The 57671-nt window shown below is 59.9% G+C and carries 51 protein-coding genes (1 of these 51 running past the window's edge); 24 read left to right on the top strand and 27 right to left on the bottom strand.

Features of this window, described 5'->3' with window-relative positions; genetic code table 11:
• From uppS to rpsB, 5 genes are all read right to left on the bottom strand, one after another.
• Positions 1-609 carry the 5' portion of a polyprenyl diphosphate synthase gene (gene uppS, locus V5E99_RS08580; RefSeq protein ID WP_499802064.1) on the bottom strand. It extends 147 nt beyond the left edge of the window, so the window shows 609 of its 756 coding nt (coding positions 1-609); its start codon is at positions 607-609; its stop codon lies beyond the left edge, outside the window.
• A 13-nt stretch (positions 610-622) separates the two neighbouring features.
• Complete coding sequence (gene frr, locus V5E99_RS08575) at positions 623-1180, bottom strand: ribosome recycling factor (RefSeq protein WP_499802063.1); 558 nt, start codon at positions 1178-1180, stop codon at positions 623-625.
• Positions 1177-1920 (bottom strand): UMP kinase, encoded by a 744-nt coding sequence (pyrH, locus tag V5E99_RS08570; protein WP_003172271.1) that lies wholly within the window; start codon positions 1918-1920, stop codon positions 1177-1179. The genes frr and pyrH overlap by 4 nt, the downstream gene beginning before the upstream one ends.
• 212 nt (positions 1921-2132) lie before the next feature.
• Entirely contained in the window at positions 2133-2996 is an 864-nt protein-coding gene (gene tsf, locus V5E99_RS08565; protein WP_499802062.1) for a translation elongation factor Ts, read from the bottom strand.
• A 192-nt stretch (positions 2997-3188) separates the two neighbouring features.
• Positions 3189-3926 (bottom strand): 30S ribosomal protein S2, encoded by a 738-nt coding sequence (gene rpsB, locus V5E99_RS08560; protein WP_499802061.1) that lies wholly within the window; start codon positions 3924-3926, stop codon positions 3189-3191.
• A gap of 373 nt (positions 3927-4299) precedes the next feature.
• Here rpsB and map point away from each other — a divergent pair, with 373 nt between their 5' ends.
• The 4 genes from map (at position 4300) to V5E99_RS08540 (ending at position 10085) form a co-directional block, all read left to right on the top strand.
• Complete coding sequence (map, locus tag V5E99_RS08555; protein ID WP_499802060.1) at positions 4300-5082, top strand: type I methionyl aminopeptidase; 783 nt, start codon at positions 4300-4302, stop codon at positions 5080-5082.
• A 44-nt stretch (positions 5083-5126) separates the two neighbouring features.
• Positions 5127-7829 (top strand): [protein-PII] uridylyltransferase, encoded by a 2703-nt coding sequence (locus V5E99_RS08550; RefSeq protein ID WP_499802059.1) that lies wholly within the window; start codon positions 5127-5129, stop codon positions 7827-7829.
• 122 nt (positions 7830-7951) lie between these two features.
• Entirely contained in the window at positions 7952-9151 is a 1200-nt protein-coding gene (gene dapC / locus V5E99_RS08545) for a succinyldiaminopimelate transaminase (RefSeq protein WP_499802058.1), read from the top strand.
• Positions 9152-9323: 172 nt separating this feature from the next.
• Entirely contained in the window at positions 9324-10085 is a 762-nt protein-coding gene (locus tag V5E99_RS08540) for a M12 family metallopeptidase (RefSeq protein WP_499802057.1), read from the top strand.
• A 25-nt stretch (positions 10086-10110) separates the two neighbouring features.
• Here V5E99_RS08540 and V5E99_RS08535 read toward each other — a convergent pair whose 3' ends face one another.
• The gene (locus V5E99_RS08535) at positions 10111-11742 is read right to left on the bottom strand and encodes a Na+/H+ antiporter (RefSeq protein ID WP_499802056.1); all 1632 of its coding nucleotides are present in this window, start codon (positions 11740-11742) and stop codon (positions 10111-10113) included.
• Between the two features lie 276 nt (positions 11743-12018).
• On the opposite strand from V5E99_RS08535, the gene V5E99_RS08530 reads away from it, so the two are divergent.
• Together V5E99_RS08530 and dapD are read left to right on the top strand one after the other, a co-directional pair.
• Positions 12019-12381: an ArsC family reductase gene (locus V5E99_RS08530; protein WP_010462846.1), complete on the top strand. Its 363-nt coding sequence runs from the start codon at positions 12019-12021 to the stop codon at positions 12379-12381.
• 32 nt (positions 12382-12413) lie between these two features.
• The gene (gene dapD, locus V5E99_RS08525; protein WP_499802055.1) at positions 12414-13448 is read left to right on the top strand and encodes a 2,3,4,5-tetrahydropyridine-2,6-dicarboxylate N-succinyltransferase; all 1035 of its coding nucleotides are present in this window, start codon (positions 12414-12416) and stop codon (positions 13446-13448) included.
• Here dapD and V5E99_RS08520 read toward each other — a convergent pair.
• Entirely contained in the window at positions 13445-13636 is a 192-nt protein-coding gene (locus tag V5E99_RS08520; RefSeq protein WP_499802054.1) for a hypothetical protein, read from the bottom strand. The two genes, dapD and V5E99_RS08520, sit on opposite strands and share 4 nt — an antisense overlap.
• Between V5E99_RS08520 and V5E99_RS08515 the strand changes: the two genes are divergently transcribed.
• Positions 13635-14840 (top strand): aminotransferase class V-fold PLP-dependent enzyme, encoded by a 1206-nt coding sequence (locus V5E99_RS08515; RefSeq protein WP_499802053.1) that lies wholly within the window; start codon positions 13635-13637, stop codon positions 14838-14840. The genes V5E99_RS08520 and V5E99_RS08515 overlap by 2 nt on opposite strands.
• Positions 14837-15244 carry a SufE family protein gene (locus tag V5E99_RS08510; protein WP_499802052.1) on the top strand — a complete coding sequence of 136 codons (408 nt, stop codon included), beginning with the start codon at positions 14837-14839 and terminating at the stop codon, positions 15242-15244. The genes V5E99_RS08515 and V5E99_RS08510 overlap by 4 nt, the downstream gene beginning before the upstream one ends.
• An 85-nt stretch (positions 15245-15329) precedes the next feature.
• On the opposite strand, the gene tcdA is transcribed toward V5E99_RS08510, so the two are convergent.
• Positions 15330-16142, bottom strand: a complete 813-nt coding sequence (gene tcdA / locus V5E99_RS08505; protein WP_161807497.1) for a tRNA cyclic N6-threonylcarbamoyladenosine(37) synthase TcdA — start codon at positions 16140-16142, stop codon at positions 15330-15332.
• A 227-nt stretch (positions 16143-16369) separates the two neighbouring features.
• On the opposite strand from tcdA, the gene V5E99_RS08500 reads away from it, so the two are divergent.
• The 4 genes from V5E99_RS08500 to V5E99_RS08485 all read left to right on the top strand — a co-directional run bounded on the left by V5E99_RS08500 (position 16370) and on the right by V5E99_RS08485 (position 21560).
• Entirely contained in the window at positions 16370-18958 is a 2589-nt protein-coding gene (locus tag V5E99_RS08500) for a glycosyltransferase (protein WP_499802051.1), read from the top strand.
• 188 nt (positions 18959-19146) lie between these two features.
• Positions 19147-20298, top strand: a complete 1152-nt coding sequence (gene dapE, locus V5E99_RS08495) for a succinyl-diaminopimelate desuccinylase (protein WP_499802050.1) — start codon at positions 19147-19149, stop codon at positions 20296-20298.
• Positions 20298-21107 carry a putative RNA methyltransferase gene (locus V5E99_RS08490; protein ID WP_499802049.1) on the top strand — a complete coding sequence of 270 codons (810 nt, stop codon included), beginning with the start codon at positions 20298-20300 and terminating at the stop codon, positions 21105-21107. The genes dapE and V5E99_RS08490 overlap by 1 nt, the downstream gene beginning before the upstream one ends.
• A gap of 75 nt (positions 21108-21182) precedes the next feature.
• Positions 21183-21560 carry a hypothetical protein gene (locus V5E99_RS08485; RefSeq protein WP_403026805.1) on the top strand — a complete coding sequence of 126 codons (378 nt, stop codon included), beginning with the start codon at positions 21183-21185 and terminating at the stop codon, positions 21558-21560.
• Positions 21561-21652: 92 nt separating this feature from the next.
• Here V5E99_RS08485 and V5E99_RS08480 read toward each other — a convergent pair whose 3' ends face one another.
• The gene (locus tag V5E99_RS08480) at positions 21653-21862 is read right to left on the bottom strand and encodes a cold-shock protein (RefSeq protein ID WP_010462862.1); all 210 of its coding nucleotides are present in this window, start codon (positions 21860-21862) and stop codon (positions 21653-21655) included.
• Positions 21863-22294: 432 nt separating this feature from the next.
• Here V5E99_RS08480 and plsB point away from each other — a divergent pair, with 432 nt between their 5' ends.
• From plsB to V5E99_RS08465, 3 genes are all read left to right on the top strand, one after another.
• On the top strand, positions 22295-24796 hold the full coding sequence (gene plsB / locus V5E99_RS08475) for a glycerol-3-phosphate 1-O-acyltransferase PlsB (RefSeq protein WP_499802048.1): 2502 nt from the start codon (positions 22295-22297) through the stop codon (positions 24794-24796).
• A gap of 117 nt (positions 24797-24913) precedes the next feature.
• Positions 24914-25312, top strand: a complete 399-nt coding sequence (locus V5E99_RS08470) for a YbaY family lipoprotein (protein ID WP_499802047.1) — start codon at positions 24914-24916, stop codon at positions 25310-25312.
• 28 nt (positions 25313-25340) lie between these two features.
• Positions 25341-26030: a DUF4197 domain-containing protein gene (locus V5E99_RS08465; protein ID WP_499802046.1), complete on the top strand. Its 690-nt coding sequence runs from the start codon at positions 25341-25343 to the stop codon at positions 26028-26030.
• A 50-nt stretch (positions 26031-26080) separates the two neighbouring features.
• Here the strand turns inward: V5E99_RS08465 and V5E99_RS08460 are convergent, their stop codons facing one another.
• From V5E99_RS08460 to V5E99_RS08450, 3 genes are all read right to left on the bottom strand, one after another.
• Positions 26081-27229, bottom strand: coding sequence for a Fic family protein (locus tag V5E99_RS08460; protein WP_499802045.1), 1149 nt, complete (start codon positions 27227-27229; stop codon positions 26081-26083).
• Positions 27230-27450: 221 nt separating this feature from the next.
• Positions 27451-30522, bottom strand: a complete 3072-nt coding sequence (locus tag V5E99_RS08455; RefSeq protein ID WP_499802044.1) for an efflux RND transporter permease subunit — start codon at positions 30520-30522, stop codon at positions 27451-27453.
• 6 nt (positions 30523-30528) lie between these two features.
• On the bottom strand, positions 30529-31629 hold the full coding sequence (locus V5E99_RS08450) for an efflux RND transporter periplasmic adaptor subunit (RefSeq protein ID WP_499802043.1): 1101 nt from the start codon (positions 31627-31629) through the stop codon (positions 30529-30531).
• Between the two features lie 94 nt (positions 31630-31723).
• Here V5E99_RS08450 and V5E99_RS08445 point away from each other — a divergent pair, with 94 nt between their 5' ends.
• A complete protein-coding gene (locus tag V5E99_RS08445; protein WP_499802042.1) occupies positions 31724-32368 on the top strand; it encodes a TetR/AcrR family transcriptional regulator in 645 nt (214 codons plus the stop codon).
• Positions 32369-32476: 108 nt separating this feature from the next.
• Here V5E99_RS08445 and V5E99_RS08440 read toward each other — a convergent pair whose 3' ends face one another.
• Positions 32477-33259, bottom strand: a complete 783-nt coding sequence (locus V5E99_RS08440) for a class I SAM-dependent methyltransferase (RefSeq protein ID WP_499802041.1) — start codon at positions 33257-33259, stop codon at positions 32477-32479.
• Between the two features lie 94 nt (positions 33260-33353).
• Here V5E99_RS08440 and V5E99_RS08435 point away from each other — a divergent pair, with 94 nt between their 5' ends.
• A complete protein-coding gene (locus V5E99_RS08435) occupies positions 33354-33974 on the top strand; it encodes a hypothetical protein (protein WP_499802040.1) in 621 nt (206 codons plus the stop codon).
• A 14-nt stretch (positions 33975-33988) separates the two neighbouring features.
• Here V5E99_RS08435 and V5E99_RS08430 read toward each other — a convergent pair whose 3' ends face one another.
• The 7 genes from V5E99_RS08430 to ppc form a co-directional block, all read right to left on the bottom strand.
• On the bottom strand, positions 33989-34684 hold the full coding sequence (locus V5E99_RS08430) for an extensin-like domain-containing protein (RefSeq protein WP_499802039.1): 696 nt from the start codon (positions 34682-34684) through the stop codon (positions 33989-33991).
• Between the two features lie 2 nt (positions 34685-34686).
• On the bottom strand, positions 34687-35508 hold the full coding sequence (locus V5E99_RS08425; RefSeq protein WP_499802038.1) for an isocitrate lyase/PEP mutase family protein: 822 nt from the start codon (positions 35506-35508) through the stop codon (positions 34687-34689).
• A 32-nt stretch (positions 35509-35540) separates the two neighbouring features.
• Entirely contained in the window at positions 35541-36401 is an 861-nt protein-coding gene (locus V5E99_RS08420) for a DUF72 domain-containing protein (protein ID WP_499802037.1), read from the bottom strand.
• Complete coding sequence (locus V5E99_RS08415) at positions 36401-36709, bottom strand: hypothetical protein (protein WP_123508002.1); 309 nt, start codon at positions 36707-36709, stop codon at positions 36401-36403. The genes V5E99_RS08420 and V5E99_RS08415 overlap by 1 nt, the downstream gene beginning before the upstream one ends.
• A gap of 258 nt (positions 36710-36967) precedes the next feature.
• Positions 36968-37642, bottom strand: a complete 675-nt coding sequence (gene tsaB / locus V5E99_RS08410; RefSeq protein WP_499802036.1) for a tRNA (adenosine(37)-N6)-threonylcarbamoyltransferase complex dimerization subunit type 1 TsaB — start codon at positions 37640-37642, stop codon at positions 36968-36970.
• A gap of 110 nt (positions 37643-37752) precedes the next feature.
• Positions 37753-38400, bottom strand: a complete 648-nt coding sequence (gene adk / locus V5E99_RS08405) for an adenylate kinase (protein WP_499802035.1) — start codon at positions 38398-38400, stop codon at positions 37753-37755.
• A gap of 288 nt (positions 38401-38688) precedes the next feature.
• Positions 38689-41319, bottom strand: a complete 2631-nt coding sequence (gene ppc, locus V5E99_RS08400) for a phosphoenolpyruvate carboxylase (protein WP_499802034.1) — start codon at positions 41317-41319, stop codon at positions 38689-38691.
• Positions 41320-41519: 200 nt separating this feature from the next.
• Between ppc and V5E99_RS08395 the strand changes: the two genes are divergently transcribed.
• The 3 genes from V5E99_RS08395 (at position 41520) to lptF (ending at position 43497) form a co-directional block, all read left to right on the top strand.
• Complete coding sequence (locus tag V5E99_RS08395) at positions 41520-41864, top strand: hypothetical protein (RefSeq protein WP_499802033.1); 345 nt, start codon at positions 41520-41522, stop codon at positions 41862-41864.
• A gap of 390 nt (positions 41865-42254) precedes the next feature.
• Positions 42255-42653 carry a DUF4398 domain-containing protein gene (locus tag V5E99_RS08390; RefSeq protein ID WP_499802032.1) on the top strand — a complete coding sequence of 133 codons (399 nt, stop codon included), beginning with the start codon at positions 42255-42257 and terminating at the stop codon, positions 42651-42653.
• A gap of 55 nt (positions 42654-42708) precedes the next feature.
• Positions 42709-43497, top strand: a complete 789-nt coding sequence (gene lptF / locus V5E99_RS08385) for a lipotoxin F family OmpA-related lipoprotein LptF (RefSeq protein WP_499802031.1) — start codon at positions 42709-42711, stop codon at positions 43495-43497.
• Positions 43498-43668: 171 nt separating this feature from the next.
• Here the strand turns inward: lptF and V5E99_RS08380 are convergent, their stop codons facing one another.
• From V5E99_RS08380 to prfB, 7 genes are all read right to left on the bottom strand, one after another.
• Positions 43669-43998 (bottom strand): PA3694 family proteiin, encoded by a 330-nt coding sequence (locus V5E99_RS08380; RefSeq protein WP_499802030.1) that lies wholly within the window; start codon positions 43996-43998, stop codon positions 43669-43671.
• Entirely contained in the window at positions 43995-44909 is a 915-nt protein-coding gene (locus tag V5E99_RS08375) for an alpha/beta hydrolase (RefSeq protein ID WP_499802029.1), read from the bottom strand. The genes V5E99_RS08380 and V5E99_RS08375 overlap by 4 nt, the downstream gene beginning before the upstream one ends.
• A 136-nt stretch (positions 44910-45045) precedes the next feature.
• On the bottom strand, positions 45046-46323 hold the full coding sequence (locus V5E99_RS08370) for a flavohemoglobin expression-modulating QEGLA motif protein (protein WP_499802028.1): 1278 nt from the start codon (positions 46321-46323) through the stop codon (positions 45046-45048).
• Between the two features lie 36 nt (positions 46324-46359).
• Positions 46360-46926, bottom strand: a complete 567-nt coding sequence (locus tag V5E99_RS08365) for a hypothetical protein (protein WP_499802027.1) — start codon at positions 46924-46926, stop codon at positions 46360-46362.
• 137 nt (positions 46927-47063) lie between these two features.
• Entirely contained in the window at positions 47064-47780 is a 717-nt protein-coding gene (locus V5E99_RS08360; protein ID WP_499802026.1) for a TetR/AcrR family transcriptional regulator, read from the bottom strand.
• A gap of 101 nt (positions 47781-47881) precedes the next feature.
• Positions 47882-49384: a lysine--tRNA ligase gene (gene lysS / locus V5E99_RS08355; RefSeq protein WP_499802025.1), complete on the bottom strand. Its 1503-nt coding sequence runs from the start codon at positions 49382-49384 to the stop codon at positions 47882-47884.
• Positions 49385-49487: 103 nt separating this feature from the next.
• A protein-coding gene (prfB, locus tag V5E99_RS08350; RefSeq protein WP_499802024.1) for a peptide chain release factor 2 occupies positions 49488-50583 on the bottom strand; the annotation gives its coding sequence in 2 pieces (ribosomal slippage) (positions 49488-50519 and positions 50521-50583; 1095 coding nt in all).
• A 253-nt stretch (positions 50584-50836) separates the two neighbouring features.
• Here prfB and V5E99_RS08345 point away from each other — a divergent pair.
• The 4 genes from V5E99_RS08345 to V5E99_RS08330 form a co-directional block, all read left to right on the top strand.
• Complete coding sequence (locus V5E99_RS08345; RefSeq protein WP_499802023.1) at positions 50837-52903, top strand: type VI secretion system Vgr family protein; 2067 nt, start codon at positions 50837-50839, stop codon at positions 52901-52903.
• Positions 52900-53595, top strand: coding sequence for a DUF4123 domain-containing protein (locus V5E99_RS08340; protein ID WP_499802022.1), 696 nt, complete (start codon positions 52900-52902; stop codon positions 53593-53595). The genes V5E99_RS08345 and V5E99_RS08340 overlap by 4 nt, the downstream gene beginning before the upstream one ends.
• Positions 53592-57326: a toxin VasX gene (locus tag V5E99_RS08335; RefSeq protein WP_499802021.1), complete on the top strand. Its 3735-nt coding sequence runs from the start codon at positions 53592-53594 to the stop codon at positions 57324-57326. Before V5E99_RS08340 ends, V5E99_RS08335 begins: the two co-directional genes overlap by 4 nt.
• Positions 57326-57671: hypothetical protein (locus V5E99_RS08330; RefSeq protein ID WP_499802020.1), on the top strand; the 346-nt coding region annotated here is incomplete at its 3' end. The genes V5E99_RS08335 and V5E99_RS08330, both read left to right, overlap by 1 nt.

Raw genomic sequence — 57671 nt, 5'->3', positions numbered from 1 at the left:
CTGCCAGAGCAGGAAATTGCTGATGCGGTGCTCACCGCCGGTACGAATGCACAAGTCCGGCAACGGCAGATCGCCAGTCACCAGACAGGTTTGCAACAGTTCCGGGGTGATGTCTTCCGGGCGCAGATGCCCGGCCTGAACTTCCCGCGCCAGGCGCTGTGCCGCTTGCGCGATATCCCACTGACCGCCGTAGTTGGCGGCAATCTGCAGGATAAAACGATCGGTACCAGCGGTAATCGCCTCGGCTTCGCGCATGGCTGCTTGAAGCTCAGGGTGAAAACGCGAACGGTCGCCAATGATGCGCAGGCTGATCTTGTTCTCGTTGAGACGCTTGGCCTCGCGACGCAATGCCTTGAAGAACAGATCCATCAAGGCACTGACTTCATCGGCCGGACGCTGCCAGTTTTCGCTGGAGAAGGCGAACAGGGTCAGCACCTCGACCTTGGCCTCGGCGCACACCTCGATGACCGCGCGAACCGCATCCACACCCGCTTTATGCCCGGCGACACCCGGCATAAAGCGTTTTTTCGCCCAGCGATTGTTACCATCCATGATGATCGCGACATGGCGCGGCACCGCGGACGGCGCAGTCTGCTTGGTCTTATCCATGAAAACGCGACCCTTATACGGCCATCAGGTCCGCTTCTTTCTGCTTGGTGGCCGTGTCGATGTCAGCCTCAGCCTTGTCAGTCAGTTTCTGGATATCGGCAGCAGCACGACGCTCTTCGTCTTCGCTGATTTCCTTGTCCTTGACCAGTTTCTTGAGGTCACCCAGGGCATCGCGACGAATGTTGCGCACGGCAACACGAGCATCTTCAGCGGCGCTACGCGCCTGCTTGGTGAAGCCCTTGCGGGTTTCTTCAGTCAGGGCAGGCATGGAGATCAGCAGCAACTCGCCCAGGTTGGTCGGGTTGAGGTTCAGGCCAGCACTCTGGATCGCCTTGTCGACAGCCCCAAGCATGTTGCGCTCAAACGCCACGACTTGCAGGGTCCGGGAATCCTTCACAGTCACGTTGGCAACGCCGCTCAATGGGGTGTCAGCGCCGTAGTAAGGAACCATTACGCTACCGAGGATGCTCGGGTGCGCCTTGCCGGTACGAATCTGACCAAACGCATGGGCCAGAGACTCCAGGGATTTCTGCATACGCTCTTGAGCGTCTTTCTTGATTTCGTTGATCATTGTTGGCCTTCCTCGATCAGGGTCCCTTCAGCACCGCCATGCACGATGTTCAGCAGGGCGCCGGGCTTGTTCATGTTAAATACGCGCAAAGGCATCTTGTGGTCGCGGCACAGGCAAATGGCCGTCAGATCCATCACACCCAGCTTGCGATCCAGCACTTCATCGTAAGTCAGATGATCGAACTTCTCGGCATGCGGGTCTTTGAATGGGTCAGCGGTGTAGACGCCATCGACCTTGGTCGCCTTCAGCACGACATCGGCATCGATTTCGATTGCACGCAGGCAGGCTGCCGAATCCGTGGTGAAAAACGGATTGCCAGTACCGGCCGCGAAAATCACGACTTCCTTGGCGTTCAGGTGGCGCATGGCTTTGCGGCGATCGTAGTGATCAGTCACGCCAACCATGGAAATCGCCGACATCACGATGGCCGAGATATTGGCACGTTCCAGCGCATCGCGCATGGCCAGGGCGTTCATCACAGTGGCCAGCATGCCCATGTGGTCACCGGTGACCCGATCCATGCCGGCCGCGCTCAGCGCTGCACCACGGAACAGGTTGCCGCCGCCAATCACCAGACCGACCTGCACACCGATGCCGACCAATTGGCCCACTTCCAGTGCCATGCGATCCAGAACTTTCGGGTCGATCCCGAACTCTTCCGAGCCCATCAGGGCCTCGCCGCTAAGCTTGAGTAGAATGCGTTTATAGCGAGCCTGATAACCACTGCCCTGCTGAGCCATTGCGAATCTCTCCTGCGGCGTATTTTAAAAAATTCTTTGCGAGCTGTTTACAGCTGGCGTTCACTCTAGCTTGGCGCTGCTTCAGCGCCATCGGAACATGGCTTTGTAAGCCAGTTCCAAAGGGAAACCAATTAAAAATTGATACCCCATCTGAAAAGAGGCTGCGCGCGTAAGCGGGCAGCCTCTTCAGGGCGACAGTTAAAAAAACCGTCTTATTGCTTGGCGGCAGCCAGCTGGGCAGCAACTTCTTCAGCGAAGTTGTCGACCGGCTTCTCGATGCCATCACCTACTTTGAAGTAGGTGAAGGAAACGATTTCAGCACCGGCTTTCTTGGCCAGTTCGCCAACCTTGATTTCAGGGTTCTTGACGAACGCCTGCTCAACCAGGCTCGCTTCAGCCAGGAACTTGCTGATACGGCCTTTGACCATGTTTTCAACAATGTTTTCTGGCTTGCCGGCGATCTTGTCAGCGTTCAGGGTCAGGAACACGCCTTTCTCGCGCTCGACCGCTTCAGCGGAAACTTCCGATGGCAGCAGGAATTCAGGGTTGGTCGCCGCTACGTGCATGGCGATGTCTTTGGCCAGTTCGACGCTGCCGCCTTTAAGGGCAACCACAACACCGATCTTGTTGCCGTGCAGGTAACCACCAACAACATCACCTTCAACGCGAGCCAGGCGACGGATGTTGACGTTTTCGCCAACCTTGCCGACCAGAACCAGGCGATCGGCTTCTTGAGCGGCGATCAGCGGAGCAACTTCAGTCAGTTTGTCAGCGAACGCTTTTTCAACGCTCGAAGCAACGAATGCCTTGAAGTCATCCTGCAAAGCCAGGAAGTCGGTCTGCGAGTTCACTTCCAGCAGAACGGCGGATTTACCGTCTTCTTTCAGAGCGATTGCGCCTTCAGCAGCCACGTTGCCTGCTTTCTTGGCAGCCTTGATAGCGCCGGAAGCACGCATGTCATCAATGGCTTTTTCGATGTCGCCGCCGGCCTTGGTCAAGGCCTTTTTGCAATCCATCATGCCTTCGCCAGTACGCTCACGCAGTTCTTTGACCAACGCTGCAGTAATCTCTGCCATTTCAAAAATCCTCTTGGATAGGTTATCAACCATTCCACCCGATCTAACGGGCGTTCAATTCTTCCCGAAACACCTTTGTAAGTCGCTGCACGTTACAGAAGCTGTAGCTGCGCTACCGACAAACGGTTTTCGAGGTGGCAAAAAGGGGGCCAAGCCCCCTTTTTGCTTACTGAGTCAACGCCAAGGCGTCAATTACTCAGCTGCTGCTACCGGAGCTTCTTCAACGAACTGCTCGGCGCCGCCAGCAACGTGGTTGCGACCGCGGATTACAGCGTCAGCCATCGAACCCATGTACAGCTGGATAGCGCGGATTGCGTCATCGTTGCCTGGGATGATGTAGTCAACGCCTTCCGGGCTGCTGTTGGTATCGACTACGCCGATAACCGGGATGCCCAGCTTGTTGGCTTCGGTGATCGCGATGCGCTCGTGATCAACGTCGATAACGAACAGTGCGTCTGGCAGACCGCCCATGTCCTTGATACCACCCAGGGAACGATCGAGCTTCTCAAGATCGCGAGTGCGCATCAGCGCTTCTTTCTTGGTCAGCTTGGCGAAAGTACCGTCTTCAGCTTGGATTTCAAGGTCACGCAGACGCTTGATGGAAGCACGGATGGTTTTGAAGTTGGTCAGCATGCCGCCCAACCAGCGGTGATCGACGTACGGCGAACCGCAACGTGCTGCTTCTTCAGCAACGATCTTGCCAGCGGAACGCTTGGTGCCGACGAACAGAATCTTGTTTTTGCCCTGGGCCAGGCGCTCTACGAAAGTCAGAGCTTCGTTGAACATTGGCAGGGTTTTTTCAAGGTTGATGATGTGGATCTTGTTACGCGCGCCGAAAATGTATTTACCCATTTTCGGGTTCCAGTAACGGGTTTGGTGACCGAAGTGCACACCGGCCTTCAGCATATCGCGCATGTTGACTTGGGACATGATAGTTCCTTAATAAGTCGGGTTTGGCCTCCACGTATCCCAATGACCAACCAGCAGCATCAGCTGAAGGCACCCAGGTCATCGTGTCGACACGTGTGTGGATTTAAGCCTCTCGGGGTATCCCCGGAAAGCGGCGCATTTTATATCACAGGGCTGCAAAAAACGGAACCCGGATTCTCAATTCCTGGCGCGCGCCTTCATCTGCGCCCTTGGAATCGCTCAAGAATGCGCCTATCTATAGAGAGAAGCGACGCACAGAGGCTCAGATTTGCGCCGAGCGTCTGTTAGAATCGCGTTTTTCAGGGCCGCGACGATTGATCGCGCAACGCCCATTTCGAATTAGTAAGCGCCGTTGAGCGCAGAGAGAGCCTGTATGACCGTCACCCTCAAAACCCCCGAGGACATCGCAAAAATGCGGATCGCCGGCAAACTGGCCGCCGATGTGCTGGAAATGATTGCCGAACATGTCAAACCGGGCGTCACCACCGAAGAGCTGGACCGCATCTGCCACGACTACATCGTCAACGAGCAGCACGCCATCCCTGCCCCGCTCAATTACAAAGGCTTCCCGAAGTCGATCTGCACCTCGATCAACCATGTGGTCTGCCACGGCATCCCGAACGAGAAGCCGCTCAAGGATGGCGACACCGTGAACATCGATGTGACCGTCATCAAGGACGGCTACCACGGTGACACCAGCCGCATGTTCCACGTCGGCACCGTGCCGGTCTGGGCCGAGCGCCTGTCGCAGATCACCCAGGAATGCATGTACAAGGCCATCGAAATCGTCAAACCCGGCTGCCGCCTCGGCGACATCGGTGAAGTGATCCAGAAGCACGCCGAAAAGAACGGTTTCTCGGTGGTTCGCGAGTTCTGCGGCCACGGTATCGGCAAGGTCTTCCACGAAGAGCCGCAGATCCTGCACTACGGCCGCGCCGGCACCGGCATGGAGCTCAAGGCGGGCATGACCTTCACCATCGAGCCGATGATCAACCAGGGCAAGGCCGACACCAAGGTACTGGGCGACGGCTGGACCGCGATCACCAAGGACCGCAAGCTGTCCGCCCAGTGGGAACACACCCTGCTGGTGACCGACACCGGTTACGAGATCTTCACCCTGCGCGCCGATGACACCATCCCGCGCGTCTCGGCCTGATCGACCCGTTCTGCCCCTAGCCTTATAGAAAGGAAAGTCAATCGATGCCGCAGGTGGACCCCGAACTCTTCGACCGTGGCCAGTTCCAGGCTGAACTGGCCCTGAAGGCCAGCCCGATCGCGGCCTTCAAGAAGGCAATTCGCCAGGCCCGCGAGGTGCTCGACGGGCGCTTTCGCAGTGGCCGCGACATTCGCCGACTGATCGAGGATCGTGCCTGGTTCGTCGATAACATCCTGCAAAAGGCCTGGGAACAGTTCAACTGGAGCGAAGACGCCGACATCGCGCTGGTCGCGGTCGGCGGCTACGGTCGCGGCGAGTTGCACCCCTACTCCGACATCGATTTGCTGATCCTGCTGGACAGCGCCGACCACGAAGTTTTCCGCGATTCCATCGAGCGTTTTCTGACGTTGTTGTGGGACATCGGCCTGGAAGTCGGTCAGAGCGTTCGCTCGGTGGACGAGTGCGCCGTCGAGGCCCGCGCCGACCTGACGGTGATCACCAACCTGATGGAAAGCCGCACCATCGCCGGCCCCGAGCGCCTGCGCCAGCGCATGCTGGACGTCACCAGCACCGCGCACATGTGGCCGAGCAAGGACTTCTTCCTGGCCAAACGCGCCGAGCAGAAGGCCCGCCACCACAAGTACAACGACACCGAATACAACCTGGAACCCAACGTCAAAGGCTCGCCCGGCGGCCTGCGGGATATCCAGACGATTCTCTGGGTCGCCCGCCGCGAATACGGCACCCTTAACCTGCGGGCCCTGGCCGGCGAAGGGTTTCTGGTCGAGAGCGAAAACGCCCTGCTGGCCTCGTCCCAGGAATTCCTGTGGAAGGTCCGCTACGCCCTGCACATGCTCGCCGGGCGTTCCGAGGACCGCTTGCTGTTCGACCACCAGCGCTCCATCGCCGGGCTGCTGGGTTTTGAAGGCGATGACGCCAAGCAAGCCATCGAAAACTTCATGCAACAGTATTACCGCGTGGTCATGAGCATCGCCCAGCTCAGCGACTTGATCATCCAGCACTTCGAGGAAGTCATCCTCGCGCCGGAAGACGAAGCACCGCCGCAGCCGATCAATTCGCGGTTCCAGCTGCATGATGGCTACATCGAGGCACGTAACAACAACGTGTTCCGCCGCACGCCGTTCGCCATGCTGGAAATCTTCGTGCTGATGGCCCAGCAGCCGGAAATCAAAGGCGTTCGCGCCGATACCATCCGCCTGCTGCGGGAAAACCGTCACCTGATCGACGACGATTTCCGCAACGATATTCGCAACACCAGCCTGTTTATCGAACTGTTCAAGTGCAAGATCGGCATCCACCGTAACCTGCGGCGGATGAACCGTTACGGCATCCTCGGGCGCTACCTGCCGGAGTTCGGTTTTATCGTCGGGCAGATGCAGCACGACCTGTTTCACATCTATACGGTCGACGCCCACACCCTGAACCTGATCAAGCACCTGCGTAAGTTGCAGTACACCCAGGTGTCGGAAAAATTCCCGCTAGCCAGCAAGCTCATGGGCAAGTTGCCCAAGCCCGAGCTGATCTACCTGGCCGGCCTGTACCACGACATCGGCAAGGGCCGGCACGGTGACCATTCGGACATCGGCGCGGTGGATGCCGAAGCCTTTTGCCAACGCCATCAATTGCCTGTGTGGGACAGCCGGCTGATCGTCTGGCTGGTGCAAAACCACCTGGTGATGTCGACCACCGCCCAGCGCAAGGACTTGTCCGACCCGCAGGTGATCCACGATTTCGCGCAGATCGTCGGCGATGAAACCCATCTCGATTATCTGTACGTGCTGACCGTCGCCGACATCAACGCCACCAACCCGACGCTATGGAATTCCTGGCGCGCCAGCCTGTTGCGCCAGCTCTACACCGAGACCAAGCGCGCGTTGCGCCGTGGCCTGGAAAACCCGGTGGACCGCGAAGAGCAGATCCGCCAGACCCAGAGCGCGGCCCTGGACATTCTGGTGCGCGGCGGCACCGACCCGGACGATGTCGAGCAGTTGTGGGCGCAACTGGGCGATGACTATTTCCTGCGCCACACCGCCGGTGACGTAGCCTGGCACAGTGACGCGATCCTCCAGCAGCCGGCCGATGGCGGGCCGCTGGTGCTGATCAAGGAAACCACCCAGCGCGAATTCGAGGGCGGCACGCAGATCTTCATCTACGCGCCGGACCAGCACGACTTCTTCGCCGTGACCGTGGCCGCGATGGATCAGCTCAACCTGAACATTCACGACGCCCGGGTCATCACCTCCAGCAGCCAGTTCACCCTCGACACCTACATCGTGCTCGACACCGACGGCGACTCGATTGGCGACAACCCGGCGCGGGTCAAGCAGATCCGCGAAGGCCTGACCGAAGCCCTGCGCAACCCGGACGACTACCCGACGATCATCCAGCGCCGGGTACCGCGCCAACTCAAGCACTTCGCGTTTGCGCCCCAGGTGACGATCCACAACGATGCCCAGCGTCCGGTGACCGTACTTGAACTCAGCGCCCCCGACCGCCCGGGCCTACTGGCACGTATCGGCGGGATCTTCCTGGAGTTCGACCTGTCGCTGCAGAACGCCAAGATTGCGACCCTGGGCGAGCGCGTGGAAGACGTGTTCTTCATCACCGACGCGCACAACCAGCCGTTATCCGACCCACTGCTGTGCAGCCGTTTGCAGGATGCGATCGTTGAACAGTTGAGTGTCAGCCAGGAACCGGATATCAAACTGTCGCGTATCAGTATCTGAACCAACACATTTCCCCTGTGGGAGCGGGCTTGCTCGCGAAAGCGGTGGGTCAGTCGACATTCAATGTGTCTGACACACCGCTTTCGCGAGCAAGCCCGCTCCCACATTAGAAGAGGCCCCCGATGAACAACGCTCTGACCCAGTTGCAGCCCTACCCGTTCGAGAAGCTCCGCGCCCTGCTCGGCAGCGTCACGCCAAACCCGGACAAACGCGCCATCGCCTTGTCCATCGGTGAGCCGAAACACCGCTCGCCGAGTTTTGTCGCCGAGGCCCTGGCCAGCAATCTGGATCAGATGGCCGTGTACCCGACCACCCTCGGCATCCCGGCCTTGCGTGAAGCCATCGCGGCCTGGTGCGAACGTCGTTTCAACGTTCCGAGCGGTTGGCTCGATCCGGCGCGTAATGTGTTGCCGGTCAACGGCACCCGTGAAGCGCTGTTCGCCTTCACGCAAACCGTGGTCAACCGTGGCGAAGACGCCTTGGTCGTCAGCCCGAACCCGTTCTATCAAATCTATGAAGGCGCCGCGTTCCTCGCCGGGGCCAAGCCGCATTACCTGCCCTGCCTGGATGAAAACGGCTTCAACCCGGATTTTGACGCGGTGACACCGGACATCTGGAAGCGCTGCCAGATCCTGTTCCTGTGCTCGCCGGGCAACCCAACCGGGGCGCTGATCCCGGTTAAAACCCTGAAAAAGCTGATCGCCCTGGCCGACGAATACGATTTCGTCATCGCCGCCGACGAGTGCTACAGCGAACTGTATTTCGACGAACAAACCCCGCCGGCCGGCCTGCTCAGCGCCTGCGTGGAACTGGGCCGCAAGGATTTCAAACGCTGCGTGGTGTTCCACAGCCTGTCCAAGCGTTCCAACCTGCCGGGCCTGCGTTCGGGCTTTGTGGCCGGCGATGCCGAGATCCTCAAAGGCTTCCTGCTGTATCGCACCTACCACGGCTGCGCGATGCCGGTTCAGACCCAATTGGCCAGCGTGGCCGCGTGGAATGACGAAGTGCACGTGCGCGCCAACCGGGCGCTGTATCGCGAAAAGTACGACGCAGTGCTGGAAATCCTCAGCCCGGTGATGGACGTGCAGCGTCCGGACGGCGGTTTCTATCTGTGGCCGAACGTTGAAGGCGACGACGAGGCGTTCTGCCGGGATCTGTTCGTGCAAGAACATGTGACGGTCGTGCCGGGTTCTTACCTGTCCCGCGACGTGGATGGTTTCAATCCAGGTGCCGGGCGAATCCGCATGGCTCTGGTTGCGCCACTGGCCGAATGTGTTGAAGCGGCAGAACGGATTCGCGCGTTTATTACCAACAAGTCATAAGTCGAAATTAATCGATAGTCCGCACGGTGCAATGCCGTGCGGACTTAAAAGATGCCAAGCAACAACCTTACTTATATTCAAACTTAACAACTCGCCTTATCCCTCTTAGTCTTTCGTCTCGCGCTAATGCCAGAAATGATTCAGGCATTTTTTATGCACAAGGAAGTCGACAATGAACAATCCCCCTCACAACTTTGCGCCCTGCCTGATTAAAGAGGCTGGCGACATGAATGCTTCTTATGAAGTGGCCGTTACCGAAAACCCGGCTAATCGCGGCCCTTCCGCATCAGGCCGCCGCAAGCGCGCCGCCATCAAGCACACACACTTCTGGGCCCCCGGCCGCACACTGCGTATTGCCTTTCTGGACGGCGACCAAGCGTTCAAGGACGCCACCAAAGCCGCCGCTAATAACTGGTTGCCACACATCAACCTCAAGTTCGAATTCGTCGACGGTACAGAGGGTAATATCCGCATCAGCCGCACACCCGGTACTTACTGGTCAATGGTCGGCACCGATGCTTTGCTGCGCGAAGAAGGTCCGACCATGGGTCTGTCGCCGGACATGCGCATGCCGGCGTTTTTCGCCGCCAATGTCATGCATGAGTTTGGCCATGTATTGGGCGCCCAACATGAACACCAGCATCCCGAAGCGGACATTCCCTGGAACAAGCCAGCGGTTTATGAAGCACATGGCGTGAATATCGAGGAAGCGGACGAAAACGATGATTACCTGCGCGACTTCGTTGATAAACGGTATTTCAATCGCCTGGACGCCAGCGAAGTCAGTTACTCGCCCTATGACCGGCACTCCATCATGCACTATGCCGTCCGGCAGGAATGGACCCACGGCGACTTCAAGATCGATCTGAATCTGGTGCTCAGCGAAAAGGACAAAGCGTTCATGGCCAAGGCCTACCCTTATCCCGCCGAGTAAGTTAAGCCCGGCATCAAATGAGTCTTTATTTAACCTGCCCCAGATTGGCCTCACTCAAGTCCAGTTCACCCAACACTTCGCGCAATACGTCATCACCAATCTGGTGATGACGGCTCAAGCTATACAACTCCAGGCGCTGCGCCCGCAGTGCCTTCAAGCGTAAACGCCGCTCCAGCAAGTCCATCTGGAACGCCAGGGCCTGGGCTTCGGCGGAGTCATTGAACACCTCCAACTGATGGCGGTACTCGGACATGATCCGCGCCTTGAGTTCGGCCGCCAGCGCCGCTTCGGCGGCATCCGCAGGTTTGGCCTCCTCGACTTCCAGCGCATGGATCGCCGCTTCAGCGGTTTTGCGCCAGGCCTCGCGCACTTCATTGCGGCGTTTGTCGTCGGGGCTTTTCTCGATACCGCGCAGTAGCAGCGGCAAGGCGATGCACGCGGCGATCAGCGACAGCAGAATCACCCCGGCCGCGATAAAAATCAGCAGGTCGCGCTCGGGGAAGGCATCCGCGCCCATCAACATCGGCACGGACAGCACGCCCGCCAGGGTCACCGCCCCGCGAACGCCACCGACGGTCAGCAACCAGCAGGATCGCGCCGTGGGCACCAGCGTCAGCTCGCCTCTGCCACGCCAGCGCCGCATCAGCCCCGACACCCGCCACGTGCTTTGCACCCAGACAAACCGCAACACCAGCAGCACCAGGAAAATCGCCACCACGTCCAGGCAACGATAGAGCAGCGTCGGCCACAACGAGGTTTCATGGCTGGCCACGGCTTTGATGATGTCCGGCAACTGCAAGCCCAGCAGCAGGAAGATCAAACCGTTGAAGGCGAACTCCAGCAAGGACCAGACGCTGCGATTGAGCAACCGGGTGCTGGTCTGGCGCGGCAACAGGTCGAGCCAGCTCTGCATCATCCCCGCCGCCACCGCCGAAAGAATCCCGGAAGCACCCAAGCGTTCGGCCAATACATACGCGGCGAACGGCAACAGCAACATGAACACCACATGGGTGGCCGGATCATCCCAGCCGCGAGCGATCATCCACGAGCGCAAACGCCCGACCAGCCAGCTCAACGCCACCCCCGTGGCCAGACCACCGACCGCCACCAGCACGAACGTCAGGCTCGCGCTGGCCAGGGAGAACACACCGGTCACCGCCGCCGCCAGGGCAAACTTGAAGGTCACCAGGCCCGAGGCGTCGTTCATCAGCGCCTCGCCCTGCAGCATATGCATCAACGGTGTCGGCAAGCGGTTCTGGGAAATCGCCGAGACCGCCACGGCATCGGTCGGTGAAAGCACCGCCGCCAAGGCAAACGCCACCGTCAGCGGAATGCTCGGGATCAACCAATGAATGAAATACCCGGCGCCGACCACCGTGAACAGCACCAGGCCCACCGCCAAGGTCAGGATCGGCCCGCGCAGGCGCCATAACTCACGCTTGGGCATGCGCCAGCCGTCGGAGAACAGCAACGGTGGCAAGAACAGAAACAGGAACAATTCCGGGTCCAGCGCCACATGCAGCCCCAGCGTCGGCCAGGCCAGCAAAGCGCCCGCGCCGATTTGCACCAAGGGCAACGGCAGCGGAATCACCCGCCCGATCAGGCGTGAAACACTGACCAGCATCAGCATGATCAGGACGGTGTAGGCGGTTTGCATTACGCGTTTTTCCCAGGCCATCGACAGCATTGAAGTGCCATATTAGCCGCATAGACTGATTGCAGGCCGTTGCACCAATGTCGCATCGCCCGCAAACACCGCAAATCCTGTAGGAGCAAAGCTTGCTCGCGATAGCGGTGTGTCAGTCGCCATCAATACCGCCTGACACTCCGTCATCGCGAGCAAGCTTTGCTCCTACGGGTTTTGCGCTTTCACCGCAAGGCCATGGCATAATCCGGGACCTTTTTTTCCAGCACCTGTAAAGGGGGCAATTCCTTGACCGTTTCAAGCAAAACGTTGCACCTTTTCGGCATCAAAGCCTGCGACACCATGAAAAAGGCGCGCACCTGGCTCGATGAACACGCTGTCAGCTACGATTTCCATGATTACAAAACGGCCGGAATCGACCGTGAACACCTGACCCAATGGTGCGACGAGCACGGCTGGCAAGTGGTGTTGAACCGGGCAGGCACGACCTTTCGCAAACTCGACGACGAACGCAAAGCCGATCTCGACCAAGCCAAAGCTATCGAACTGATGCTCGCACAACCCTCGATGATCAAGCGCCCGGTGCTCGATCTCGGTGACCGAACCCTGATTGGCTTCAAGCCAGATATCTACGCGGCCGCACTCAAGTAAGGCAGCCCGTTCCTTTTGTTAGAGGTATCAACATGTCCAATTCCCTGTTCAGCCTGGCCTTCGGTGTCGGCACTCAAAATCGTCAAGGCACCTGGCTGGAAGTGTTTTACGCACAGCCATTGCTCAACCCTTCGCCCGAACTGGTCGCTGCCATTGCGCCGATCCTCGGTTACACCGAAGGCAACCAGGCCATTACTTTCACCACCGCCCAGGCAGCGCAACTGGCTGAAGCCGTTAAAGGCATCGACGCCGTTCAAGGCAAACTGCTGACCCGTCTGGCCGAAAGCCACAAGCCGCTGGTTGCGACCCTCCTGGCTGAAGACGCTCAACTGACCTCCACGCCTGAGGCTTACCTCAAGCTGCACCTGCTGTCCCACCGTCTGGTCAAGCCCCATGGTCTGAACCTGGCCGGCGTGTTCCCGCTGCTGCCGAACGTCGCGTGGACCAGCCAGGGCGCCATCGATCTGGCCGAACTGGCCGAACATCAACTCGAAGCCCGCCTGCGCGGCGAGCTGCTGGAAGTATTCTCGGTGGACAAGTTCCCGAAAATGACCGACTACGTGGTTCCGGCCGGTGTGCGTATCGCTGACGCCGCGCGTATCCGCCTGGGCGCCTATGTGGGCGAAGGCACCACCGTGATGCACGAAGGTTTCGTCAACTTCAACGCCGGCACCGAAGGCCCGGGCATGATCGAAGGTCGCGTCTCGGCGGGCGTGTTCGTCGGCAAAGGTTCGGACCTGGGCGGCGGTTGCTCGACCATGGGCACCCTGTCGGGCGGCGGCAACATCGTGATCAAGGTCGGCGAAGGCTGCCTGATCGGCGCGAACGCCGGTATCGGCATCCCGTTGGGCGACCGCAACACCGTGGAGTCGGGCCTGTACGTGACCGCTGGCACCAAAGTGGCACTGCTGGACGAGCACAACAAACTGGTCAAAGTCGTGAAGGCCCGTGAACTGGCCGGTCAACCCGACCTGCTGTTCCGCCGTAATTCGGAGACCGGTGCCGTGGAATGCAAAACCCACAAATCGGCCATCGAACTGAACGAAGCGCTGCACGCTCACAACTAAACAGCGCGCAAAACGATCACCTGCACCTTGCCCTTGTAGGAGCAAGGCTTGCCCGCGATGGCGTCATCACTGACGCCAAAAGCTTCGCGAGCAAGCTTTGCTCCTACTAGAGCAAGGTCAAGATCACGATCACGGTCGAGATCAAGGTCAGGCGTTCCCCGCCCATGTTCACCAGGGCTCAATAGCATGATGATTCCCTCTCCTTGGCGCGCCGATTTTCCGGCCATCGCCGCCCTGCAACGGCAAGACCAGACCTATCTGGACAACGCCGCCACCACGCAAAAACCTCAAGCCCTGCTGGATGCCCTGACGCATTACTACGCCAACGGCGCGGCCAACGTGCATAGGGCGCAACACTTGCCCGGCGCCCACGCCACCCAGGCGTTCGAGGACAGCCGCAGCAAAGTCGCCCAGTGGCTGAATGCTGGCGATGGCGGGCAGATCGTTTTTACCCACGGCGCGACCTCCGCGCTGAACCTCCTGGCCTATGGCCTGGAACACTTATTCAATCCGGGCGATGAAATTGTCATCAGCGCCCTGGAGCATCACGCCAACCTGCTGCCCTGGCAGCAACTGGCCCTGCGCCGCGACCTGAAACTGGTGATTTTGCCGCTGGACAGCGACGGCGTGATCGACCTGAACGCTGCCGCGCTGTTGATCGGCCCACGCACCCGCTTGCTGGCGGTCAGTCAGTTGTCCAACGTGCTCGGCGTCTGGCAGCCGTTGCCCGAATTGCTGGCCCTGGCCCAGGCGTACAACGCCCTGACCGTGGTCGATGGCGCGCAAGGCGTGGTCCATGGCCGCCATGACGTGCAGGCGCTGGGTTGCGACTTCTATGTGTTTTCCAGCCACAAGCTCTACGGCCCCGATGGCCTGGGCGTGCTGTTCGGGCGTAATGCGGCCCTTGAGCAACTGCGCCCGTGGCAATTCGGCGGCGAGATGGTGCTGGACGCCAACTACCACGATGCGCGTTTCCGCCCGGCACCCCTGGGCTTCGAGGCCGGTACGCCGCCGATTGCCAGCGTGATTGGTTTGGGGGCCACCCTGGATTACCTCGCCGGGCTCGATCAGGACGCGGTGTCCGCTCACGAAGCCGCGCTGCATGACTACTTGCTCAAAGGCCTTGAGGCGCGCAACGGCATTCGACTGCTGGGCAAACCGCAATTGGCCTTGGCCAGTTTTGTCGTCGAGGGTGTGCATAACTCGGATCTCGCGCATTTGCTGACTGAGCAGGGGATTGCCGTGCGCGCCGGCCATCACTGCGCCATGCCGTTGCTCAAAAGTTTCGAACTGGCCGGAGCGATTCGGGTGTCGCTGGCGTTGTACAACGATTCCGAGGATCTGGAACGCTTCTTTGAAGCGCTGGATCAGGCGCTGGAGTTGTTGCGATGAGCTTGCCGGCGGATGCAGCTCTGGCGCTAAACGCCTTTGAACAAGCCGGGAGCTGGGAGCAGCGGGCACGATTGCTGATGCAATGGGGTGATCGCCTGCCGGCGTTGAGCGATGTGGATAAGGTTGAAGCCAACCGCGTGCATGGCTGTGAAAGCCAGGTCTGGCTGGTGGGGGCGTTGCAGGATGGACACTGGCAATTCGCCGCGAGCAGCGATGCGCGATTGATTCGCGGGCTGGTGGCGTTGCTGCTGGCGCGGGTTAACGGGTTGTCGGCCGATGAGTTGCAACAGGTGGATTTGCCGGATTGGTTTAATCAGTTGGGGCTGAGCCGGCAGTTGTCGCCTTCGCGCAGTAATGGCCTCAATGCCGTGCTCCAGAGGATGCGGAGCCTGAGCGACGTGTAGGAGCTGCCGAAGGCTGCGATCTATTGATCTTAAAAATCAAAGTCAAAAGATCGCAGCCTTCGGCAGCTCCTACGGGGATTCTGCTTTAGGCCTCAGGCTTGATTCGATCCGCCGGCCGCCGAACCCCAGCCACAATCTTATCCACAGCCTTGGTCGCCGCGACCATGCCGAACGTCGCCGTCACCATCATCACCGCGCCAAACCCGCCGGCGCAGTCGAGCTTCACGCCATCACCGACAAAACTCTTCTGCAAACAAATGCTGCCATCCGGTTTCGGGTAGCGCAGTTGCTCGGTGGAAAACACGCACGGCACGCTGTAATGGCGGGTCACGGTGCGGGAGAAGTTGTAGTCGCGGCGCAGGGTGGAGCGCACTTTCGAGGCCAGCGGATCGTTGAACGTGCGGTTGAGGTCGCAGACCTGGATCAGCGTCGGGTCGATCTGCCCGCCCGCACCGCCGGTGGTGATGATCTGGATCTTGCGGCGTTTGCACCAGGCGATCAGCGCAGCTTTGGCGTTGACGCTGTCGATGCAGTCGATCACGCAGTCGATGTTCGGCGTGATGTACTCGGCCATGGTCTCGCGGGTGACGAAATCCGCCACCGCGTGCACCGTGCAATCCGGGTTGATCCCGCGCAGGCGCTCGGCCATCACTTCGACCTTGGGTTTGCCGACGGTGCTGTCCAGTGCGTGCAACTGACGGTTGGCGTTGCTGACGCAGACGTCGTCCAGGTCGAACAGCGAAATCTCGCCCACGCCACACCGCGCCACCGCTTCCGCCGCCCAGGAACCAACGCCGCCAACGCCGACAATCGCCACATGGGCCGCGCGCAAACGCTCCAGGCCTTCAATGCCATACAACCGAGCGATGCCGGCAAACCGCGGATCTTCTGTACTCATGACCATTACCCCAAAAACCGGCGCGCATTATAGGGCCACAGCGCGAGAACTTTTAACCTTCCAGCTACAAGTGTAAGAACTTATGTGAAACGGCAGTGCCCAACGTCAGGCATTTCCCTGTTCGCTGTACGGTCAGAGAACCGCCAGTGTAGGATGCGCGCCCTGCCCCTCGGCAGCCAGCCGCCAACCGTTCCTTCGTTCCACAGCCTTTGGAACCCGAAAAAGCTATGTCATCGCGTAAATTTGGACTCAACCTGGTCGTGGTGCTCGCCATCGCAGCCTTGTTTACCGGCTTCTGGGCGCTGATTAACCGCCCGGTCTCCGCCCCCAACTGGCCTGAACAGATCTCCGGTTTTTCGTACTCGCCGTTCCAGCAAGGCCAGTACCCACAGAAAGACCAGTACCCGACCGACGATGAAATGCGTCGCGACCTGGAGATCATGAGCAAGCTGACGGACAACATCCGCACCTACTCGGTCGACGGCACGCTGGAGGACATTCCCAAACTGGCGGAAGAGTTCGGCTTGCGCGTAACCCTGGGGATCTGGATCAGCCCGGACCAGGAACGCAACGAACGCGAGATCCTGCGCGCCATCGAACTGGCCAACACTTCCCGCAGCGTGGTACGCGTGGTTGTAGGCAACGAGGCAATCTTCCGTAAGGAAATTACCGCCAAGGACCTGAGCGTCATCCTCGACCGAGTTCGTGCCGCCGTGAAAGTACCGGTGACCACGTCCGAGCAATGGCACGTCTGGGAAGAACACCCGGAACTGGCCAAGCACGTTGACCTGATCGCCGCCCACGTTCTGCCTTATTGGGAATTCATCCCGGTGGACAAGGCCGGCCAGTTCGTCCTCGACCGCGCCCGGGACCTGAAAAAGATGTTCCCGAAAAAACCGCTGCTGCTTTCGGAGGTTGGCTGGCCGAGCAACGGCCGGATGCGTGGCGGCACCGACGCGAGCCCGGCAGATCAAGCGATCTACCTGCGTACATTGGTCAACAAGCTGAACCGCCAGGGCTTCAACTACTTCGTGATCGAAGCGTTTGACCAGCCGTGGAAGGCCAGCGACGAAGGCTCGGTGGGCGCGTATTGGGGCGTGTTCAACGCCGCACGCCAACAGAAATTCAACTTCGAAGGCCCGGTGGTTGCGATCCCGCAATGGCGCGTGCTGGCCATCGGTTCGGCGGTACTGGCCTTGCTGTCGCTGACCTTGCTGATGATCGACGGCTCGGCCCTGCGTCAACGGGGCCGCACCTTCCTGACCTTTATCGCGTTTTTGTGCGGTTCGGTTCTGGTGTGGATCGGTTACGACTACAGCCAGCAATACAGCACCTGGTTCAGCCTGACGGTGGGCTTCTTGCTCGCCCTCGGTGCGCTCGGGGTGTTTATCGTGTTGCTGACCGAGGCGCATGAACTGGCCGAAGCGGTCTGGACCCACAAGCGCCGGCGAGAATTCCTGCCGGTGGTGGGGGATTCGGACTACCGACCAAAAGTCTCGATTCACGTACCGTGCTACAACGAGCCGCCGGAGATGGTCAAACAGACCCTCAACGCCCTGGCCAACCTCGACTATCCGGACTTCGAAGTCCTGATCATCGACAACAACACCAAGGACCCGGCGGTCTGGGAACCGGTGCGCGATTACTGCGCAACCCTCGGCCCGCGCTTCAAGTTCTTCCACGTCGCCCCGTTGGCCGGTTTCAAGGGTGGTGCGCTGAATTACCTGATCCCGCACACCGCCAAGGATGCCGAAGTGATTGCGGTGATCGACTCGGACTACTGCGTCGACCCGAACTGGCTCAAGCACATGGTGCCGCACTTCGCCGATCCGAAAATCGCTGTGGTGCAGTCGCCGCAGGATTATCGCGACCAGAACGAAAGCACCTTCAAGAAGCTCTGCTACGCGGAATACAAAGGCTTCTTCCACATCGGCATGGTCACCCGTAACGACCGTGACGCGATCATCCAGCACGGCACCATGACCATGACCCGCCGTTCGGTGCTCGAGGAACTGGGCTGGGCCGACTGGTGCATCTGTGAAGACGCCGAGTTGGGCCTGCGGGTGTTCGAAAAAGGTTTGTCGGCGGCGTATTACCACACCAGCTACGGCAAGGGCCTGATGCCGGATACCTTTATCGACTTCAAGAAACAGCGTTTCCGCTGGGCCTATGGCGCGATTCAGATCATCAAGCGTCACACCGCCAGTCTGCTGCGCGGCAAGGACACCGAGCTGACCCGTGGCCAGCGTTACCACTTCCTCGCGGGCTGGTTGCCGTGGGTGGCGGACGGCATGAACATCTTCTTCACCGTCGGTGCCCTGTTGTGGTCGGCGGCGATGATCATCGTGCCGCAGCGGGTCGATCCACCGTTGCTGATTTTCGCAATCCCGCCATTGGCGCTGTTCGTGTTCAAGGTCGGCAAGATCATCTTCCTGTACCGCCGTGCGGTCGGGGTCAACCTGAAGGATGCGTTCTGCGCGGCGCTGGCCGGTTTGGCGTTGTCGCACACCATCGCCAAAGCGGTGCTGTACGGCTTCTTCACCAGCAGCATTCCGTTCTTCCGTACGCCGAAAAACGCCGATAACCACGGCTTCTGGGTAGCGATTTCGGAAGCGCGCGAAGAGATGTTCATCATGCTGCTGTTGTGGGGCGCCGCGCTGGGGATCTTCCTGGTGAACGGCTTGCCGAGCAACGACATGCGCTTCTGGGTGATCATGCTGCTGGTGCAGTCGCTGCCGTACCTGGCGGCGCTGATCATGGCGTTCCTGTCTTCGCTGCCGAAACCGGTGGCCGAGCCTGAACCTGCAACGGCGTAATCCGTTACTGGATAACGTCAAACGGCGGCCTTCGGGCCGCCGTTTTGCTTTAGAATGATCGCCCTTTTCCACTGTAGGAGCTGCCGAAGGCTGCGATCTTTTGATCTGGTTTTTCAAAAAACAAAATCAAAAGATCGCAGCCTTCGGCAGCTCCTACAGGTTTACCGTGCGCACCTCGGAGTTTTTACATGACGGCCCACGCCGACCTTTCGCCGACCCTCCAACTCGCCATCGACCTGATCCGCCGTCCGTCCGTGACGCCGCTCGACGCCGATTGCCAGAAGCAGATGATGCAGCGCCTGGGCGATGCCGGTTTCGCACTGGAACCGATGCGCATCGAAGATGTGGATAACTTCTGGGCCACCCACGGCAAACACGACGGTCCGGTGCTGTGCTTCGCCGGCCACACGGACGTGGTCCCGACCGGTCCGGTCACCGCTTGGCAGATCGACCCGTTCAACGCAGTGATCGACGAACACGGCATGTTGTGCGGCCGTGGCGCGGCGGACATGAAAGGCAGCCTCGCGTCGATGACCGTGGCCGCCGAGCGTTTCGTCACCGACTACCCGGATCACAAGGGCAAGGTCGCATTCCTGATCACCAGCGACGAAGAAGGCCCGGCGCACCACGGCACCAAAGCCGTGATCGAACGCCTCGTGGCCCGTAAGGAGCGTCTGGACTGGTGCATCGTCGGTGAACCGTCGAGCACCACCCTGGTTGGCGACGTGGTCAAGAATGGCCGTCGCGGTTCCCTCGGCGCCAAGTTGACCGTGCGCGGTGTGCAAGGCCACGTCGCCTACCCGCACCTGGCGAAGAACCCGATTCACCTCGCCGCCCCGGCCCTGGCCGAACTGGCCGCCGAGCATTGGGACCACGGCAACGATTTCTTCCCGCCGACCAGTTTCCAGATTTCCAACCTCAACTCCGGCACTGGCGCGACCAACGTGATTCCGGGTGATCTGGTGGCGGTGTTCAACTTCCGCTTCTCCACCGAATCCACCGTTGAAGGCCTGCAAAAACGCGTGGCTGACATCCTCGACAAGCATGGCCTGGACTGGCACGTGGATTGGGCGCTGTCGGGCCTGCCGTTCCTTACTGAGCCGGGTGCTTTGCTGGACGCGGTTGCGTCGAGCATCAAGGACATCACCGGTCGCGAAACCAAGGCGTCCACCAGCGGTGGCACCTCCGATGGGCGTTTCATCGCGACCATGGGCACCCAGGTGGTTGAGCTGGGCCCGGTCAACGCGACGATCCACCAGGTCAACGAGCGGGTGCTGGCGGCTGATCTCGACGTGCTGACCGAAATCTATTACCAGACCCTGATCAAGTTGCTCGCCTGATGCTTGCCTGCCCGATCTGCAGTGAACCGCTGAACGCGGTGGACAACGGCGTGGCCTGCCCCGCCGGGCATCGTTTCGACCGCGCGCGCCAGGGTTACCTGAACCTGCTGCCGGTGCAGCACAAGAACAGCCGCGACCCTGGGGATAACCTGGCGATGGTCGAGGCCCGCCGCGACTTCTTGAACGCCGGCCATTACGCGCCGGTGGCCAAGCGCCTGGCGGAACTGGCGGCGCACTACGCGCCCCAGCGCTGGCTGGACATCGGCTGTGGCGAGGGTTACTACACCGCGCAAATCGCCGAGGCCTTGCCGAATGCCGACGGCTACGCCCTCGACATCTCCAAGGAAGCGGTCAAACGCGCCTGCAAACGTAACCCCGAGCTGACCTGGTTGATCGCCAGCATGGCGCGGGTGCCATTGGCGTCCGGCAGTTGCCAGTTTCTGGCCAGCGTTTTCAGCCCGTTGGACTGGGAAGAAGCCAAACGCTTGCTCAGCCCCGGCGGCGGCTTGATGAAGGTCGGGCCGACCAGCGGCCACCTGATGGAATTGCGCGAAAGCCTGTACGACGAAGTGCGCGAATACACCGACGACAAGCACCTGGCCCTGGTGCCGGAAGGCATGGCGCTGGCGCACAGCGAAACCCTGAAATTCAAACTGACCCTGGAAAGTGGCCAGGATCGTGCCAACCTGTTGGCCATGACGCCCCACGGCTGGCGCGCCAGTGCCGAACGCCGGGCAGCGGTCATCGAACAGGTCGAGCCGTTCGAGGTCACCGTGTCGATGCGTTACGATTACTTCGTACTTCAATAATTTTTGGTCTTGAGCAACTGCTTGAGGCCGGCTAAATCCGCGAATGGATTTTTCAAGACCGCAGTGAGGACATCCATGCGCCAACCCGATATCGAGATTTACCTGAAAGACGCCGACGTCGACTACAAGACCGTCGCCGATTGGCTGAGCGCCGCGTTGGGCCCGTGCAGTGAGTGGGTCAAGAAAGGCCAGACCTACAAGTGCAAGGCCGGCAACGTGCCCGTGACCTGGCTGCCGAAAGCCGTGGGCAAGTGGAACAGCCTGTTCCTGGACAGCGACCAGACCCCGTGGGAAGACGACATCGCCTGCGCCCGCGCAGCCTTTGCTGCGCTGAACGTCGAAGTGCGTTGCGCGCCGGGGACGTGGGTCGAGGAAGAAGGCGAGGAAACCGCGGATCGCTGGATGCGTATCAGCGCTGATGGTGAAGAAGAAATCACCTGGAAAACCGCGTAAAAGCAAAAAGATCGCAGCCTTCGGCAGCTCCTACGGGGTCATGTGTACACCCGTAGGAGCTGCCGAAGGCTGCGATCTTTTGATCTTCAAGTTTACAAACCTACAACATCCTCAGCCTGCAACCCCTTCTCCCCCGTCACCACGGCGTATTCAACCTGCTGGCCTTCAGCCAGCGAACGGTGGCCCTCACCGCGAATCGCACGGTAGTGCACGAACACGTCCACCCCGTCCTCGCGTTGAATGAAGCCGTAGCCCTTGGCGTCGTTGAACCACTTCACATTGCCGGTTTCGCGCGTAGCCATGTCTCGTTACCCCCTTCTTTTTATTGTTGAACGGGCGAGTATATGACAGGCACCAAAACTCTCAACTACAGAATGTTTAGCCGCTTTTTTGCCGATTTTCGGCGAATACGGCACACTAGGGGGTGTTCTCAATTAGTTTCCGCGCCGCGCCGGGTCTGCTGTTGCGCAGGGCAAGGCGCGAGAAGCGTGGTTTGGTCATTCCAAATAAGCTTCGAGCAACGCAGCCCTGCACAACAGCAGGCCCGGCCCTTCGGGTTGTGCCTTAAAACGGGCCAGACTGCGTTGCAGTCCTTGGAAAGGGAACAACCATTCCCAGCGGCCTGCGCCTTGCCTGGCCCGCTTTAAGGCGACAACGCGACGCGGAAACTAATTGAGAACGCCACCTGGCCGCCCGAGCAATTGCTCGGTTTTATTCACTCACGCAGAAGCCGTATGACCCGCTCCCCGTTCCGTCGTCTTGTGTTTGGCACCCTGCGCCGACTGTTGTACCTCTGGGTTCGCTCGGAGACGATCAACCAGTCGTCCTTTACCCTCAACCTCGACCGCAGTCGTCCGGTGTTCTACGTCCTGCAAAACCCTTCGCTGACCGACCTGGCCGTGCTCGACACCGAGTGCACCAAGGCAGGCCTGCCGCGCCCGGTGCTGCCGGTGTCGGTGGGTAATCTGCTGGAGCCCGCCGCGTTCTTTTACCTGACGCCGGAGCCCGACTGGCTCGGTCGCCAGGACAAACGCGGCGCGCCGCCGACCCTGACCCGTCTGGTCAGCGCCCTGAGTCAGAACGCCGCCGAAGACGCGCAGATCATTCCGGTCAGCGTGTTCTGGGGCCAGTCGCCGGACAGCGAATCCAGCCCCTGGAAGCTGTTGTTCGCCGACAGTTGGGCGGTCACCGGGCGTCTGCGCCGGTTGCTCAGCATCATGATTCTGGGGCGCAAGACCCGCGTGCAGTTTTCGGCGCCGATCCATCTGCGCGAACTGATCGACCACAACAAGGGCCACGAACGCACCGTGCGCATGGCCCAGCGAATCCTGCGGGTGCACTTTCGCAACCTCAAAGCGGCGGTGATCGGCCCGGACATTTCCCACCGTCGCAACCTGGTCAAAGGTCTGCTCAACCAGCCGCTGGTCAAGCAAGCGATCCTCGACGAAGCCGAGCGCGAAAAAATCTCCCCGGAGAAAGCCAAGGCCCAGGCCCTGCGCTACGGCAACGAGATCGCCTCGGACTACACCTACACCGCGATCCGTTTTCTGGAAGTGGTGCTGAGCTGGTTCTGGAACAAGATCTACGACGGGATCAAGGTCAACCACATCGAAGGCGTGCAGAACGTCGCCCAGGGTCACGAAGTGATCTACGTGCCCTGCCACCGCAGCCACATCGATTACCTACTGCTCTCGTATTTGCTGTTTCGTAACGGTCTGACCCCGCCGCACATCGCCGCCGGGATCAACCTGAACATGCCGGTGATCGGCAGCCTGTTACGCCGTGGCGGCGCGTTTTTCATGCGCCGTACGTTCAAGGGCAACCCGCTCTACACCTCGGTGTTCAACGAATATCTGCACACCTTGTTCACCAAAGGCTTCCCGGTGGAGTACTTCGTCGAGGGCGGCCGTTCGCGCACCGGGCGCATGCTGCAACCGAAAACCGGGATGCTGGCGATCACCCTGCGCAGTTTCCTGCGTTCGTCGCGCATGCCCATCGTGTTCATCCCGGTGTACATCGGTTATGAACGCGTGCTCGAAGGCCGGACCTACCTCGGCGAACTGCGGGGCGCGAGCAAGAAAAAAGAATCGATCTTCGACATTTTCAAAGTCATCGGTGCCCTCAAGCAGCGCTTCGGCCAAGTGGCGGTGAACTTCGGCGAGCCGATCAAACTCGCGGAATTCCTCGACAGCGAACAACCGGACTGGCGTTCCCAGGAGCTCGGCCCGCAATTCAAACCGGCGTGGCTGAACGAAACCACCCATCGCCTCGGCGAGAAAGTCGCGCAGCATTTGAACGAAGCGGCAGCGATCAACCCGGTGAACCTTGTGGCGTTGGCGCTGCTGTCCACCAGCCGTTTGGCGCTGGACGACCGGGCCATGGCGCGGGTGCTGGATTTGTACCTGGCGCTGCTGCGCAAGGTTCCGTACTCGCCGCACACCACGTTGCCGGAAGGCGATGGCCGGGCGCTGATCGAGCACGTGAAGGACATGGATTTGCTGTCCGAGCAAAGCGATGCCCTGGGCAAGATTCTGTACCTGGACGAGCAGAACGCCGTCCTGATGACCTACTACCGCAACAACGTTTTGCACATCTTCGCGTTGCCGGCGCTGTTGGCGAGTTTCTTCCAGAGCGCGTCGCGCATGAGCCGCGAACAGATCCTGCGCTACACCCGCGCCCTGTATCCGTACCTGCAATCGGAGCTGTTCATCCGCTGGTCCATGGATGAACTGGACGCGGTGATCGATCAATGGCTCGATGCCTTCGTCGAGCAAGGCTTGCTGCGGTTCGAAAACAATGTGTACCTGCGTCCGGCGCCGAGTTCGCGGCATTTCGTGCTACTGACGCTGCTGTCGAAAAGCATCGCCCAGACCCTGCAACGTTTCTACATGACTGTTTCCCTGCTGCTCAACAGCGGCCAGAACAGCATCAGCGCCGAAGAGCTGGAAGACCTGTGCACAGTCATGGCCCAACGCCTGTCGATCCTCCATGGTTTGAACGCCCCGGAATTCTTCGACAAAAGCCTGTTCCGCCACTTCATCCAGACCCTGCTCGACCTCGACGTATTGCGTCGCGATGAAGCGGGCAAGCTGAGCTATCACGAATTGCTCGGCGAACTGGCCGAAGGCGCGGCCAAACGCGTATTGCCGGCGGAGATTCGCTTGTCGATCCGCCAAGTGGCGTTGCATCGCAGTGAAGATGCGGCGGATCAGGTCGCCCCACAACCCGAGGCCTGATGAAATTCCCTGTGGGAGCGGGCTTGCTCGCGAAGGCGGTGTGTCAGTCGACATCAACGTTGACTGACACGACGTTTTCACGAGCAAGCCCGCACCCACATTGATTGGAGAACCATGATGAAAAAACTGTCTCTATTGGCCCTGACCGCACTGCTGGGCGCCTGCCAAGCCATGCACCCCGCCGCCAAAACCAGCCTCGATGGCGAAGTGTTCTACCTGCAACGCATCGCCCTGCCGCCAAACGCTACCTTGAGCGTCAGCCTGCAGGACGTGTCCCTGGCCGATGCGCCAGCCGTGGTCCTCGATGAGCAGAAAGGCCCGGTCAAAGGTCAGGTGCCGCTGGCGTTTCATCTGAGCTACGATCCGTCACAGGTCAAACCCGGCCATCGTTATTCGGTCAGCGCACGTATCGAAGTGAACGGTGAACTGATGTTCATCACCACCGAAAACCATGCCGTGCAACTCGATGGCAACGACCCGCAACCGTTGAAACTGCGTGTCGACGCCGTCCGCTAATTTCCCTTATTCGTACAAGGAAGCCGCCATGTTCCGCCCTACCCTTCGCTTTGCCGGCCTGTGCGCAGGCTTGATGATTTCTGTGAACGCTCTGGCGTTGTCCCTGGGTGACCTGTCGCAAACCGACGCCACCGGCGGCCTCAAGGACGCCCTGACCCAAGGTGCACAACTGGCCGTGAAACAACTCGGTACGCCGGGCGGTTTCAGCAACAACCCGGACGTGAAAATCGAACTGCCGGGCAAACTGGGCAAGGTCGCCAGCAAGATGAAAGCCTTCGGCATGGGCGCCCAGGTCGATCAACTGGAAACCAGCATGAACAAAGCGGCGGAAACCGCCGTGACCCAGGCCCAGCCAATCCTGGTGGACGCCGTGAAAAAGATGAGCGTGAGCGATGCCAAGGGCATCCTCAGCGGCGGCAAGGACTCGGCCACCCAATACCTGGACAAATCCAGCCGCGAACAGATCCGCGCCAAGTTCCTGCCAATCGTCAAGCAGGCCACCGACCAAGTGGGCCTGGCCAAACAATACAACTCGTTCGCCGGCCAAGCCGCGACCCTGGGCGTGGTGGACGCGAAGAGCGCCAACATCGAAAACTACGTGACCGAACAGGCGCTGAACGGCTTGTTCGAAATGATTGGCAAACAGGAAGAAACCATTCGCCAGAACCCGGCGGCAGCAGCGACCAGCCTCGCCAAAAAGGTCTTCGGCACGCTCTAAACCTCACAGCAGAACCCTGTGGGAGCGGGCTTGCTCGCGAAAGCGTCGTGTCAGTGGACATCAACATTGACTGACACACCGCCTTCGCGAGCAAGCCCGTTCCCACAATAAGTCAGGCTTTTGCGGTAGACCTCGGTAAAACCAGTCACCGCCCGCAAAACGACCGAACACTGGAAATCGATGAAGTAAGTCAAGTCCAGATCATCGGCTTCGGTGTGCAGATATGAGCGTCCGTACTTCACCGGCGCGTTGCGCAGCAGTGTGCTGATGGCGATGTAGCGCAAGGCCGAAAAGTCATTCTTGAACATGAACCAGTAAAACAGCGCCCGGGCGACACGACCGTTGCCATCGCGAAACGGATGCTCGTAGCCCAGAGCAAAATGCAGCCCGATGGCTTTGATCAAGGGATGTACATAGTCCGTGTGAAAGGGGTCGTTGTGAGCCTGGTTGATCCACTTCGTAAGTGCCTGCAAACGTGACGCCAGCCCCCCTGCGGGCGGCGGTGTATGGACCGTATTGCCCTCGCCGTCCTGCACGACCACATCATCTTTGACCCTGAACATTCCGGGGCTGTATTGCCCGTCGTCGATGCCTTCGACCCCCACGCGATGGATCGCCGCGATCAACTCGACGCTCAAGGGCCGGTCACGCATTTCCCAGGCGAAATTCATCATTTTGTAATTGCCGATGACCATTCGCTCATCCGGCGTGCGCGGCAGGCGCTTGCGCTTAAGCATGTCCTTGGCCACCTGCGTGGTGGTAGCCGCGCCTTCGAGTTGGCTGCTGCTGATGGCTTCGTCTTCGATCAGGTCATTGAGCAGATAGCTGAAATGCGCGTGTTCGCCAATCTGGCGGGTCATGTATTCCAGCGCGGCGGTGGTGGCTAGCCGATCAACTGCCGAAATGGCTTTTTGCGCGGTAGGGGTCAGCACGAAGGTGCCCCACTGCATAGGCTCACCCAATGGCAGAAGGCTGGAATATTGCGCTACACGGGCCTTCTTGACCAAGGCCCAGCACAGATTCGCATCCAGCCCGGGCGCCCAGCGATAACGCAACTCATCGAACGGCAGGTAACGCCCCTGATCGTCCAGAGGCGTTAGCAAAGCCAGATAATCCGCGAGACGATGTTTGTGGGGTGACTTTGCCAACAGGCTAAATACCGGGTCGGACCGGCCCTTCACCACGGACGGCTTTTTCATGATTGCGCTCTCAAAAACTCATAAAACTGAGGCCGGAGTACAGCATTCAGAACCCGCCGACTCAATATCAGAGCTTTCTGAAAAACCTGTAGGAGCTGCCGCAGGCTGCGATCTTTTGATTTTGATCTCTGAATTTTCAAGATCAAAAGATCGCAGCCTTCGGCAGCTCCTACAGGGGCAAGTACACCCGCTAAAGAATGGGCGGCCTGAGGGCCGCCCGTTCATGCGGGGTCTTTCTTGATCCGGAACCACGCCGCATACAGCGCCGGCAGGAACAGCAACGTCAACGCCGTGGCCACGATCAACCCGCCCATGATCGCCACCGCCATCGGCCCGAAGAACACGCTGCGGGACAACGGGATCATTGCCAGCACGGCGGCGAGTGCCGTCAGCACAATCGGCCGGAACCGGCGCACCGTGGCTTCGATGATCGCTTGCCACGGCTTGAGCCCGGCGGCGATGTCTTGTTCGATCTGGTCCACCAGGATCACCGAGTTGCGCATGATCATCCCGGATAACGCGATGGTCCCGAGCATGGCGACGAAACCGAACGGCTGACGGAACACCATCAGGAACAAGGTCACGCCGATCAAACCCAATGGCGCTGTCAGAAACACCATCACGGTGCGTGAGAAACTTCTCAGTTGCAGCATCAGCAAGGTCAGCACCACGACGATGAACAGCGGCACGCCCGCCTTCACCGAGTTCTGCCCGCGCGCCGAATCTTCAACCGTGCCGCCGACTTCCAGTAAGTAGCCGTCCGGCAGTTCTGCCTTGATCGGGTCGAGGGTCGGCATGATTTGCTGCACCAGGGTCGCCGGTTGTTCCTTGCCATAGATGTCGGCGCGAATCGTCACGTTAGGCAGGCGATTGCGGTGCCAGATGATGCCTTCTTCGAAGCCATATTCCAGGGTCGCAATCTGCGACAGCGCGACGCTTTTGCCGTTGTCGGTGGGCACCGCCAGGCTCGGCAGCAGCGACAGTTCGGTGCGTTCATGCACGGTGCCGCGCAGCAGGATTTCGATCAACTCGTTGTCTTCGCGGTACTGGCTGACGCTGGAACCGGTCAGGGAGCTTTGCAAAAACTTCGACAGGTTGGCGGTGCTCACGCCGAGTGCCCGGGCGCGGTCCTGATCGACGTTCAGGTACACGACTTTGCTCGGCTCCTCCCAGTCCAGATGGACGTTAACCACGTGCGGGTTCTCACGAACCTTGGCCGCGACTTTGCGCGCCAGGGCGCGGACTTCTTCAATGTGTTCGCCGGTGATCCGGAACTGCACCGGGTAGCCCACCGGCGGACCGTTTTCCAGGCGTGTAACCCGCGAGCGCAGGGCCGGGAATTGTTCGTTGAGGGTTTCGATCAGCCAGGTGCGCAGGGTTTCGCGCTCCTCGATGGTTTTGGCCAGGACGACAAACTGGGCGAAGCTCGCCGCAGGCAGTTGCTGATCCAGCGGCAGGTAAAAGCGCGGTGAACCGGTGCCGACGTAGGCCACGTAATTGTCGATGCCGGCATGGTCCTTCAACAGGCCTTCAAGGCGTTTAACCTCTTCGGTGGTGTTGCTCAGGGACGCGCCTTCGGCCAGTTTCAGATCGACCATCAATTCCAGACGCCCGGAGGCCGGGAAGAATTGCTGCGGCACGAAGCGGAACAGGAAGATGGAGCCTATGAACAACACCACGGTCAACACGATCACGGTTTTGCGCCAGCGCACGCACCACTCCACCAAACGCCGAACCCGTTGATAGAACGGCGTGCCATACGGGTCGGGCTGACCGTCGGCGGTGCCGTGTTTGGCGGCGTGAATTTTCGCCAGGTCCGGTAGGAGTTTTTCCCCCAGGTACGGTACAAACACCACGGCGGCAATCCATGACGCCAGCAGCGCGATGGTCACCACCTGGAAGATCGAGCGGGTGTATTCGCCGGTGCCCGATTGCGCGGTGGCGATGGGCAGGAACCCGGCCGCCGTGATCAAAGTGCCGGTAAGCATCGGGAACGCAGTGCTGGTCCAGGCATAGCTGGCGGCTTTGATCCGGTCGAAGCCCTGCTCCATTTTGATCGCCATCATTTCCACGGCGATGATCGCGTCGTCCACCAGCAACCCCAGGGCCAGCACCAGCGCGCCGAGGGAAATCTTGTGCAGGCCGATGCCGAGGTAATACATGCAGGCGAAGGTGATCGCCAGCACCAGCGGTATGGTCAACGCCACCACCATCCCGGTGCGCACGCCGAGGGAGAAAAAGCTCACCAGCAACACAATCGCCAGGGCTTCGACCAGCACTTGGACGAACTCGCCCACGCCGGTTTTCACGGCGGCGGGCTGGTCTGAAACCTTGCGTAATTGCATGCCGGCCGGAAGGTTTTTCTGGATGCGATCGAACTCGACCTCTAAGGCCTTACCGAGCACCAGAATGTCACCGCCGTCCTTCATCGCCACGGCCAAGCCAATGGCGTCTTCAGCCATAAAGCGCATGCGCGGTGCCGGTGGATCGTTGAAGCCGCGACGCACGTCGGCGACATCGGCGATGCGGAACGTACGATCACCCACCCGAATCGGGAAGTTTTTGATCTGCTCGACTGTCTGAAAATTCCCCGTGACCCGTAGCTGCAATCGCTCGCTGCTGGTTTCGAAGAACCCGGCTGTGGAGACCGCGTTCTGCTCTTCCAGCGCCTGCTGCACTGCCGCCAGCGGCAGCCCGAGGGTGGCGAGTTTGACGTTGGACAGTTCGATCCAGATCTTCTCGTCTTGCAGACCAAGCAAATCGACCTTGCCCACGTCCTTGACCCGTTGCAGCTGAATCTGGATGCGGTCGGCGTAATCCTTGAGCACCGCGTAGTCAAAACCGTCGCCAGTCAGGGCGTAGATATTGCCGAACGTGGTGCCGAATTCATCGTTGAAAAACGGGCCCTGGATGCCTGGCGGTAAGGTCTGGCGGATGTCGCTGATCTTCTTGCGGACCTGATACCAGAGGTCCGGGATCTGCGCCGAATGCATGGAGTCGCGAGCAACGAAGGTCACTTGGGACTCACCGGGGCGCGAGAACGAAACGATGCGCTCGTATTCGCCGGTTTCCATCAGTTTCTTTTCAATACGCTCGGTGACCTGGCGCGAGACTTCCTGAGCCGTGGCCCCCGGCCAGTTGGTGCGAATCACCATGGCCTTGAAGGTGAACGGCGGGTCTTCGCTTTGGCCAAGTTTGGTGTAGGAAAGCGCACCGACGATGGCCAGCAGAAGCATCAGGAACAGTACGATCTGGCGATTACGCAGCGCCCATTCGGAAAGATTGAAGCCCATCGGGGATTACTCCTTGTCCGCCAGATTGACCATGCGGTTGGAGCGATCCACCGGGCGCACTTGTTGCCCGTCGTGCAGTACATGCACGCCAGCGGCCACCACCCAGTCGCTGGCGTTCAGGCCTTCCAGTACCGGCACGGTTTTCTCGCCGAACGGCCCGACCCGCACCGGGGCTTTCTTCAACGTGTTGTTGGCGCCGACCACCCACACGTAAGTCGCACCGTTTTCTGCGGTAACCGCCGACAGCGGCACTGACAGCGACACCACGGCAGCCGTCTGGATAAACACCCGGGCGCTCTGGCCAAGTTCGGCCGGGACTTTGCCGGAAGTGAAGGAAATACGCGCGGCAAAGGTCCGTGACTTGGGATCTGCCGCCGGTGACAGTTCACGGATGCGCCCGGTAAAACGCTGATCGGGCTGGGTCCAGAGCTCCACGGACACCGGTTGATCAACCTTGAAACGGCCGAAGCTTTGCTCCGGCAGGCTGATCAACACTTCACGCTCGCCATCGGTGGCCAGGGTAAACACCGTTTGCCCGGCCGCCACCACTTGCCCGACTTCCACCGCACGCTTGGCCACCACGCCATCCTGAGGCGCACGCAGCACCGCGTAGCTGGCCTGGTTGGTCGCGACGTTGAATTCGGCTTTGATTTGTTTAAGGCGCGCTTCACCGGATCGGTAAAGGTTTTCGGAATTGTCGTACGCAGACTTACTAACCATCTGACGGTCCATCAGGGTTTTGTAGCGATCCCGTTCGGCGCGAACCAGGTTCAGATTGGCTTCGGCGGCGGTGACTTGAGCACGGGTGGCTTCCAGTTGCAGGCGCACGTCCTGGGGGTCGAGCTCGGCCAGGGGTTGATCGGCCTTGACCCACTGACCTTCCTCGACCAGTCGTCGGCTGACTTTGCCGCCAATGCGGAAGGCCAGGTCCGGCTCGTAGCGGGCGCGGACCTCACCGGGATAACTTTCCATCGCCTGGGCCGAAGGCTCTGGCTGCACCACCATCGCCGGTCGCACGCTGACTTGCGCGACCTCGTCCTGACCACACGCCGATAATAAAAAAGCCAGGCTGACTGGCAACGCGAGGGGCAAGGCATAGCGGAACATGGTGAAGGACCTTTCGCTAATGGTGCTTGGAATAATTATACTGGCCGGTATGTTATTAATAGCAAACTCACCAGTCCAGTATTAAAAGCGAATAATGTCGAACAATCTTTCAGCACCTAACGGTCCGGGCCGCCCCAAGGATCTGGCCAAGCGCCAGGCCATCCTCGATGCGGCGAAAATTCTTTTCCTGACCAAGGGTTACGCGAGCACCAGCATGGATGCCGTGGCGGCCGAGGCCGGGGTGTCGAAACTCACGGTCTACAGCCATTTCAACGACAAGGAGACGCTGTTCTCCGCCGCCGTGGTCGCCAAGTGCGAAGAGCAACTGCCGCCGCTGTTTTTCGAATTGCCGGACGGCGTCGCGGTGGAAACGGTGTTGTTGAACATCGCTCGCGGCTTTCATCAACTGATCAACAGCGACGAGTCGGTGAACCTGCACCGCTTGATGATCAGCCTGGGCAGCCAGGACCCGAAACTCTCGCTGATCTTCTTCGAGGCCGGGCCGGAGCGCATGCTGAATGGGATGGAGCGGCTGTTGGCCAAGGTCGATCAGACCGGCGCATTAAGCATCGATAAGCCACGCAATGCCGCCGAGCATTTCTTTTGCCTGCTCAAGGGTGCGGGGAATTTTCGCTTGTTGTATGGCTGCGGCGAGCCATTGACCGGGGACGCGGCCGAGGAGCATGTGCGGGAAGTGGTGGGGTTGTTTATGCGGGCTTATCGGCGTGAGACAGCCTGATAGATTATCGGTGTTTGGTCGGGCGCCTTCGCGGGCAAGCCTCGCTCCTACGGGGGCTGCGGTGCTCTTGTAGGAGCGAGGCTTGCCCGCGAATGGAGCGACGCGGTCTTAAGGCTTGAGCGCCTTCTTCGGATAAATGTCATACCGACTGGATTTCCCGTCCAGCGCATGGCTCGGCTTCGGCCCTTCAATGCACGGTGCCTTGCGTGGACGCTTGACCACCACCCGGTGGCTGGCAAGGGCCAGGGCCGCCGCGAGCAGCGCCGGCGCATCCAGGTCATCGCCGACCAGCGGCCGGAACAGGCGCATTTCCTTCTTCACCAGCGCGGTTTTCTCACGGTGCGGGAACATCGGGTCGAGGTAGATCACCTGCGGCGGCTCGCCTTCCCAATTACGCATCACGTCAATCGAATTGCCCTTGAGCAAACGCATGCGCGCCATAATCGGCGCCACGTCGAAATCTTCGGCGCCACGGGCCAGGCCATCCTCAAGCAACGCGCCAATCAGCGGCTGACGCTCGATCAGGCTCATCTCGCAACCCAGGCTGGCCAGCACAAACGCATCCTTGCCCAGCCCCGCCGTGGCATCCAGCACCCGTGGCCGCACGCCTTGGGCGATGCCGACAGCCTTGGCGATCATCTGTCCCGTGCCACCACCGAACAACCGACGATGGGCCGCGCCACCCTCGACGAAGTCCACTCGCACCGGCCCCGGCGCATCTGGCCCCAGTTGTTGCAGTTGCAAACCCTGCTCACCGACCTGCAAGGCAAATTCGCCGTCATCCACCTGCAAAGGCAAGCCCAGGCGCTCGGCCCATTGCTCGGCCTGTGGCTGAAACGCCGGGGCCGAGGCCTCGACATGGATGCGGCAGGCCGCGGGTTGTTCAATCATGGGAAAAGGTGCTCAAAAAATTAATGATCGGCAAAAAACGTCCGATAACAAAACTATCGAGCATTTTGCCAGAGCTGAGCGTCGACCGAGAAAAATGTCAGACATTCAAACCACATCCGTTGGCTATATATCGCGTCATGGCGATTATGGCCTGCGAAACTCCCAAGCACTGAGCGGCGTCAGTCACCTGTGGCAGGATTTTTTTGCCCAGGCCCTGGCCGAACAGTCGAGCGATGTGGTGCCGGCGTGCGGGACCTTCCCACCGGTGGATCTGGAAAGCCCGGTCGAGCCGACCGTCGGCAGCGAGCTCTACGCGCACATCGTGTCCCAGCGTGAATGCGATGTGAAAGAAACCCAGGTCAAGCCGCCAGAGCCGCTATTCCTGCCGATTGCCGAGTTCGAAATGGATCTGGCCGACAAACCGTTCCCGCCATTCCCGCCGGAAGAAATCGTCGCTCAGCAGCAACAACAGAACTTCGAAAGCGGTTGGGTGCGTCCGATCGTACTCACCGCCGGCCAGCCTGTGCCCGAAGCCGGCCCGGCGCCACAACCGCGTCCATTGCACCTGCCTATCGCCGAGTTTGAACTGCATCTGCTGGACAAACCGTTCCCACCGTTCTCGCCCGAAGAGTTGGTGGAGCAACAGAAACAACTCGATTTCGATAACGGCTGGGCACGCCCGATCGTTCTGCAGAACCTGCGCATCGCCGCCTGATCCCTCAGAATCTCTCAGCGACACACCCACCACGGCCCCACATCCAGATGAAAGTGATTGCGATGGGCGGCGTTGTAGTCCGGGCTCAACACCACACTGAACATGTCGCAGGCGCCGTCGCGCACCTGCCGTAGAAACCGCGCGTCCTGATCATCCTTGGGCCAATCCTTGAGCACGTTGATGGTTCGGCCATCGGCCAGGCGAAAACCGGCGATATCCAGGGCGTTGGCGCTGGCATGTTGGCTGCGAGCGCCGTTCTCGCGGTTGTACATGTTGCGACAGGCGAAACTGCCGAGGTGATCGACCCGCGTCACGGCCTGGCCGTACACCGCCTGAGACGCTGGCTGCAGAGCGTGGCGTTCGAACAGGGCGAACGCCACCGCCAACGGACAACTGGCGAGGAAACTGCTGCTCAGGGCCACCTCGCCGCCCTGAACGCGCAGGGTGTTGGTCAACGGGCAGTCCCCGCCCGGGCTGTCGGCTTGGCGGTTGACGCGCAAACCGGAGCTGGCCAGCACCTGATCGCACAACTGCGGATCATCGCGCAGGCGCATCAGCTTGTAGCGGGTCAGCAAGTTCGGCGCGTCGTTCACGTCCAGTGGCGCCCAAGGGTTCCATTGCGCCGGCACGGCAATCCAGCCGCGCCAGACGCTCAACCCCGCCGCACCGACAAGCAACACCACCAGCAGCAATCCCTTGGCAAACCGCATCGTCAGTCTTTGAAAAACTGATTGGCCTTCGCGTAGGGCATGGAGCGCGACGTGAAGCTGAAGGTGCCCGACGTCTTGATCTCTTCAGCCGCGCGGAAGAATTCGCCATAGGCCGCCAACGCCAGGGCCGAGCCGACGCTGATGCGTTTGACGCCCATCTCGCTCAACTGCTCGACCGTCAATTTGAGCCCGCCGGACATCAACACATTGACCGGTTTTGGCGCCACGGCGCGAACCACCGCCAACACGTCTTCAGCACTGCGCAAGCCCGGCGCGTAAAGCACATCGGCGCCGGCTTCGGAGAACGCTTGCAAGCGGCGGATGGTGTCAGCGAGGTCAGGATTGCCGTGCAGGAAGTTCTCGGCACGAGCGGTCAGCATGAACGGGAACGGCAGGCTGCGAGCCGCTTTCACGGCCGCCTCGACACGGGCCACGGCATGTTCGAAGCAATAGATCGGCGCTTCTTCACGGCCGGTGGCGTCTTCGATTGATCCACCGACCGCCCCCGCCTCAGCGGCACGCAAAATACTCTGGGCGCATTCCGCCGGATCGTCGGCGAAACCGTTTTCCAGATCCACCGCAACGGGCAAATCCGTCGCCGCGACAATCGCCCGGACGTTCGCCAACGTGTCGTCCAGGGACAATCCGCCATCGGGCCGAGCATTGGAAAAAGCGTAACCGGCGCTGGTAGTCGCCAGCGCCTCGAAGCCAAGGCTGGCGAGCATCTTCGCCGAGCCGGCGTCCCACGGGTTGGGAATGACAAAAGCCCCCGCGCGTTCATGCAACGCTTTGAACGCCTGGGCTCGAAGGGTTTGCGCATCCATTGGCAGGCTCCTGAGAAGAGGAAAAATCCGCCTCAGAGCAAACCAAGCTGCTCGGCGGCGGGTTCTCTGTATAGCTCAGGCAGCGCCGGCAAGCCAGGCAAACGCAGCATCAGTTGTGCGTGAAAACGTTGCGCCAGTTTCGCCGCCAGCAGGTTGTCGGCGGTGTGCAGGAAGATATACGGCGTGCGGCCCTCTTCAATCCACCCGGCGATTTTCTCGACCCAGGGCACCAGGAACGGATCGTTGGCCTCCAGTTGCGGATGGCCGATAAACCGCACCTGCGGAAACTGCGTAAACGCGGCCGGGCGCGGTGGCACTTTGGGCTTTTTCGATTGGGCGTGAAGCACCGAAGGCTCAGTAGAAATGCAGCTGAACAGCGCGCGCGGATCGAGGCAGATACGCTCGACCCCGCGATCCAGCAGCAGGCGATTGAGCATTTTTTCAGCATCGCCCTTGGCGAAGAACGCGTCATGCCGCACTTCCACCGCCAGCGGACGGTCCACGGCGTCAATAAAACCGGCCAACTCCGACAAACGTTGCGGGGTGAAGCTTTTCGACAATTGCAGCCAGAGCGGCGACACCCGCTCGCCGAGGGGGCTGAGCAATTGCAGGAAGGTTTCGACAGCGGTCAGTTGTTCACGCAAATCACCGCTGTGGCTGATGTCGCCGGGGAATTTGGCGGTGAAGCGAAAGTGCTCGGGCATGGTCTCGGCCCAGCGCTGCACGGTGGCGGCGGCCGGGCTCGCGTAGAAGGTCGTATTGCCTTCAACGGCGTTGAACACTTGGGAATAGAGTTTGAGAAATTCGGCGGGTTTGGCGTCTTGCGGGTAGAGGTAGTCGCGCCAGGCGTTTTCACTCCAGGACGGGCAACCGAGGTAGTAAGGCAACAGCATCAGATGTACAGGTCGAGACCCAGCACATCAGCGTCCCAATCGACAAAACCGGCGGTGCTCAGGTAGCTGGCCAGGGCCATCGCCACGCTTTTGCTCATGGCGCGGTGGTAAATCATGTCTTGCTGACGGGCGGGGAGATTGCTCAGGCGTTGCGCAGACGCCTTGGCGGCGCGGGCGGCCAGTTGTTCTTCGGACGGGATTTCCAGCTCGCCATCGATGTCATCGACGGATTCATCCAGCGCGACGTTGCCTTTGCGTGGCTTTCGCTTGATGGGGTACGACTGAGAGGAAAGGCCGTCTATACGCATAATTGAATGCTCGGTATCAGTGATGGCAGTTTAGTGGCGCATTACCCACTTCGCAAACTGTCGAGTGATAACTAGAACACATAAAAGGAAAAAGGTTTAAAGCCGGCCTGTAGAAACTGACGATTGGTGGTATCCGGGAGATCGCTATCGCGGGCAAGCCTTGCTCCTACAGGTTTGGGGTGTACACAAAATCCGCGCGCACCATCAACCCGTAGGAGCAAGGCTTGCCCGCGATGAAACCAACTCGACTCAGAAGAATTACCGCGCCTTGGGCGTCGCGACTTTATCGCGCAGGTAAACCGGCTGCGCCTCATCCGCCACAATCGCCTCGCCCCGCTCCCAGGCAAACCGCGCCAGGGTCAGCAGGTCTTCGGCATGGGGCAACATCCCCGCGTCCTGCCCGGTCAGGTTGACGCCGATGCGCTCGGCATACCCCCAACCGGTGCCCGCGCCGAACCATTCGCCGCTGGCGTCGGCCGGCAGTGCCGCGACTTCCGGCGGCAACACGGCTTCATTGCCCACCAGGCGCATCTCACCGGCGGTTTCGCGGTAGCAGCCCCAATACACCTCATCCATGCGTGCATCGATGGCCGCCGCGACCTGGCTGACACCGTGCTCGCGATAAGCGCGCTGGGCCAGCACCGCCAGGTTCGACACCGGCAACACCGGGCACTCCAGGGCAAACGCTAGACCTTGCACCACACCGACGGCGATCCGCACGCCGGTAAAAGCGCCCGGCCCGCGACCAAAAGCGATGGCGTCCACCGCTTGCAGGGTGTTCCCGGCGTCGGCGAGCAATTGCTGGATCATCGGCAGCAGCTTCTGCGCGTGCAGGCGCGGGATCACCTCGTAATGGCTCGTCACCTTGCCGTCATGCAGCAAGGCAACGGAGCAAGCTTCAGTCGCGGTGTCCAGGGCCAGCAAGGTGCTCATCGATGTTTCCGTAAGAGAGAGTTAGAAAAAAGAGGGATCAGAAAAAGTGCGCCAGTATAAACAACTACGGCCCGCAAGCGGGCCGTAGAAGATGAAGCGATTCAGACTTTTCAGCTCAGCGCTTCAAGCACCTTGCCGGTGATCGCTTCAACCGAGCCCACGCCAGCAATGTGGCTGTACTTCGGTTTGCCCTGATCAGCGGCCAGGTTCTGGTAGAACGCTACCAGTGGCTTGGTCTGGGAATGGTAGACCGACAGACGATGGCGCACGGTTTCTTCCGTGTCGTCCTTGCGCTGTACCAGTTCTTCACCGGTGATGTCGTCTTTGCCGGCGATTTTTGGCGGGTTGTAGACGGTGTGGTAAACGCGGCCGCTGGCCTCGTGAACGCGACGACCGGCGATCCGCTGAACGATCTCTTCGTCGTCGACGGCGATTTCGACCACGTTGTCCAGTTCCACGCCGGCTTTCACCAGGGCTTCAGCCTGGGGAATGGTGCGCGGGAAACCGTCGAACAGGAAGCCGTTGGCGCAATCCGCCTGGCTGATGCGTTCTTTAACCAGGTTGATGATCAGGTCATCGGAAACCAGACCACCGCTGTCCATGACGCTTTTGGCGATCAGGCCCAGCTCGGTGCCGGCCTTGACGGCTGCACGCAGCATGTCGCCAGTGGAGATTTGCGGAATGCCGAATTTCTCGGTGATGAACTTAGCCTGAGTACCTTTACCGGCCCCGGGAGCTCCCAGCAGAATGACGCGCATCGATGTGCTCCTCAATTTTTTATATAGATAACGTCAGATTCGCCTCGTGGGGCCAATCTCAAAAATAGGGTCGTGACCGCCCAAACGGCCAAAGGCTGATCAAGATACACAGCAGGCCCTGCCCACACAAGCCGCCGAAAGTCGGAGAAACCCGCGCCGGTTGCGACCTTGGGACGGGGTGAGCCAAGTCGCAACCCCGTCACTAACTGTCGCCTGCCAGACCTTTTCAACCCTTCGCCCAACGGCACCGGGGCTATGTGCCAGGCACCCGGCCCCAAGAGCAAAACCTTAGCCGGTATTTCGCAAACCGGCGGCAATCCCCGCCACAGACACCAGTAGCGCCTGTTCTACCGGGCTGCCCTGGGCCACTTCCTGCTGTCGCGAACGGGCCAACAACTCGGCCTGCAATAGATGAAGCGGGTCGAGGTAGGTGTTGCGCAGGCGAATGAATTCCAGGGTGTCAGGGCTATGTGCCAGTAGCTGCGACTGACCAGTCAACCCAAGGACCACCGCACACGCCTGCGACAATAGGTCGCGTAAGTGCGCACCTAAAGGCAGCAGATCCGGCTCGACCAGCCGCTCGTCGTAAGACCGGGCGATGTCGGCGTCAGCCTTGGCCAGGACCATTTCCAGCATATCGATGCGGGTACGGAAGAACGGCCACTGCTCGCGCATCTGCCCCAGCAATTCACCTTCACCCCGTTCCAGCGCCTTGCTGAGCGCCGCTTCCCAGCCGAGCCAGGCTGGCAACATCAGGCGCGTCTGGGTCCAGCCGAAGATCCACGGAATCGCCCGCAGGCTCTCAATCCCGCCGGCGCGGCGCTTGGCCGGACGGCTGCCCAGCGGCAGACGACCGAGTTCCTGCTCCGGCGTGGACTGGCGGAAGTACTCCACAAACTGCGGATTTTCCCGCACCACGGCGCGGTAAGCCTTGACCCCATCGGCGGCCAATTCGTCCATCAGGTGACGCCAGGCCGGCTCCGGCGGTGGTGGAGGCAGTAACGTGGCTTCGAGCACCGCCGCCAGATACAGATTGAGGTTTTGCTCGGCGATGTCCGGCAGGCCGAATTTGAAACGGATCATTTCCCCCTGCTCGGTGGTGCGGAAACGCCCCGCCACCGACCCCGGCGGCTGCGACAGAATCGCCGCGTGCGCCGGACCGCCGCCACGACCCACGGTGCCACCGCGACCGTGGAACAACAGCAGTTCCACTTGTTGCTCGCGGCAAATATCCACCAAACGTTCCTGCGCCCGATACTGCGCCCAGGCCGCCGCCGTGGTGCCGGCGTCCTTGGCCGAGTCGGAATAACCAATCATCACTTCCTGCGGCCCTTGCAGGCGCGCGCGATAGCCCGGCAGCAGCAACAGTTTTTCGATCACCGGGCCCGCGTTGTCGAGGTCGGCGAGGGTTTCGAACAGCGGCACCACGCGCATTGGCCGCAATACGCCGGACTCTTTGAGCAACAGTTGCACCGCCAGCACGTCAGAAGCAGCGCCGGCCATGGAGATCACATACGAGCCGAGGGACGCCCCCGGTGCGGCGGCGACTTCCCGGCAAGTCGCCAGCACTTCGGCGGTGTCGGCGGACGGTTTGAAGTACGCCGGCAGCAACGGTCGACGGTTGTTCAGCTCACGCATCAGGAAAGCGATGCGCTCTTCCTCGCTCCAGTCTTCATAGCGACCGAGGCCCAGGTAATCGGTGATTTCGGTCATGGCCGCCGTGTGCCGCGACGAATCCTGGCGCACGTCGAGGCGCACCAGGAACAGGCCGAAGGTCACCGCCCGACGCAGGCAATCGAGCAGCGGACCGTCGGCAATCACGCCCATGCCGCACTCATGCAGCGAGTTGAAACACAACTCCAGCGGATCGAGCAGATCACGATTGTTTTGCAGCACATCGGCCGGTGCCGGGGTACTGACTTTCAAAGAGGCCTGAGCCCAGTTGCGCGTCGCCCGCAAGCGGTCACGCAATTGCTTGAGCACTGCACGATATGGCTCGGCGCTGTCGCCGGCCTTGTCTTTCAGGGCTTCGCTGGCCTGCTGCATCGACAACTCGGCCGCCAGGTGATCGACATCGCGCAGGTACAAATCAGCGGCCATCCAGCGCGCCAGCAACAGCACTTCGCGGGTGACCGACGCGGTGACATTCGGGTTGCCGTCACGGTCGCCGCCCATCCACGAAGCGAAGCGAATCGGCGCCGCCTCCAATGGCAAACGCAGGCCCGTCGCGGCGTGCAGCGCATGATCAGCCTTGCGCAAATAGTTGGGAATGGCTTGCCACAGCGAATGCTCGATCACTGCGAAGCCCCACTTGGCTTCATCAACGGGGGTCGGGCGGGTGCGGCGGATTTCCTCGGTGTGCCAGGCTTCGGCGATCAGGCGCTGCAATTTCGCCTGGATCTGCTCGCGCTCGGCGCTGGTCAGGTCGCGGTGATCCTGGGCGGCCAGTTGCGCGGCGATGGCGTCGTATTTCTGGATCAGGGTGCGGCGCGCCACTTCGGTGGGGTGCGCGGTCAGTACCAGTTCGATTTCCAGCCGACCGAGTTGCCGGGCCAGGGATTCGGCGCTATGGCCTTCGGCGCGCAAACGGGCGAGCAGTTCTGGCAGCACCCGGGCCTCGAACGGTGCCGGCTTCGACTCTTCGCGGCGGTGAATCAGCTGATATTGCTCGGCGATATTGGCCAGGTTGAGAAACTGGTTGAACGCCCGCGCCACCGGCAGCAACTCGTCTTCGCTCAACTGGTTGAGGCTGGCGCTGAGTTCGGCGTCCATCGAACCGCGACGGTCAGCCTTGGCGCCTTTGCGGATCTGCTCGATCTTGTCGAGAAAACCGTCCCCGTACTGTTCACGAATGGTGTTGCCCAACAGCTCACCCAACAGGTGAACGTCCTCGCGCAAGCGTGCATCAATATCGGTCATCAGCAGTTCTCCAGCGAAAAATCCGGGCGGCTAAGAGCTCCAAGAGTGCCGCTGCAAAGCGCTTCTTACAAGCAAACGACGAAGGGACTTTAAACCTTAGGCGTTAAAGCTAGTCTCAACAGTACGCCGTACAACGGCTGCCGCCGGCCGAACCCGGCATTCATCCTGCCTGCCACGAGCAGGTGCGCCATGAGGTCATTATGAAAATTCGCGAGCTAGCCCAGCATTGGGAAGAAAACGCCAAGGGTCGCCTGACCGACACTGGCTACACGATTCACCTGGACGTGGAAGCCGCCGCCCGGCTGGCCGCGATCACCGAGATGTACCCTAAACGGCATCCCGAAGAACTGCTGGGCGAGTTGATCGGCGCGGCACTGGAAGAACTCGAAGCGAGCTTCCCGTACGTGAAAGGACAGACCGTGGTCGCCACTGACGAAGAAGGCGATCCGCTGTACGAAGACGTCGGCCCGACCCCGCGTTTTCTCGCGTTGTCCCGTCGGCATTTGCATGACTTATCAGCCGGTAACGACAAGCAAAAACATTGATCCCGGCGCAAAACCTGTGGGAGCGGGCTTGCTCGCGAAGAGGCCGTGTCCGTTGAAGTAAATGTCGACTGACACACCGCTTTCGCGAGCAAGCCCGCTCCCACATTGGTCTCTGACGCCCTTCAAAAATGGCGTATTTCCTGGCCTTGAAAAAGCTGGAAATACCGCACCCCATCGCCAAAGTTCCCGGTTTAGAGCCTTGTCCGTTCGGTCAAAGTTTTTTTAGGCGTTTGGCCATCTTCTCTGAACTTTTGAAAAACGCCTCGGGTCGTACCCAGTAACCACGCCTGGTACGGCCGTTTCATTTCACGTTTTGAAATTCGGTTACGGCTCCTCACACCAGGATGGATTTAGATGTTTTTCAGGAGATATCCAATGGAGTTGAAGACCATGAAGACCAGCACTGCCAAATCCTCGTTTGCCCACCTGCGCGGTCTGAAACTGGCTGCACTGGCCATCGGCAGCACTTTCGTTCTGGCCGGTTGCGCTGGCAACCCGCCGACCGAGCAATACGCCGTGACCCAATCGGCCGTGAACAGCGCCGTCAGCGCTGGCGGTACCGAATTCGCCGCCGTGGAAATGAAGTCCGCCCAGGACAAGCTCAAACAAGCCGAAATCGCCATGCACGACAAAAAGTATGACGAAGCCCGCACCCTCGCCGAGCAAGCCGAATGGGACGCTCGCGTCGCTGAACGCAAGGCCCAGGCAATGAAAGCCGAACAGGCTGTGAAGGATTCCCAGAAAGGTGTTCAGGAACTGCGTCAGGAAAGTCAGCGCACTGTGCAGTAAGCGCGCATCCGGACCACACGCCTGAAGCTCTTATCGATAGAAAGGACGAACCATTATGCGTAAACAATTGATGATCCCCGCTCTCCTGGCCGCAAGCGTTGCCCTGGCTGCCTGCTCCACCCCGCCGAACGCGAACCTGGAACAGGCCCGCGTCAACTACTCCGGCCTGCAAGCCAACCCGCAAGCGAGCAAAGTCGCGGCCCTTGAGACCAAAGACGCCAGCGATTACCTGGACAAGGCCGACAAGGCTTACCAGGACAAACAGGACCAGGCCAAGGTTGACCAACTGGCTTACCTGACCAATCAGCGCGTGGAAGTGGCCAAGCAGACCATCGCCCTGCGCACCGCTGAGGCCAATCTGAAAAACGCCGCCGCCCAACGTGCCCAGGCCCGTCTGGATGCCCGTGATCAGCAGATCAAGCAACTGCAAGACAGCTTGAACGCCAAGCAAACCGATCGCGGCACCTTGGTAACGTTCGGTGACGTGCTGTTCGCCACCGACCGTGCGGACCTGAAGTCCAGCGGTCTGGTGAACATCAACAAACTGGCGCAGTTCCTCCAGGAAAACCCGGACCGCAAAGTGATTGTCGAAGGCTATACCGACAGCACCGGTAGCGCTGGTCACAATCAGACGTTGTCGGAGCGTCGCGCCGATTCCGTGCGCATGGCACTGGTGAAAATGGGCGTTGATCCAGCACGCATCGTCGCCCAGGGTTATGGCAAGGAATACCCGGTTGCCGAGAACGGCAGCGCGTCGGGCCGTGCGATGAACCGTCGGGTGGAAGTGACCATTTCCAACGACAACCAGCCAGTGATGCCACGTTCGGCGGTTAGCTCGAACTAAGCGTTACGCTGGAACGCAAAAGCCCCGCCTGATTTGATCAGGCGGGGCTTTTTTTGGATCAAAAGATCGCAGCCTCGTTGCACTCGACAGCTCCTACACAGTGCCTACAGAAGTACGCTGGCTGTGTAGGAGCTGTCGAGTGCAACGAGGCTGCGATCTTTTAAGGCTACGTTACGGCTCAAGCTTCTGCGGTGTTTCCTGCCCCATGCAACGCACGGCTTTTTTCTGGCCGTTAATCAATACGCCGGTCAGACCTTTCTGTTCGGTGTCGAACAACACCAGCACACCATCGACGCACTGCGCGACTTGCGGGGCCGGTTCCAGGGCAATTTTGTAGTCTTCGCCCGGCACGGTCTTGAGCATGGTGAATTCGTTGAGCAGCAACGCATCCTCGGGTTTGGCGAAGTGCAGGTAACCGTAGTACCAGAGCACCCCGACGGTGCCGAGGATGGTGCAGATACCGGTGAGGATCATCGGGATGGCGTTACGTTCTTCACTCATTGCGGACTCTCTGGTGGTTCATCTTTTGAATGGACGGGCACCGGGTAATTCGGGATTTCACCCAGGCGGCGCAGACCGTTGAAATGTTGCGGGTCTTCGAGATAGCGCAGCATCACCTGGCGCCAGACCGGGTCGGCGAAGGTCTGCACGTGACCGCCACGGGTCAGTTGCAGGACCCTCGGTGGCGGCGCAGCTTGATACAGCCGGATGCCGTTGGAAAGGGGCACGAGGTTGTCGTCGATGCTGTGGTAGATCAGTTTTGGCACGCCTTTGAGCTGCGCCATGGAGTTGATCGCACTGTCGCCGTCCGGCACCAGCCACGACAGCGGCACTTGGAACGGCCAGGTCAGCCACGAGGTGGTCAGGGCGAATCGACCGACATCCCGGTAACTGGCGGGCGCACCGTCGAGGACCAAGGCTTTGAGTTGAGGCTGGCGTTCCGGGTGCTGGACCAGGTAATGCACGGCCATCGAACCACCGAGGCTCTGGCCCAGAACGATCAAAGGCTTGCCCTTGACCTCGGGGGCCTGGTCGAGCCATTTGAACGCGGCGTCGATGTCCTGATAGATCGCCGGCAGGCTCGGTTTGCCTTCGGACAGGCCATAACCGCGATAGTCCACCAGCAACACTTGGTAACCCTCTTTGGGCAACCACCAGCTCCCGCCGAGGTGATACGACAGGTTGCCGCCGTTGCCGTGCAAGTGCAGCACCGTGCCTTTGACTTCGACGCCTTTGGCCACCGGCAGCCACCAGCCGTGCAGTTTCAGACCGTCGGCGGTGGTCAGGGTGACGTCGCGAAATTCGAGTTTGGCTTTGTCCGGAGTGAACGGCTGGCCCGGCTCGGGGTAGAACAGCAGCGAGCTGCAACCGCCAAGGGCCAGGAGCAAGCAGAGGATGCCGAGGATTCTCATCCGTTGAAACCTCGCAAAAAATTGATGACTAACCGTAGGAGCGAAGCTTGCTCGCGAAGGGTGCAACTCGGTCTTTCAGATACACCGTGTCATCGTTCTTCGCGGGCAAGCCTCGCTCCTACAGAGGTTGTGGTGACTACAGGATATTGGAGTAATCCGCTTCGATCCGGTCCAGGCTCAAGTGATTGAGGAAGTTGGAGAAGCACATCCACGCCGACAGTGCGTTCAAGTCGCGGAACTGATCCGGCAAATACTTGGGCGGCACCACCAGGCCTTCGTCCACCAGTTGGCGCAAGGTGCGCATGTCTTCCAGCGTGGTCTTGCCGCAAAACAGCAGCGGTATCTGCTCCAGCTTGCCTTTACGCACGGCCAACTGAATGTAGTTGTAAACCATGATAAAGCCCTTGAGGTAGGACAAGTCTTTGGTGAATGGCAGACCGTTCGGCACCGAACCACGGAACACCCGACTGGCGTTGCCGTAGCTTTCGGCCATTTCAAAGCCTTGCTCACGGAAGAACTCGAACACCTGCAAGAAGTCCGCGCCCTCCTCGACCATGTGAATCGCGCGGGTGCGGTTGGTCAGTTTGCGCAAGCGGCTCGGGTACGAGGCGAAGGTGATGATTTCCATCAGGATCGCCAGGCCTTCCTGGGTCACCGTCGACGATGGCGGGCCCTTGGACAGGAAGGTGCAGATCGGCTGGTTCAAACCATTGAGGGTGGTGCCCACGTGCACCAGGCCTTCGTGGACTTCCAGGGCGCGCACGTCACGGTCGTTGAACATCGCATCGGCGCGGATCTTGATGTAGTCGGCGCCCGCCGCCGCATCGGCGACGATCCCGTCGGACTCGAACACCCGAATGGTTTCCTCGGCCTCGCCAAACACCTTGTTCAACCGCGTTTGCAGCAGGTGCACGGCGTCCTTGGCGGTGAGGATTTTCGGTTCATCCTTGAGGTCGCCACGGCCATCGATGTTGTTCAGGTAATCCGAGAGCATCAGGCCCAGGTCGGCCAGGGTCGGGTCGCCAGCGTGGAACGCGTCGGACGCGGCGCCATACAGCTCCTGGGAAATCAGCCCGAAATCCTCGGTGCCGCGCGCTTCGAGCATGCGCACCACCATCCGGTATTCCTTGCACATGCGACGCATGATCTGCCCGACCGGGTTGAACTGGCCGAGCTGGCGGGTGATGTCGCGCTCGATGTTCTGGAATTCCAGTTTCACCTTGCTGGAGTCGAAGGACAGTGGCCGGTTCAGATAATAGTCGCGGTCCACGGCCGGCATTTCCTTGCCCTTGGCCTTGAGGAAACCCTTGCGGATGTTGTCGTCCCACTTGACCGCATCGAGGACGCGAATCGGCGTCTGCGCCAGCACTATGCGATCGGACAAAATGCGTATCGTCTGCTGGTAATCGTCCACCCGAAACTCCTGTAGTCAAACCGTTACGTGCTGGATTTATTTAACGTTAGCTTTGGCGTTGGCCAGGCGCTGATAGCGCACCGCTTCGACGAACACATCGGAATTGGCCGGGTCGTCGAGGTAAGCGAAGACCTGCTCCAGGCCGGTATTGATCAGCACACCGTCGCCGTCGTCGGTCTGGAAGCCTTCGCCCGTAAGGACTTTTTGCCCCATGGCCTGGTTGATCTGTTCGAGGTCGAGGTTGTAGACCACCAGTTCATGCTTTTCGTTGAGTTCGAACCCGGCAATGGTGAAATGCCCGCCGAACCTGGCCGGCACGGCGGCCGACAGGTACCAGCGATTGCCGTGACGGGACACCGTGAAGGGATAGGCTTCGCGCTCCCGGGGCTTGGCCTTGAAGTAACTGACGGCCTGGTAGCGGTTGTCGCCGATGCGCCTCAGCTCAAGGTTCATCGGCTCACCCCAGGCGTTGGTGCTGGTCCATTTGCCGAGCAATCCTTTGGGCGCGGGGTCGCTCGAAGGCAGCGGTTCCTTGAAGGTCACCAGGCAGCCACTGAGCAGCAGGAACGACAAGGCGATCACCACGACGCGCCAGGCTTTCATTCAACACTCCCTATGAACACACGCGTACCTGTAGGAGCTGCCGCAGGCTGCGATCTTTTGATCTTGCTTTGTCGCGATGTCCAGAGATCAAGATCAAAAGATCGCAGCCTGCGGCAGCTCCTACGGGGGATGCGGGATTACACCGACGCCAAGACCAAATGCATGTAGCGCGTGAGGATATCGAGCATTTCCGCTTCGGTCGCAGGCTCGGCACCATTGAGCAGGCCCTGATATTCCATCCGTCCGATAATCGCCGTCAACACCTTGGCATCTTGTTGGGGTTCACGGGAACCCAAGACTTCAAAAAGTTGGCAGGTGCCCTGCAACAGAATTTGCTGATGGGAACGCACCAGCAGCGCCAGGCGCGGGTTCAACAGCGCTTCCTGGCGGAACGCCTGCTCGGCCATCAAGTGTTCGCGACGGTTGATCAACTGCCGGTGAACGTAGTCCGCCATCAGTCGCGCAATATCGTCCGCCAACTGCGAGCGCGATTGCGGCGTGCCATCGCCACTGACCACCATCTCGCGCAGCAGCCCTTCATTGCTGGCCCACAGCTTGCCCATGTAGGCGGCGCTGCGTTCCACGTATTGGGCGAAGGTATCGGTGAGCAAGTCATCGATATCCTTGAAATAGTAAGTGGTGGCCGACAACGGCACTTCGGCCTCTGCCGCCACCGCGCGGTGACGCACCGCCCGCACACCATCGCGCACGACAATGCGCATGGCGGCATCGAGAATGTCCTGTCGACGCTGTTCGCTGCCCTGTCGGCTGGCCTTGCGGCCCTGGTACTGAACGCTTTCAGCGACCGCAGTGGCGATACCCGCTGCACCTTCTTGAGCCAATGCACGATTCACGACAAGTCATCCCTTTTACGTCAAAAGTAACCAATTGATACGTTTGTACCAGACAGGCAATAAAAAGCCGCCTGTTTTAGGCGGCTTTTTAACTGAAACGTTTACGCTTGCGGCCGCATGTGCGGGAACAGGATCACGTCGCGGATCGACGGTGAGTTGGTCAACAACATCACCAGGCGATCGATGCCGATCCCTTCACCGGCCGTTGGCGGCATGCCGTACTCCAGCGCGCGAACGAAGTCGGCGTCGTAGTGCATGGCTTCGTCGTCGCCGGCGTCCTTGTCGGCCACCTGGGCCATGAAGCGCTCGGCTTGGTCTTCCGCGTCGTTCAACTCGGAGTAGGCGTTGGCGATTTCGCGACCACCGATGAACAATTCGAAACGGTCAGTGACGTTCGGGTTGTCATCGTTGCGACGAGCCAGCGGCGACACTTCGAACGGGTACTGGGTAATGAAGTGCGGCTGTTCCAGCTTGTGCTCGACCAGCTCTTCGAAAATCATCACCTGCAATTTGCCCAGGCCCTCGAAGCCCAGCACCTTGGCGCCGGCCTTCTTGGCGATGGCGCGGGCCTTGTCGATGTCGGTCAGGTCGTCGGCGGTCAGCTCAGGGTTGTACTTGAGGATCGAGTCGAATACCGACAGACGCACGAACGGTTCGCCGAAGTGGAACACTTTCTCGCCGTAAGGCACGTCGGTGCTGCCCAGAACCAACAGAGCCAGTTCGCGGAACAGCTCTTCGGTCAGGTCCATGTTGTCTTCGTAGTCGGCGTACGCCTGGTAGAACTCCAACATGGTGAATTCAGGGTTGTGACGGGTCGAAACGCCTTCGTTACGGAAGTTGCGGTTGATCTCGAAGACTTTCTCGAAACCACCGACGACCAGACGCTTGAGGTACAGCTCAGGCGCGATACGCAGGAACATTTCCAGGTCCAGGGCGTTGTGGTGCGTTTCAAACGGCTTGGCCGCCGCGCCACCCGGGATGGTTTGCAGCATCGGGGTTTCGACTTCCAGGAAGTCGCGCTGCATCAGGAAGCTGCGGATGTGCGCAATCACCTGCGAACGCACGCGGAAGGTCTTGCGCACGTCTTCGTTGACGATCAGGTCAACGTAGCGCTGACGGTAGCGCTGCTCGGTGTCGGTCAGGCCGTGGTGTTTGTCCGGCAGCGGACGCAGGGATTTGGTCAGCAGGCGCACTTCGGTCATTTCGACGTACAGGTCGCCCTTGCCGGAACGGGCCAGGGTACCAACGGCGGCAATGATGTCGCCCATGTCCCAGGTTTTCACCGCGGCCAGGGTGTCTTCGGACAGGGTTTTACGGTTGACGTAAACCTGGATGCGCCCGGTCATGTCCTGGATCACCATGAACGAGCCACGGTTGAGCATGATGCGACCGGCAACCTTGACCGGGATTGCAGCCTCTGCCAGCTCTTCCTTGGTCTTGTCCGCGTACTGCTTCTGCAAGTCTTCGCAGTAGTTTTCACGGCGGAAGTCGTTCGGGAAGGCATTGCCCTTGGCGCGCTCGGCAGCCAGCTTTTCCTTGCGCAGGGCGATCAGGGAGTTTTCTTCCTGTTGCAGGGCTTGCGGGTCGAGTTCTAGGTCGCTCATGTCTTTAGATATTCCATCAGGTTCGTTGCCCCCGGCATTCGCCGGGGTTCGCGGGCAAGCCTCGCTCCTACAGGGACGTGGTGACGCCCCTGTAGCGCTGGCCTTAAAGCCCTTGTTTCAAGCTTGCTACCAGGTATTCGTCGATGTCGCCGTCGAGCACCTTGTCGCAGTCACTGCGTTCGATGTTAGTGCGCAAATCCTTGATTCGCGACGCATCGAGCACGTAAGAGCGAATCTGGTGACCCCAGCCGATATCGGACTTGGTGTCTTCCAGGGCCTGGGAAGCGGCGTTGCGTTTCTGCACTTCCTGCTCGTACAAGCGCGCCCGCAACATTTTCATCGCGGTGTCTTTGTTGGCGTGCTGGGAGCGTTCGTTCTGGCAACTGACCACGGTGTTGGACGGTACGTGGGTGATACGTACGGCCGAGTCGGTGGTGTTTACGTGCTGACCACCGGCACCGGAGGAGCGATAGGTGTCGATGCGCAGGTCCGACGGGTTGATGTCGATTTCGATGTTGTCGTCGATTTCCGGCGACACGAACACGGCCGAGAACGAGGTGTGGCGACGGTTGCCGGAGTCGTACGGGCTCTTGCGCACCAGACGGTGCACGCCGATCTCGGTACGCAACCAGCCAAAGGCGTATTCACCCTTGATGTGGACCGTGGCGCCTTTGATACCGGCGACTTCACCGGCCGACAATTCCATGATGGTCGCGTCGAAACCGCGTTTGTCAGCCCAGCGCAGGTACATGCGCAGCAGGATGTTGGCCCAGTCCTGGGCCTCGGTGCCGCCGGAGCCGGCCTGGATGTCCAGGTAGGCGTTGTTGGCGTCCATCTCACCGCTGAACATGCGACGGAATTCGAGTTTTTCCAGGGATTCGCGCAGACGTTCGACTTCGGCGGCGACGTCATCGACGGCGGCCTGGTCTTCTTCTTCGGCGGACATCAGCAGCAGGTCTTTGGCATCGGCCAGACCGGTGTGCATTTCGTCGAGGGTTTCGACGATCTGAGCCAGCAGCGAGCGCTCGCGACCCAGTTCCTGTGCGTACGACGGGTTGTTCCAGACTGCCGGATCTTCAAGCTCGCGATTGACTTCAGTCAGACGCTCATGCTTTTGATCGTAGTCAAAGATACCCCCGAATAGTTTCGGAGCGCTCGGACAGGTCCTTGATACTGTTAAGGATCGGGTTGATTTCCATGGCGGGCAGCACTCGTTGGCGAACTTTTGAAAGCCGGCGAGTATAACGTAATCAAGCTGTCACGGCAGCCCGCCTGGCGGACTGAATGCCGTCCAATTGCGTTTTGACCGCCTCAAGTGAAGGAAAACTTCTCGAAGAAAAATCCCCGCAAGCAAAAGTACTCTTCCTACACGAGATACAGATTCGCCCTGCATAAACCTCGCATCCACTCCTTCACAGTCCCGCCCTTCTAAATCAGCACAAGGGACGTGTGATGTTCAGCCCTGCCAACCAAGCCTCTTTCCTCCTGGACATCGAGGGGTTTACCCACGATCTGCAAGTCCTTGAATTCACCGGCAAGGAAGCCATCAGCCAACCCTTTCGCTTCGATCTGACACTGGTCAGCGAACGTCCCGACCTGGACCTGGAAAGCCTGCTGCATCGCCCGGCATTCCTCAGTTTCGACCACCACGGCGCCGGCATTCATGGCCAGGTTTACAGCGTCGGCCAGGGTGACGCCGGCAAGCGCCTGACCCAGTACCAAGTCAGCCTGATGCCCGGCCTTGCCTGGCTGGGTCACCGTTTCGATCAGAAAATATTCCAGAAACTCAGCGTGCCGCAGATCATCGCCCAGGTCCTCGAAAGCCACGGCATCCTGCGCAATAGCTACCGTTTCGCCCTCGGCACGGAGTACCGCCCACGGGACTACTGCGTCCAGTACGGCGAAAGTTGCCTGCATTTCCTGCACCGGCTCTGTGAAGAAGAAGGCCTGCATTACCACTTCGAGCATAGCCGCGAGGGGCATGTGCTGGTGTTCGGCGATGACCAAACCGTATTCCCCAGGCTCCACCGCCCCACCGCCTACCTGCAGGACAGCGCGATGGTCGCCGATGAACCGGTGATCAACGCCTTCACCCTGGCGCTGGAAACCCGCCCCACTGCCGTGACCCGTCGCGACTACGACTTCGAAAAGCCGTTGCTGCAATTGGAGAGCGCGGCGAAAGATCCTTCGCCGCTGCGGCTCGAAGACTACGGCTTTCCCGGCCAATTCACCGACCGCGAACACGGCAAGCACCGCGCCCGACGGGCCCTTGAACGGCACCGCAGCGATTATCGGCAAGCCAACGGGCGCAGCGATCAGCCGATGCTGCTCAGTGGCCATTTCCTGCCCCTGACCGGCCACCCGCGCCAGGAGTGGAACGACTTGTGGTTGCTGACCGAAGTCATGCACACCGGAAAACAACCGCAAGTGCTTGAAGAATCCAGCACCAGCGTCCCGAGCGACGACTTTTCCCAAGGCTACCGCAACACTTTTATCGCGACCCCGTGGCAAACGCCTTTCAGGCCCGCGCTGGTGCACCCCAAAACCACGATCAATGGCTATCAGCATGCGGTGGTTTGCGGCCCGCCCGGCGAAGAGATCCATTGCGACGAATACGGCCGCGTCCGCATTCAGTTTCCCTGGGATCGCGACGGCGACTACAACGACCATTCCAGTTGCTGGGTACGAGTGGCCAGCGGCTGGGCGCACGACCGCTATGGCAGCGTGTTAATCCCCCGCGTCGGCATGGAAGTGATCGTCGGTTTCTATCAGGGCGACCCGGACAAACCGTTGATCGTTGGCTGCCTGTCCAACGGCGCCAATCGTCCCCCGCTCGACCTCCCGGCCGAGAAAACCCAAAGCACCTTCAAGACCCAAAGCAGCCCGGGTGGCGAAGGATTCAACGAACTGCGCATCGAAGATCGCAAGGGCGCCGAGGAAATTTCCATCCGTGCCCAGCGTGATTACACACAACACGTACTGAACGACGAACGCGTTCAAGTCGACAACCAGCGCAGCGTCGTGGTCGGGGGCAACACCCGTCATGAACTGCGCGCCGAAGAACAGCGCATCACCCACGGCAACCGGCTGACGGAAATCCGCCAAGACGACCACCTGACGGTGCATGGCGACCGCCATGTTCGCGCCACCAGTCATCGGTTGAGTGCTCAACAGCAGATCCACACCAGTGCCGGCCAACACATCGTCATCGATGGCGGCGCCAGCGCCACGTTCCAGGTCGGCGGCGCGTGGATCACGCTCAACGCGGCGGGAATCTTCAGCAGCGTTCCCATTCAGGTAGGGGGTGCACCGATGCCGCTCATGGCAGCGACCCCGGTGGCGCTCGACGCGAGCGAACCACCGCTGCCCGAAGCGGTTTCAACCGCCCTGCTCAAACAACTGCTCGGCGACGAAGCCTTGATCGAACTCTGCCAGATGCCCAGCGGTGGAACACCGAAGGACTGCCCGCTGAGCGACTGCCAATGCCGTAAAGCCCTGGGCTATGGAGATCGCCCATGAACACCTGGATTCTGTTGGAGCGCCCCGCCGCTCAGCTCAAAACCCTTTACAGCACCGCAACACATCCCGATACCCAAAAGCTGTTCGCCGGCACGTCACTCAACCCTTTCGCCGAGCACAGCCCACTGCTGGTCAGGCTGAACAACCAGCCAACACTCCTTCAGGCGATCGAGAAAACCCCGGCTGAGTGGCCCGGCCTGCTGATCGAAAGCGCTTGTGACACGCCCTCGGTGCTCGCGCATTTGCGCCAGATGCTGATCGTCAAGTTCGACCAGCAACGCAAAGGCGTGCTGCGTTACTGCAACCCGACCGTTGCCAGTTATTTCTTCGCGGCCTGCTCGGCGCAAGACCTCAGCCTGTGGCTGGGCCCGATCAATGCCCTGCGCTGGTTCGGCGCGACGTGGGCCAGCCAAGCGACAGGTGCAAGCGGCTGGCAGCAACTGAACAACCTGCACGCGACGGACTGGCGCATTGAGCGGACACACCGGGAACTGGTGCTGAGCGCTGCCCAGGAAGAGGCTTTGACGCGCCAGCGCAATGAACAGTTTCTCTATTACTGGTGGCAGCAACATCCGCAGTACTCATTTGCGCATGCCCATGAATTGTTGGAACAAGCGCTGACCCAAGGCATCGACGACAGTGAAGCCATCAGCGCATTCCTGAGCGCCCACTGCGCGCAGGTCCAGCCATGACGCGCCTCGGGAGGTTGACCAGTGGCCCCGGCTGCGAGCGCGACAAGCTGATTGTTCAAGTCATCGGCACCGGGCATTCCAAAGACCAGCGACTGCTGATCGTCGATCAGTCCGGCGTCGAACCGCTCCAGGCCCTGACCGATGAGGCCGTGTGCGAAACCGAGCGGTTGACCAGCGTGCACAGCGAATTGTTTGTGTGGGACTGGTCGGCACCGCTCAAGCACCAGTTGTGCCTGGAAATTGCCACCACTCAAGGGCCGCCGATTCGCCTGCCGTTGCTGGAGGACGTGCGGGTGACCCCGCGTCAACTGGAAGCGCAGTGGAATCAAATTGTGCCGGTCCTGCCGTTTGCCGCGCTGCCCGGGACTCGCAGCCAATACGACCTCGGCACGCCGGTGCTGTGTCGCAGCGGTTATGTCTATGTGTTTTACCGCGATCGTCTCTGGCGTGAACTGGAAGTGCGGCAGGACGATGAACTCACGACTTACCGCGACATTGATCTGCAGGCGTATCGCTTGAATCATGAATTCAGCAGCGATTACCGACAGGCCAGCGGTGTCGAGCTGAGTGACATCTGGTTGCCCGCCACTTGGAACAATCAGCCGGCCGAAGCGGTGCAACTGTGTTTCAGCGAGGTCCAGCTCAGCGCGGCGCGTATTAAACGCCTGGAGGACGATTCGGCGTTGCGTGCCCTGCGGTGTCAGAGCCCGGCGTTGCAGTGCGAGAGCCAGACGTTCGAACGGCTTTTCGACCAGCAGCCTGATGGGGCGGCGATGCTGGAAGCTTTTAGTGGCTTCAATCTTTGGGATGCACAAGTATCCGATACGGCGACGAAAGCCAGCGTTACCTGGCGCAACCTGGCCGCGCGGGCCTTTCCGGTCGGACTGGCGGCGCCGCAACGGGCACGTCAAAGCGGTTTTGAATACGTGCTGGAGCATCCGGGCCGTTATGTGTGCGACCTGTCGGGGCAATTCCCGGTGCAGCGTAAAACCGAAGCCCAGGCTTGTCTGGATCAATGGGAGCAAGGCTCCGCACCCGCGTTGTCTGCAACGTTCGAAAGTAGCGCCTGGGCCGATTGCCTCGCCGCGCTGCTGGATCAACTGCGGGAAAAAACCGCGCCCGCCGATGAAGCAGACCTCTGGCAACCGCAGCCCACCGTCACCGATGTGCTGGAAGCGGCCCGGCAACGACGCGTGTGCGGCGTGCTACTGGAAGACCCGCGCCACCGCGTGCGGCATCTGGTGTCGCAGATCCAGCAACAACAGCAATTGCTGACGTTGTACGCCGAGCGCGCCAGCCTGCATCCACATCACGCCAGCGCGGTGATGGTTCAGCAATTGATCGTGCCGCCGAGCATTGATGGTCAGAAAAATCCGCTGCACGCCTGTTTCGACAAGGTGAAAGAGGCCGGGCGCCGCGACATCAACCGCTTCACCGCCACGGCTGAACGCGCCCTGCTCTGGCAGCAACTGAACATGGCGCAGACGCTGCTTGCCGAGTGCCTGCAACAGCCGGTTACCCAACAAACCCTGGCGGATCATTTGAGCCTGGAAGGGTTTGATTATCTGGCGGCGTTGTTTGCCGTGAGTCAGGTTTTCGCCAGCCTTGCCACTGTTCCGGCGCAGCTTGATCCGCTGGCCAAAAATGGGGACGTCACCAATGCGCTGACGGGGTTGAGCCTCTATAGCCCAACCGCCAGTGTGGGGCAGACGTTGCTGAATGACATTGCTCATGATTCGGCGCATCCGCTGCATGGGATGCTTTGGCCGGCGGTCAGTGAGGCGGAATTGGACGCGCCGTATCAGCCGCCCGCCGAGAACACGGTTAACAACGGGGATGGGCGGTTGCGCCCTCAACACCTCGCGGTTTTTGAAAGCGCTCCCGGTCCTTATTACCCGCAGGTCGAACACCTCGACGGGCATTTGCTTGAAGGGTTGCTAGCCAGTGGCAGCCTGAACAGCACGCTGACCGGTCAATCGAAAGCGACGGCCAGTACGCTGGTCAGCATTTATGAAAATCTGGCGGGGGCGGTTGAGACCGCCAGCAGCGCTGTGAATAAACCGTCCGGGGTTCAAGCCTCCCCGGTCCCTACCAGCGCCTATCTGCATGGACTCGGCGTGGGGTTGCTGCGCAGTTTGCTGCCCAACACCTTTGGTGAGATCTACCTCATCAATCGGCGCGATGCTGACCCGCAGCGCTATTACATCTTTGGTCTGTCGGATGTGCCAACCGGGGATCAGCGGCCACGGCGGGTGATGGGTGAGTACCTGGATGCTCAGGGTCGGCCGCTGACAGCGGGGAATGCAGCTGATGTTTTCGAGACGCCGAGCGCTTCACGTGTGGGCAATTACAAACTGCTGGTGATGCCGGTGGAACACCCGACAGTGAAAAGTCTTAGTGCGCTGAATCAGCGGATTAATGCAGTGCATAAAGAGGATGTTGAAGCGCGGGCGGGTGATAAGACAAATGGGAAAGGGCCTTTGCAGAAGGGTGTTGATGAACTTGGAGAGTTGGGGAATAGCCGGGTTTATCGGGTGTTGAACTCGTTGCCGTTTGCGGCGGGGGTTTTGATGTTGGAGGTTTGGAATGTTAGGACGGAGTTGCAGGGACGGGAACAGGGCGCACGGGAGAAAGGGTTATTCCGTGTCAACATTGGCGCATTCGGAGCCGGGTTAGATCTAGCTATCGCTTTGGAAATGCTGACTGTAAAACTTGCCGGTACCGAATCGGTTTTAGCGGCGGGTCGCAAAGTTATTTTTACTATTTCAGATAAAACCGCGAAAACCTTACGCCCTCTATTAGCCAAGTATTTAGTAAAGGAATTTACCGTTCGGCTGTTTTCGCAAATAACCAGTGGTTTGGTTCTTACAGCTATTTGCCTTTCAGACGCCTGGTATGCGTGGAAATGGGGCGATGACGCTAGTTGGGGATATCTGATGATGGCAGTGGGTGGGGCAGTCAGCGCTCTAAGTGCCTTGGTTATCAGCAGCGTCATGTTTCTTGGTCTCGGTCCGGCAGGTTGGGTAGCACTGATCTTGATCATAATCGGTGCCGGTATTGCTTGGTGGCTAAGCGACAAACCCATCGAAGAATGGCTGGTCAATGGCCCTTTCGGCACGCGAGTTCATTCAGGCAATGCGCATCTGCTGGACCCACAAAGTGGCTTTTATTACCTGATCAGTTTGTTTGCCGACATCCGTATCAGCGTGGGGGCCAACCCCGAATTCGTCCCTAATGCCAAAATTGACAGTCACGCTAAAACGCCGTTTCCAGTGATCTCATCCAATACCTGTATTCGCATTGAAAGTAACTTACCGGGTTTAGTTGCAAACCTTGGCACGCTCAACATCAATGCGCACTGCCGACTCAATACGTTCGAAGTCAAAGGTGGGCGTATAAAAAGTGAAACCGTGACGTTTACAAAACTGATCAACAGTCAAATTGCCCAACCCAAAGCGCAAAGGCTGCTACCTCAGGGACTGGAACTGTTCTTCACAACGCCTCCGAACTATGCCTTTGATTTGGCGACACACTCATCTGGCGTCGAGCAACAATGGCAAGTGAGAGCGCAGTGTGTATTGGAACAAAAAAATCAACGCTGGCACTTTCCTGCCCCACCGCCAAAGGATGGAACGCCATTTGGTGCCCCGCACAAAAAACCAAGCTTCGACAGCGTAGGCGAACTTTATTGGGCTGACGAACTTACAAACAAATCCCGGAACAGCAACTAATGACTGATGAATCGTGGTACGCCAAAACTGCCTATGGGTTGAAAGAAGCCCCCCAACAAGAGCCCTCACCTGAACGTCCTTGGATTATGCGCTTCGCCAAGATCAGACTACCGTGGGGCAACACAGAAGAAGTCACGGCTGCAAACCTTCTCGAAAAATTCTCCCCAAAAGAAATTCGACTCCATGAAAAATTCAAAAAAGAGCGTGAAGAGCAAATAGCCACAAACACTTATGATCCAAGCCCATACGAGCTTATTGATTTCCACATAAGGGATGACCATGAACGATTCAGATACGCGAGTCTTCCGGCGAGCTCTCACTTTTGGCTATATATGAAAACCCTAG

Origin of the sequence: Janthinobacterium sp. LPB2021202312-11-4 (assembly GCF_037049705.1) — a bacterium.
Lineage (GTDB): Bacteria > Pseudomonadota > Gammaproteobacteria > Pseudomonadales > Pseudomonadaceae > Aquipseudomonas.
The sequence above is the reverse complement of the archived record's forward strand: the minus strand, read 5'-3'. Positions and strand labels throughout refer to the sequence as shown.

Bases quoted from the DNA above. Each gene is read 5' to 3' on its own strand.
- frr (WP_499802063.1), bottom strand. From the start codon at position 1,180: ATGATCAACGAAATCAAGAAAGACGCTCAAGAGCGTATGCAGAAATCC.
- pyrH (WP_003172271.1), bottom strand. From the start codon at position 1,920: ATGGCTCAGCAGGGCAGTGGTTATCAGGCTCGCTATAAACGCATTCTA.
- tsf (WP_499802062.1), bottom strand. From the start codon at position 2,996: ATGGCAGAGATTACTGCAGCGTTGGTCAAAGAACTGCGTGAGCGTACT.
- rpsB (WP_499802061.1), bottom strand. From the start codon at position 3,926: ATGTCCCAAGTCAACATGCGCGATATGCTGAAGGCCGGTGTGCACTTC.
- map (WP_499802060.1), top strand. From the start codon at position 4,300: ATGACCGTCACCCTCAAAACCCCCGAGGACATCGCAAAAATGCGGATC.
- V5E99_RS08550 (WP_499802059.1), top strand. From the start codon at position 5,127: ATGCCGCAGGTGGACCCCGAACTCTTCGACCGTGGCCAGTTCCAGGCT.
- dapC (WP_499802058.1), top strand. From the start codon at position 7,952: ATGAACAACGCTCTGACCCAGTTGCAGCCCTACCCGTTCGAGAAGCTC.
- V5E99_RS08540 (WP_499802057.1), top strand. From the start codon at position 9,324: ATGAACAATCCCCCTCACAACTTTGCGCCCTGCCTGATTAAAGAGGCT.
- V5E99_RS08535 (WP_499802056.1), bottom strand. From the start codon at position 11,742: ATGCAAACCGCCTACACCGTCCTGATCATGCTGATGCTGGTCAGTGTT.
- dapD (WP_499802055.1), top strand. From the start codon at position 12,414: ATGTCCAATTCCCTGTTCAGCCTGGCCTTCGGTGTCGGCACTCAAAAT.
- V5E99_RS08515 (WP_499802053.1), top strand. From the start codon at position 13,635: ATGATGATTCCCTCTCCTTGGCGCGCCGATTTTCCGGCCATCGCCGCC.
- V5E99_RS08520 (WP_499802054.1), bottom strand. From the start codon at position 13,636: ATGCTATTGAGCCCTGGTGAACATGGGCGGGGAACGCCTGACCTTGAT.
- V5E99_RS08510 (WP_499802052.1), top strand. From the start codon at position 14,837: ATGAGCTTGCCGGCGGATGCAGCTCTGGCGCTAAACGCCTTTGAACAA.
- tcdA (WP_161807497.1), bottom strand. From the start codon at position 16,142: ATGAGTACAGAAGATCCGCGGTTTGCCGGCATCGCTCGGTTGTATGGC.
- V5E99_RS08500 (WP_499802051.1), top strand. From the start codon at position 16,370: ATGTCATCGCGTAAATTTGGACTCAACCTGGTCGTGGTGCTCGCCATC.
- dapE (WP_499802050.1), top strand. From the start codon at position 19,147: ATGACGGCCCACGCCGACCTTTCGCCGACCCTCCAACTCGCCATCGAC.
- V5E99_RS08490 (WP_499802049.1), top strand. From the start codon at position 20,298: ATGCTTGCCTGCCCGATCTGCAGTGAACCGCTGAACGCGGTGGACAAC.
- V5E99_RS08485 (WP_403026805.1), top strand. From the start codon at position 21,183: ATGCGCCAACCCGATATCGAGATTTACCTGAAAGACGCCGACGTCGAC.
- V5E99_RS08480 (WP_010462862.1), bottom strand. From the start codon at position 21,862: ATGGCTACGCGCGAAACCGGCAATGTGAAGTGGTTCAACGACGCCAAG.
- plsB (WP_499802048.1), top strand. From the start codon at position 22,295: ATGACCCGCTCCCCGTTCCGTCGTCTTGTGTTTGGCACCCTGCGCCGA.
- V5E99_RS08470 (WP_499802047.1), top strand. From the start codon at position 24,914: ATGAAAAAACTGTCTCTATTGGCCCTGACCGCACTGCTGGGCGCCTGC.
- V5E99_RS08465 (WP_499802046.1), top strand. From the start codon at position 25,341: ATGTTCCGCCCTACCCTTCGCTTTGCCGGCCTGTGCGCAGGCTTGATG.
- V5E99_RS08460 (WP_499802045.1), bottom strand. From the start codon at position 27,229: ATGAAAAAGCCGTCCGTGGTGAAGGGCCGGTCCGACCCGGTATTTAGC.
- V5E99_RS08455 (WP_499802044.1), bottom strand. From the start codon at position 30,522: ATGGGCTTCAATCTTTCCGAATGGGCGCTGCGTAATCGCCAGATCGTA.
- V5E99_RS08450 (WP_499802043.1), bottom strand. From the start codon at position 31,629: ATGTTCCGCTATGCCTTGCCCCTCGCGTTGCCAGTCAGCCTGGCTTTT.
- V5E99_RS08445 (WP_499802042.1), top strand. From the start codon at position 31,724: ATGTCGAACAATCTTTCAGCACCTAACGGTCCGGGCCGCCCCAAGGAT.
- V5E99_RS08440 (WP_499802041.1), bottom strand. From the start codon at position 33,259: ATGATTGAACAACCCGCGGCCTGCCGCATCCATGTCGAGGCCTCGGCC.
- V5E99_RS08435 (WP_499802040.1), top strand. From the start codon at position 33,354: ATGTCAGACATTCAAACCACATCCGTTGGCTATATATCGCGTCATGGC.
- V5E99_RS08430 (WP_499802039.1), bottom strand. From the start codon at position 34,684: ATGCGGTTTGCCAAGGGATTGCTGCTGGTGGTGTTGCTTGTCGGTGCG.
- V5E99_RS08425 (WP_499802038.1), bottom strand. From the start codon at position 35,508: ATGGATGCGCAAACCCTTCGAGCCCAGGCGTTCAAAGCGTTGCATGAA.
- V5E99_RS08420 (WP_499802037.1), bottom strand. From the start codon at position 36,401: ATGCTGTTGCCTTACTACCTCGGTTGCCCGTCCTGGAGTGAAAACGCC.
- V5E99_RS08415 (WP_123508002.1), bottom strand. From the start codon at position 36,709: ATGCGTATAGACGGCCTTTCCTCTCAGTCGTACCCCATCAAGCGAAAG.
- tsaB (WP_499802036.1), bottom strand. From the start codon at position 37,642: ATGAGCACCTTGCTGGCCCTGGACACCGCGACTGAAGCTTGCTCCGTT.
- adk (WP_499802035.1), bottom strand. From the start codon at position 38,400: ATGCGCGTCATTCTGCTGGGAGCTCCCGGGGCCGGTAAAGGTACTCAG.
- ppc (WP_499802034.1), bottom strand. From the start codon at position 41,319: ATGACCGATATTGATGCACGCTTGCGCGAGGACGTTCACCTGTTGGGT.
- V5E99_RS08395 (WP_499802033.1), top strand. From the start codon at position 41,520: ATGAAAATTCGCGAGCTAGCCCAGCATTGGGAAGAAAACGCCAAGGGT.
- V5E99_RS08390 (WP_499802032.1), top strand. From the start codon at position 42,255: ATGAAGACCAGCACTGCCAAATCCTCGTTTGCCCACCTGCGCGGTCTG.
- lptF (WP_499802031.1), top strand. From the start codon at position 42,709: ATGCGTAAACAATTGATGATCCCCGCTCTCCTGGCCGCAAGCGTTGCC.
- V5E99_RS08380 (WP_499802030.1), bottom strand. From the start codon at position 43,998: ATGAGTGAAGAACGTAACGCCATCCCGATGATCCTCACCGGTATCTGC.
- V5E99_RS08375 (WP_499802029.1), bottom strand. From the start codon at position 44,909: ATGAGAATCCTCGGCATCCTCTGCTTGCTCCTGGCCCTTGGCGGTTGC.
- V5E99_RS08365 (WP_499802027.1), bottom strand. From the start codon at position 46,926: ATGAAAGCCTGGCGCGTCGTGGTGATCGCCTTGTCGTTCCTGCTGCTC.
- lysS (WP_499802025.1), bottom strand. From the start codon at position 49,384: ATGAGCGACCTAGAACTCGACCCGCAAGCCCTGCAACAGGAAGAAAAC.
- V5E99_RS08345 (WP_499802023.1), top strand. From the start codon at position 50,837: ATGTTCAGCCCTGCCAACCAAGCCTCTTTCCTCCTGGACATCGAGGGG.
- V5E99_RS08340 (WP_499802022.1), top strand. From the start codon at position 52,900: ATGAACACCTGGATTCTGTTGGAGCGCCCCGCCGCTCAGCTCAAAACC.
- V5E99_RS08335 (WP_499802021.1), top strand. From the start codon at position 53,592: ATGACGCGCCTCGGGAGGTTGACCAGTGGCCCCGGCTGCGAGCGCGAC.